This window comes from Lactococcus protaetiae (assembly GCF_006965445.1).
In the GTDB taxonomy this organism is placed as follows: Bacteria; Bacillota; Bacilli; order Lactobacillales; family Streptococcaceae; genus Lactococcus; species Lactococcus protaetiae.
The window spans coordinates 749,730-807,400 of the sequence record NZ_CP041356.1; the positions used below are offsets into that span (position 1 = coordinate 749,730).

The following is a 57,671-nucleotide window of genomic DNA, read 5'->3' on the forward strand; positions in this document are numbered from 1 at the left end:
ATCATTTTTGTTGTTCCTCTTCTCATTGAATTGATACTTTTCACAACAGGTCTCACTTTTATACTATCAACTCTATTTGTTTATTTCCGTGACCTTGGTCCAATCTGGGAAGTGGTAATGCAAGCAGGATTTTACGGTACGCCGATTATCTATCCGATTACACAGATTTCTACCAATCACCTTTTTATTGCAAAGCTTCTCATGCTCAATCCAATGGCACAAATCATACAAGATTTGCGTTATATTTTGACTTTTAGTAATAATACAAATCCTACACTTTGGCAACTTTGGGATAAACCATGGGTGATTATTATCCCATATCTATTACCAATTCTTATTTTCATTTTGGGATATTGGGTGTTCACAAGTCATGCACATAAATTTGCAGAAATTATCTAAAAAGGAGTTGAAAAATGTCTGAAATTGCAGTAAAAATTGATCATGTCAGCAAATCTTTTCGTCTCCCAACCGAAAGTTCAGCAAGTCTTCGCACAACATTGATTAATAGACTTAGAGGCATCAAAGGGTATCGTGAACAACACGTTTTGAAAGATATCAACTTTGAAGTAGAAAAAGGAGATTTTTTTGGAATTGTTGGACGAAATGGTTCGGGTAAATCAACACTTCTAAAAATTATTTCTCAAATTTATACTCCTGAAAAAGGAAAAGTTACAGTTAATGGAAAATTAGTTAGTTTTATTGAACTAGGTGTTGGTTTTAATCCAGAACTCACAGGGCGCGAGAATGTTTACCTCAATGGAGCTATGCTTGGATTTGCTACAGAAGAGATTGATGCTATATATGACGAAATTGTCGAATTTGCAGAGCTTAGCGAGTTTATGAATCAAAAATTAAAAAATTATTCCAGCGGAATGCAAGTTCGCTTGGCATTTTCTGTTGCTATAAAGGCAAAAGGAGATATTCTTGTTCTTGATGAAGTTTTAGCCGTTGGGGATGAGGCTTTCCAGCGTAAGTGTAATGAGTTTTTTGTTGATACCAAGAAAGATAAATCAAAAACAGTTATTCTTGTAACACATGATATGAGCGCCGTTCAGCGTTATTGTAATAAAGCAGTATATATTTCAGAAGGCTACGCCGCAGAAGATACTGACGTCCAACATGTAACTAATCTTTATTCAGCTGATAATCTGAAAGTCACGCAACATCTTGAACGAGATGCCTCAGCAGATCGTGTTTGGCTGACTACAGATTCTAGCAAAATATTGACGAAGGAAACGGATAACCTTTCCTTTACTATTCACTTTGAAGCTAATACTGCTGAAACGAAAGCTGAAAAAAAATTGTATTTATCTTATTTTCTTTATGATGCTACTCGAGGAGGAGCGGCGTATGAATCGCCAGCACAGGAAGTTAATATTGGAGATAGATTGAAAGCGGAAATTCCGATGACAAATTTCCACAATACAGAGTTTCAGCTCGGCGCAACACTGCGTAAAGACCCGTCAGATTGGGAAAATGATAATCCTCTGTCACAAACAGAAGTTATTACAGTGACACAGCCAGGAGATGATATTCGCTTTATTTATCGTAATCCAGAAGACAAGGAAGCTGCAAGCCTGCTCAAAACACTTTAAAAAATATGCTAAAAGAAAGGAGAAGATAATGCCAACAAATTTTGAACGTGCCAAATATATCTTGACTCAAAATCCAAAGCTACTTGCAAAAATTCCCCAAAAATTCTTGCAGAAAGTTCGCCAATATTTTCATCCTTTCGCTGATCTTCAGTTAAAAATTAATAGAAATAAGCGCGCAAAAACGCGTGAAATGAATAATTATAAAAACCCAAAACGAGTTCTCGTTTACGTAATATATGAAAATCAGTCAAATTTACAAACTTATAAATTAACATTTCTATCTGCATTATCAGATTTGTCAGACAAGACTCTAATTATTGTGAATGGTGACTTACCTGATGGTGACATAGAAAAGCTGTCTAGATATGGAAAAGTTGAGAAGCGTGAAAATTCGGGCTATGATACGGCTGCTTTTAGGTACGGAATTTTGCAACTTGCATCTGAATTGACAAGTTTTGATGAGTTACTTTTAGTTAATGATACAAATGTAGGGCCAATGACTGATTTATCAGTAGTTTTTCAAAAAATGTCAGCAAAACGATTAGATTTTTGGGGAATTTCATATGGAGAAAAGCAAGTAGATTTTACAGGTTTTAATCCTTATGGTACAATTCCTGAGCATCTACAGTCATATTTTCTTGTGATTGAAAAGAATATGTTTCAATCTCCCGAATTTATTCAATATTGGCAGGAACTTTCTGATACTGACTCAAGAAATAAAGCGATTGGAAGACATGAAACAGTTTTTACAAAGTATTTTTCAGACTTAGGCTTTTTACACGGTGCAGTTTCTGGTAATAATGCAGATTCTGCAATGTATATCCATCCATTGACGATGTTGAAAGATTTTGATGTCCCTTTGGTAAAATATACAGCATTTTCCAATGATACTGATGATAAATTTGCATGGCAAGGCTTAGAGAGACAGACAGAAGTACCTGAATTGGTGGATTATATCAAAACAGAAACTAATTTTCCGAATGAGATACTGTCCGAGGTTTTAGAAACGATTAAACATACTCCCCACTCTGAGCATATCCTCATAATTGATGGGGTTGAGAATCAGATACCACAGTGCACAAGATATAGAGTGACAAATAAGGCTGAACAGCTTCGGAGTCTAGGATATACTGTTTGGACAGTGAATGCTAGTGAATTTCAAATGGGATATGCGGAATATGCTAGTCAAATTATTATTTATCGTACCCCATACAGTGAACAATTCAGAAAGTTAATTGATTTAGCTCATAAGTATCATAAATTTGTTTTTTATGATATTGATGATCTCGTCTACGATACTTGTTATACAAATCAATTGGATTATATACGTACCTTAAGTGTAGACGAGAAGAGAAAATATGATTTAGGCGTAAAAAACTATGGTAAACTAATGAAATTATGTGATGCGTTCATTACTTCAACAACAGAGTTGAAAAGAGAACTATTAAAATTAGGAAAACCAGTATATCTCAATCGAAATCTTGCGAGTGAGGAATTGATTTCTATAAGTGAAACAGCGCATACAGAGATTCAGAAAGATACAGCAAAAGTAAAAATTGGATATTTTTCTGGTTCCATCACGCACAATGAAAATTTCAAGTTAGTTCTGTCTGCTATTGTAAGAATTTTGAAAGATTTTCCGCAGGTAGAGTTGCATCTTGTAGGGCATCTATCAATTCCCGATGAATTGCAGGATTATAAAAATCAATTGGTTATACATGAATACGTAGATTGGTTAAAATTGCCAGAATTAGTAGCAGAGGTGGATGTCAATATAGCGCCACTTGTTGATACGATTTTTAATCGAGCTAAATCTGAAATTAAATGGATGGAAGCAGCGTTGGTAGGAGTACCGACAATAGCAAGTAATATTGGTGCTTTTACTGAAAGTATAGACAATGGGGAAACGGGTATTCTTGCTGAGGATGTTGAGTGGCAAGAGAAGTTAAGACAACTTATTATCCAAAAAGACTTACGTCAAAAAATTGCCGAATCAACTTATCGAAAGGTGCTAACTGATTTTCGAGTTAAAGGACACCAGGATGAATTTACGGAGAAACTTCATGAATTTTCTTAAAAATGCAGGAAAAGAATTGTTAAAGAATCGCTGGTGGATGTTAGCTTTCTTTTTGATTTTGATACTATCACAATTTGCTATACAGTATCGTCCTTTGATTATCCCAAAAAAGTATTTATTTATTGTGATTGTAGCCATGCTACTGCTCTTTTCTTTGACGAGACTTCGAGAGATTAAAAAGCTACCTCTTAATACATTTCTAATAATTATGATTTTGGGCACTGTAAATACTTTGGTATTACCAGTGCGACAAGAATTGGACGAAAATACTCACTTTTTCTATGCTGTACAAATCGCTGATGGGCAGTTTTTTAAAAGAGATTTTAACCAAATGAAATTTCTTCAAATGTCCCCAATTTTTTGGAAATAACACAGCTTCCTAGTAAACCAGAATATGGAAGTAAGACCAATACGAATCTTTATTCTCGAGAATTTTTGAGTCTTAAGAACCAGAAAAATGACTATTCACAAGCAGGTCCAATTACAGGAATTGCTAATCCAGTTTATTATCCTTCGGCTTTAGGAATTGCCTTAGGACGTTTTATTAGTCCATATCTTTTTGTAAGTTACTATTTGGGCCGAATATTTAACTTGTTAATGTATGCGTTGTTGGCATTTTTTGCAGTCAAAAAAAGCAAAAGATACCAACTTCCTCTTTTTGTTGTCGCATTTTTACCATATACCTTGTGGATTACAGCAGGATATAATTATGATGCGCTTTACTATGGTGTAATCTTGCTTTTTCTATCTCAGCTGACCAATCTTTTTACAGAAGAAAAAGGCATTAGCTTAAAACAAATGGTGCGAATATCATTGACTGGATTGCTACTTGTTTTTTGTAAAGCTCCAATGGCATTTCTGATAATTCTTCCATTTTTCTTGCCTAAAAAGGTTTTTGCTTCAAATAAAGTGAGACTACAGGCGCTAGGAATGCTCGCTTTTTCTTCAGTTTTGATATTTGCATGGGTTAAACAGGGGATGATACTTGAGAAGTTACGCCTTATCTTTGGGAGAACTCTACCAGATACTGCTGGGGTTGCGGGTGAAAATGTTGGAAGAGTAGATTATTTTCTAGCGCATCCACTATATACGTTAACAACAGGGTTACGAACGGTTTTCGATATTCCGTCCACTATAAAAGATTCTATTGCAAGCCCGCAGCCCTTTTTAAATAAAATCTACTCGTCAGGTGCAGTCGAATTATTTAATATTTTGCTAGTGGCATTACTTTTCGTTTTGGTGAGCTTACAGCTGGACTTTCAAGTTTCTAAACGCATCAAAACTGTAACTGTTGTTCTGTTTGGCGCCATTACAGCTGGGGTTATTTATGCGATTTCGGGAGATTCACGTGTTTTTCATATTGGAGATTTAACAGTGGCAGGAGTACAAGGTCGTTATCATTTTTACATCTTGGCGTTTTTACCAATATTTTTAGAAAAACCAGTCAAAAAAATTTTTGATCGAAAAACGGTGGTTTCTGAAAGAACAAACGACTTTAACATTCAAAAATTTGTTGTTAGTGCAGTTTTAGTGATGACATTTGTTAATACTTGTATTGGATTGTTTGGGTATTTATGATGAAAAATATATTATTTATTTCCCCAACAGGAACGCTTGATAATGGAGCTGAAATTTCGATCTTTAATCTTCAAAAGCTACTGGTAAAACAAGGCTATCATGTGATAAATGTGACGCAAGCTTCTGGAGATATACCATATATGACAGCGTTTGAGTCCGTAGGTATCAAAAACTTTATGTTAAATGCAGTCAAATGGTGGTGGGAAGATGCACCAGGTCCTGTTCAAGGAACTCAGCGTGAACTTTATCATTACTATCGTGAACATATTGCAAGTATTCAACATATAGTAGAAGATGAGAAAATTGATTTAATTATCACTAATTCTGTGAATATGTTTCAAGGAGCGGTGGTTGCTGCGATAGAAGGCATTCCTCATTTTTGGCTTATCCATGAATTTCCTGAGGACGAGTTTTCATACTATGTGGACAAGCTAGATTTTGTAAATGAATTTTCAACAGAAGTCTTTGCAGTGCAAGGTCGCTTACAAGAAAAGTTACAAGAAATTATTCATAATCGCAAAATTCACAGTTTTTATCCGTTTACAAAAATTTCTGATACTCCTTTATCAGTAGGTGAGAAAACGCGCATAGTGTCTGTTGGTCGGCTAACAGAAAGAAAAAATCAATTGGAATTGCTTGAGGCTTATAGTAAATTAAACCGCCCCGAAATTGAGTTGATTTTAATTGGAAACTTTGACAAGGAATACAAGCAAAAAATTGTAAAATTCATTGATGAAAAAGCTTTTAAAAACGTGACTTTGGTTGGTCCACAAGATAATCCGTGGTCATTAATTACTGATAAAGATATTTTTGTCAGTTCGTCAAAAATGGAAACTTTTGGTTTGGTCTATGTTGAGGCATTGTTGCACGGTGTGCCGAGCATTGTGTCAAATAATCCAGGACATCTGTCAGCAAACGAAATTTTTGATTTTGGAAAATTTTATGAAATAGGAAATACTGATCAGTTGGCAAATTTACTTGCTGACAGTCTTAAAAATTTCGATACACAGAAAAAAGAGAGTCTGTCAGTACTGACAGAGCTTCGCAAAGCTTATTCTGTGGGAAAAGCTTATCAAGAAATCATGGATTTTATCGAAAGAGATTTTGACAAAAAATCAAACTCTATTAGGCATTTATCAAAATTACTGATGCTCAATGATTACAATCCAAATAAACTGACAGCTAGAATCAAACGAATCATCAAAACCATACTCATCAAAACGAGGATTTTACGATGAATTTGACAATATGCATGGTTGCTTATAGCAAAAAATTTACAGATACTACCAGTTTTAACCAGCTTAATAATTTTGATAGTTCTGTCAAAAAACAGCTGAATCTCATTATTTTTGACAACGGCATTGAAAATTTTACTGATGAAAAATTACCCGATGATTTTGCGTCAGTAAGTTATCAATTTAACACTGATAAAAATGAGCGTGGTACAAGGATTGCCTATCAGTATGCATTAACAAACATGCATGACTCATGGCTCATGTTGCTTGACGATGACACTTTGCTGACAGAAAATTATGTTAAAGATTTACTGACAGAGATGTCAACGGCTGTTGTTGATGCGTTTTGTCCACAAATTTTTGATGAAAAGATACAAATTTCTCCAACAGACAGTGAAACGATCGAAAATCTATATTTCCCAAAGAAACCAGGAATTTATACAGAAAATATCACAGGAATATCAAGCGGACTTGTGTTGTCCAAAAAGTTTATGACAGAAATTGATGGATTTACCAAAGAATTTCCTCTTGACTATTTAGATCATTGGATTTTTTGGCAATTAAGACAGCATAAAAAAAGGATTAAAATCATTGATGAAAAGATTCAGCATCAGCTTTCGGTTCAGCATTTGACAGGGTTGTCAAAAGAACGCTTTGCCAAGATTTTTACAGCAGAGTATCACTATTATCAGCACTATCAGCCAGAACAACTCTACTCAATCAGGAAAAAATATGGTAAAATGATGGTTAAAGGTTGGTTGAAAGGGAATATTTTCCTTGCGAAAACATTCCTTAAAATATTACTGGGGAAGAAATAAAATGATAAATCCAAAAATATTATTAATTATACCAGCTTATAATGAATCAGAGGGAATCATACAAGTCGTTCAAAAAGTAGAACAATATTGTAAGAATTCAAAATACTCTATTGATTATGTGGTAATTAATGATGGTTCAACAGATAACGAAGAGGAAGTGCTGAAAGAGCACAATATCAATCATGTGGAACTAATTAATAATTTAGGCATAGGTGGGGCCGTTCAAACGGGCTATCTATATGCCAAAGAAAGCGGTTATGATATTGCTGTTCAATTTGATGGAGATGGGCAACACGATATTGAATCACTTCCACATCTCTTAGAGCCTGTGATAAATGATGAAGCGGACTTTACGGTAGGTTCTAGATTTCTGGATGAAAGTAATTCCGAGTTCAAATCTTCAAAATCAAGACAATTTGGTATAAAATTTCTTTCTTCGCTAATTTATATGTCTTCAAAAATTAGAATTAAAGATGTAACAAGCGGGTATCGAGCAGGTAATAAAAAAGTAGTTAATCAATTTGTCAATCGTTATCCCAGACAATATCCAGAACCAGAGAGTTATATGCATTTATTTGCAGGCGATATTAGAGTAAAAGAGGTAGGCGTTCGAATGTTTGAACGTACAACAGGAGCTTCAAGTATAAATATGGTAAAAGGGATAAACTATATGATTAGTGTTTCTCTATCAATCCTAGCAAGTTCACTGTTTGGAAGGAGGGATAAGTAATGCCAATACAACTTCGCATTTTGGCTATTTTGTTTGCCGTATTATTCTTTCTCTATATTACGCGGTTAGTCAGAAAAGATAGAGCAGAAATTCGACATATGCTAAAATGGATAGTTTTAGCATTGGTTATTTTAGTCGGTTCAATATTTCCAGATTTGGGCAGTAGAATTGCTCATGTTTTAGGTATCGCTACTCTAACCTCTTTAGCTCTATTTATATTAGTAGCTCTTTTATTAATTATCTCTCTAAAATATCAAATGTCATTAATTGCAGCAGAAAAACAAATCAAGAACTTGATTCAAGAAGTTTCGTTATTAAAAAAGAAAGAAAGAGAACGTAGCGAAAAAGAATAGGAAGAGTTATGAGAAAAACAATAGCTATTTTTAGTGGTTTTTATCTCCCTTTTTTGGGAGGGATTGAGCGTTATACATATAATATTGTTCAGAAATTTATGGATAAGGGATATAACGTTATCGTTGTGACAACGCAGCATGACTTTAAACTACCTAGTATTGAAGTTTCGGAGCATTTGAAAATTTATAGAATGCCAATTAAAAATTTATGGAGAAAGCGCTATCCATTTTTTTTTAAAAACAAAAAATATCATGAAATGCTGAATGCAATAAAAAAGGAAACAATTGACTATTATATCGTGAATACACGTTTTCAACTTCCGGCATTGTTGGGAGCAAGACTTGCAAAAGAGGCTAATAAAAAAGCATTAGTTATTGAACATGGTACGACATACCTCACTCTGAACAATCCTGTTTTGGACAGAGTTTTACATAAAATAGAACGCATCCTTGTTAATAAAGTAAAAAAGAATACAGATATTTTTTATGGAGTTTCAAACGAAGCAGCTATGTGGCTAGAGACTTTTGGAATAGAAGCCAGAGGAGTTCTTTACAATGCAGTTGAAAAAGAAGATTTCGAAAAATATTCTTACTTGATACCTTCTAAAAAAATAACCATTTCATATTCAGGAAGATTACAGGCAAAATTTAAGGGTGTAGAGATGTTGCTTTCTGCGTTTGTTAAACTATCCAAAGAATATAACAATTTAGAATTAGTAATAGCAGGAGATGGTCCGATCTATCAAGAAATGGTCCGCAAATATACTCAGAAGAACATCAAGTTTTTAGGACATGTTTCTCATGAACAAGTGATGAAGCTAAACAACCAATCTGATATTTTTGTGTTAATGTCAAAAATTGAGGGCTTTTCTACCTCCATGCTTGAAGCAGGGATGATGAAAAATGTCATTATAACGACAAATGTTGGAGGAGCACACGAACTACTTCTAGATGATTCATATGGCTTTGTGATTGAAAATTCCGAAGAGGTATTGATTGAAACAATAAAAAAATTGATTTCTAATCCAGAATCTATGAAAGAAATTCAAGAAAAAGTCGCGGCGAGGGTATTGAAAAGATTCACTTGGGAGCGCACTGTTGAAGAATTTGAGAAAGCTTTCGTTGATTTGGAGAGATAGCAGGAAAAAATTGTGAAAAAGATGACGAACGAAGAAGTTAAAGGGTTACAGCTTGAAATGGTCGAGTATATTGACAAGATATGTGCTAAAGAGTCAATTCAATACTCCCTTGCAGGAGGTACACTGTTAGGGGCTATACGACATAGTGGTTACATTCCTTGGGATGATGATGTAGATTTAATGTTACGCAGAGATGCATATGAAAAATTTATATCAGTTTTAATAAATAATCTTCCAGAAAATTATTCGTTGTTACATTATAAAACTGGAGAGTGCTATTTACCTTGCGCAAAATTATATGATAATCGAACATTCTTTAAAAGTAAACTGGACAATCTGCACAAAGGTACAGGGGTTTTTATTGACATTTTTCCAATAGATAACCTACCTAAGCAAGAGGAAGAGAGAAAAAGATTTAAACATGAAGTGAGAGAAGAAGCTTTTAACTTAGCCTCCTCTAATCCTCATGGTTTAGCATATGCAAGCGCCTCAAACTTTAAATATTTTATGGGGAAATTCATCTTGTGGTTGCCTAAACATTTGAAAAATAAAGGCAAAAGTTCAACAATTGCAAGTGTTTTAGATAAATTAATGCAGAGATATAATGGCAAAGAAGAAACTTATTCAGGATATGTATATTCCGGTTATAAGAATGAATTTTTTGAGAAAGAAATCATGGATGAGTATGAAGATGTTGTTTTTGAAAGACTAACTCTAAAAAAAATAAAAAAACATGATATTTACCTTGAACAACTTTATGGAAATTATATGCAACTTCCTCCAAAAAATAAGCGGGTAAATCATTCATACTATCATTGGTATTGGAAAGAAGGAAAAAAATGAAAATCGCATTATTGACAGCAGGTGGAGTAGGAAGCAGAATGAAACAAGAGGTTCCTAAACAGTTCATTCATGTAAATGATAAGCCAATTATCGTTTATTCGTTAGACGCATTTCAAAAACATCCTGAAATTGATGCTATAGTTGTTGCTTGCCTTGATGGTTGGGAAAATGTACTGATGGCATATGCCCGACAATACAACATCACTAAATTGAAACATATTGTACCAGCAGGTCAGTCAGGGCAAGAATCTATTAGAAATGGATTGTTGGAATTAGAAAAATATTATGATAAGAATGATATTGTTTTAGTCCATGATGGTGTAAGACCTATGCTATCTCAAGATGTCATTTCAGATTGTATAGTTGTAACGGAAAAGTATGGATGTGGAATTGCTTCTATTCCAACAGTTGAAGCAGTGTTGTATAGTGATGATGCCCACGCCTCTAGAGAGTTTTACGATCGTACGAAATTACAGAGAACGCAAACTCCACATGGTTTTGCATTAGGGCAATTGTTGGATATGCATCGTGAAGCGGCAGAAAAAGGAATTACTGACACAGTTGCATCGTGTACTTTGGCTATTGAATTAGGGCGAGAGGTGTATTTTTCAATGGGTTCAGAAAAGAATCTGAAAGTAACAACTATGGATGATTTAGACATATTCAAAGCTTTGCTTTTGGCTGAGGAAATCAAACAATGAGTTTTTATAACAATAAATTTTATCAAAAAGATTTGGAACGAGCTGTTGATAACATTGTAGATGTTCAAAAGCTTTTTGGAAAAAAAATACTAGTTACTGGAGCAACGGGATTGATTGGTTCCGCTTTGGTAGATAGTTTATTAAAAATTAATGAGAGTGAAAATGCAAATATACAAATCTATGCATTAGGTCGCAATAAGGAAAAATTAGAAGAGAGATTTTCTGAAAACATAGAGGATATAAACTTTATTATTCAAGATATAAATGAAATCCTAAAAATAGAAGTAAAAGCAGACATCGTTATTCATGCTGCATCCAATGCAAATCCTCAAACTTATTCAACAGATCCTATAGGAACAATTAAAGGAAATGTTCAAGCTACTTTAAATTTACTGGATTATTGTTCCAAAAATGGTATTGATCAATTTATTTACATTTCATCTGGAGAGGTGTATGGACAATTAACTTCTGCAGATGTACCGTTTACAGAAGAAATGTCAGGATATATTGATTCACTATCTGTCCGATCTTGCTATATCCTATCAAAAAAAATGGCAGAGAATGTTTGTGTTTCTTATAGTTATGAGTATGGTCTTAAGACAAAAATTGTTCGTTTATCTCATGTATTTGGTGCTAACTATACATCAAAAGACAATCGGGTAAGTGCTCTATTTTTTATGGATGCTCTGGCAGGAAAAGATATTGTTTTACGTAGTTTAGGAAACCATCTGAGATCTTACGTGTATGTCACGGATGCCGTATCAGGTATTTTTACAGTGGCTACGTCTGGTGAAAACGCAACTGCTTATAATGTGACACATACAGCGAATGAAATTACTTTAGCAGAGTTTGCTAAAGCTATAGCTAAAGAAGCAGGGATACAAGTCAGATTTGACATAGAAGAAGAAGTGAATTTAGCAAGTGCTACACCAATCTCTTTTGCGGTGTTAAGTGATAAAAAACTTCGAAAGAAAGCCTGGGTTCCTAAGGTCACTATTGAAGAAGGAATTCATACAATTTTTAATATTTTAAGAGAAGAAAGTCAAAAATGAAAACAGCAGTTTTAATGGCAAGCTATAACGGAGAAAAATTTATCACAGAACAGTTAGACTCTATACGAAAGCAAAGCCGAAAGCCTGATTTTGTAATTATTCGAGATGATTGTTCATCTGATAATACAGTAGAGCTGATAGAAAAATATATCTCTCAGTATGAGCTTGATGGTTGGACGATTACTCGCAATAAAACAAATGTTGGTTGGCGCGCTAATTTTAGACAGTTGTTATTGGATAGTATTGCCTTAGACGCTGAAATTATTTTCTTTTCGGACCAAGATGATGTATGGAAAGAAGACAAAAATGCTCAGCAACTTAACGTTATGGAACGACACCCTGACATTGAAGTTTTAAGTGGTGATTTAGAGTTTATAAAGTTAGATGAAAAAGCAACAATACCTAACTTATACGTATTTCCTGATAAGGAAGAAATCCTTTCAAAATACCCTATTCATAAAAATTATCAGGGAGGTTTTAGACAGGGAATGACTTTGGCGATACGTAAAAGTTTGATTATTGATGTTATGCAGTATTGGAAAGAAGAGTATAAACCTACTCATGATATGGTTTTTCAGGGAATTGCAAGTTTGTTAGGAACGGGCTATAATTTAAATGAAGTTGTTGCAACACAAAAACGCCATAGTAGTAATGCTAGTGGAAAACCAATCGTTTCTTTGAATGACTCCAAAGAAGTTCATGTACAAGATTTGTATGAAAAAAGAGTAGGTTACCATGATATTGCTTATCATGTGCTGGAAAAGAGGAATTCTCAGCTTGTTAAAGAGCAGAAAGACTACTTGGACTGGGCAAAACGACGCTATGAAGCAGCAAAAACCAATCACTTTTGGAATGTGTTGAAAATTATTATTTTAGACAGAAAATATTATATACATTATACAGGACAGCTTCGAGACTTGTATTTTGCTTTTAAAAAATCTAATAAGGTCTAGTATGAGGGAGAGTCATCGTGAGAAAACTAACTAATGAGGAAATCTGGCAGTGTGAGTTAGAAATGCTAAAATATATAGACGAAATATGTCAGTCTAATCAAATAGAGTATTCTCTAGCAGGAGGAACATTGTTAGGTGCTATAAGGCATAAAGGTTTTATTCCTTGGGACGACGATGTTGATCTTATTCTTACTCGGCATAACTATGAAAAGCTCATGAAAGTATTGATGGAGGAAAACGAACCTAGATTTAGCTTGTTATACTATAAAAAAGTTCCAACGTTTATCAGTTTTACGAGATTAATTCATGGTAAAACGACATCAGTAAGTAAGCATAATGAGTCAAATATATTAAAAGGGGTTTGGGTTGATATATTTCCTATAGATACATTACCAGATGACAAAGGGGAGAGAAAACTTCAGCAAGATAAAGTCAAAAATATTGGGAAACGATTGAGAGCTTCCATAAAAGGAGGCTTCAAATATGCCAGCTTTCCAACGTTATCGGGATTTTTAGCAAAAATTATTATATTTTTGCCTTGGCATATAAGATACTATGGTAAGAGCAGAGAGCTTTGTGAAAAAATTGATTATGTTATGCAAGAGTATAATGACCAAGATGCTAAAGAAAAAGGGTTTATTGATAGTATATATTTTGAAAAAGAGCACTTTCCTAAAGAAATTTTTGAAAAGTACGAGGATGTAGAATTTGAAAATCTTGTAGTGCGTAAAATTTCTAATCATGATATTTATTTAAAACAACTCTATGGAGAATATATGAAATTACCAGAAGAAAAGGATCGGGTAAGTCACGAAATTTATGAATGGTATTGGAAATAGTGTACGTATATGACTGATTATTTTGAAAAAGCCAAATGAAAAAGGATGTTTCTTAAAAATATGAAAACTTTAAAGAATTATTTTTTAAATTCATCATATCAACTGTTAGTAATAATTATTCCCGTTATTACAATTCCATACATTTCTCGAGTATTGGGTAAAACTGGTATTGGTATTAATACTTTTACTTATACTGTAGTACAATACTTTATATTAATTGGTAGTCTAGGGATAGCACTTTATGGGAATAGAGAAATAGCGTATCATCAAAAAGATAAAAGTACAAGAAGCCAGGTTTTTTGGGAAATAGTATTTTTGCGTTTTTGCTCCATGGGATTAGCTATACTAGCTTTTATTATTTTTTTGTTTTTTGTTGGTGGAGATATCAAAATCTATCTTTTGCAAAGTATTGCATTGTTGGCTGCTGTGTTTGACATTTCTTGGTACTTTATGGGAATGGAAAACTTTCAAAGGACAGTCATACGTAATTTTTTAGTGCAGATGATATCGTTGTTTTCGATTTTTACATTTGTTCATACAAGTGAGGATTTATGGATTTACATTTTAATTGTTACGGGTTCAACATTTCTTGGTAATATTTCTTTGTGGTTATATCTTCCTAGTGAGGTTTTTAGACCCCGTCTATCTTATTTTAAAAATATAAATAACCACTTTATGGCAACGCTTGCACTTTTTTTTCCACAGATTGCAGTATCAATTTATCTACTTTTGAATAAATTGATGTTAGGTATACTAGATTCAACCAATGCGGCGGGTTTTTTTGCTCAATCGGACTCAATTATTCGTATCTCTTTTACGATTGTTACATCACTCAGTACGGTCATGATGCCGAAAATTTCTGCTTTGTTTATCGAAAATGATATTAAAGGAATTCATAAGCAACTCAAACTTTCTATAACGATAATGCTTGGTTTGGCATTTCCACTTGCCTTTGGTATTTTGGCTGTTTCTCAAAAATTTGCTCCATGGTTTTTTGGTAGTCAATTTGCGGAAGTAGGAATTTTGATGGCTTTGGAATCACCAATTATCATATTTTTATCAATGGGAAGTTTATTTGGAACTCAATATTTAATACCAACTAAACGAACAAAAATATTAAGTTTTTCATATATTTATGGGGCTATTATTAATCTTGTAGCAAATTTTATTGCGATTCCTTTATATGGGGCAAAAGGAGCGATTACAGTGGCTGTGCTAACTGAAGGAATTGTTACTATTTATCAAATGTATCATGTTAGAAAAGAATTTGACTATAGAAATATGTTTCAAGGAACTTGGAAATATTTGGTTTCTGCAATGATAATGTGTGTAATAGTTTATGGAATAATCCAGTCAGTTAGGCTTAATATTATTACTCTAACTGGTATTGTGGTGGTAGGAATTCTAATCTATTCATTTGGAAATATTATTTTAAAATCAAGACTCTACGAAGAGGTCAAGGCATTTCGAAAAAAATAACAACTGAGATACCGGGGGCAATGGTTAATTTCGAAAATGTTGTGTATTATCAATAGAGTGCAAAGCATAGCTTGGCACTCTATACGATGTAATCGCCGAAAGAGCGTAAAGAAAATACTCAGAAAATCAAAAGTAAATAAGATGAAATTTGATAATCTAAAGATATATCTTTCTCAGTAAGGCAGAAAAATATCTATACGAATAGTTAAAAAAGTATAAAAGGCTCTCATATAAGGAGTGTTTGATTAGCTAAAATGGATTAGAAAAATCTTTTGAGATGATAGTTATTGATTTTCTATTACTCTAAAAATAGAAGTTGTTTGACTATAAAAGTATAGATTAACTGAATAGAGTAGTAAAAGTATAAAATAAAAGTAAAGAAGAAAAAGAGAAACATGAGAAAAAAGCAAAGAACATTAAAGTTAGTAATTTTAAGTGTTGTATTACTTATTCTGTTGGGTATAAAAGAAAATAAATTTAAAGCAGAATCACTTTCTCGTGTTTCAATCCAACTCAAAGCTACTAACAATGGTGTGCCTCTTAATAATGCGGTTTATAGTGCGTATAATCTAGATAATGCTTACCAAAGGATTATTAATGGAGATATAACAGAAGAAGATACGGCTACTGCTAATTGGAAGAGTTTGCAACGTCAAATACAACCTGATGATTCTAAAGTAAATCCGCAAGTGATAAAATTTGCGGATGGTTTGTCAATTGGAGCAGGAATTAAAAATAGCACAGCAAATGCTCAAGCTGTGATGGCCGATATTCTTCGTGAAGGTGGACTGCCCGTTTTGGAAAATCTCAATGGAGGTGCAGATAATAACCTCTTTCATCAAGGTGAAAGAGGGAGAATGAGTAACTATTTCACTGATAAATCAGGTGAGGCAGTAGCGACAGTTCCAATGGGATTGACGGCGATTATATCTGGGAATGGCAATTTCCAAAAACTTGTTACAATCTCTCAAGATAATCAAGTGGTAAAGGTAGACTCAGCGAATATTGATGATCGATTGTCATTATCACTGGAGACGAATAACAGAGTTGAAAAGACAAACTTTGGAAGATATGTGGCGGAGTCTGGTCCGAATATTCCGCTGGTCTATGATTTGAAGATTTCCAAAAATTTTAATATTTTTGGGAGTATCATAAATTTAAATTCTACAGTGAATCTTGTTATTATGTCAGTAACGGCTCCTTCAGATGTTGAAGGAATTGAAATTACTTCTATGGATACTAATGGTGATATTGCTGGAGGTATCATGCAGCAAATAAAAATCCCGCATTTAACACATGATATTACACTTAAAATAAAAGCTTATATTATGGCTACTTCTACAAAAGATATTCCAAGCAAAGGCTCTGGTTTATCCGTTAGCGGTATAGATACACTCGGTAATAATGTGGTTGCCCAATCTCCTACTTTATTGCTTACTGGGGCTAATTTTGTGATGATAAATTCTGAAACCAATGAATTAGTAAATGGAGAAAAATATATTTTAGGAAAAAAACAGGGAGCAGGTTATCAGATATATTCAGAGCAAAAAGGCTGGCTTGAGGTGAAACAAGTGGATGCTGTGACCATATCTCACGGAACACCACTTCAAGGGGGAATCAGTACTTTATAGGAGACGAAGCAACCATTCCAATTCCAATGACGACTACTCGTTTTAATTTTAATGCGACAAACAATAATGAGATTAATCAGTCTTTGATTCAGATTGTAGGGCTTTTACCTGGAGATAATTATTTCCTTTATCCTGTAAAAACTCAGGAAGAAAGTGGTGATAATCCAAATATGACAGATTTTTCTGTTTTTGCTAAATTAAGTGTAGGTCCCAATGGAGCAGTTATTATAAATAATTCTTTGGGAAAAGTGAGGACTCAAGATTTTTCATTTAACTCAACTATTCCAGATTTTCAATCAGGAATAAATGAATACAACGTTTTACCGGTAGATGGAAGTCAGGTAACACAAATAAATGTTAAAAAACAAATCATACTTCCCATTACCCTGGTTGTTTTCGTTATGGTTGTGATTGCTGTGGTGCTGATTCGGTTTGTGTAGGAGAGGTTATGAAAAGATCAAAAAGAACTGAAAATATTATTGACAAAAATATTCATAAAATATATCTTATACTTGCCTTATTGATAGGGATGACTCTTTCTATTGCTATGCCTCTTTTTAATGAGCCTGATGGTCAATACCACTATACAGCAGCGACTAATATAGCTGGTCTGTCTAATGATTTGTCGGCATATGGAGAAATTGAAATTACAAGTGGAATTGATCAGCAAATCCCTCACTATCAAAATGGAAACTTTTTTAAAACTTATTTTAAAAACAAGATAAAACGAATGCCAATGAAAGAACTCCCACGCTTGAATTATATACCAAGTAAGAGTGGGTTTAACTACTGGTCACATATTACACCTGCTATTGGAGTGTGGATAGGTCATCTGATTTATCCATCAATGGGAGTGATGGTTGTTGTTGGACGTCTTTTCAGCACTTTTATCAGTGTTTTATCCATGTTTTTTATTATCAGATGGGTCAAAGCTGGAAAACTTTTATTTTTTGCAGTATCTCTTAGCCCTGTCATTGCAAATAGTTTTTCGAGCTTATCTTATGATGCTACTACTTTTGTAATAACTGCATTTTCTATTGCACTAGCTATCAATATTACCTTTAAACAAAAAGTAGAGATAAAAGATTTTATATTGTTCACATTATCAGCTGTAATGTTATGGTTTGGCGCAAAAACAAATATGAAAATATTGATTATACTTGTGCCTTTTATCATGGTCGTAACTTATATCTCTAACATGAGAAGGAAAGAAGGTAGGGAATTAAGTGATGATTTTCAAGAAAATAATAGAAAAAAAAGCTTGAAGGTTATAGGTGTTGCGGTAACTATTGCTTGTTTTATAATAGGATTAGTCGGACTAGCTATTTTCAAGCCTACTCTACTATTTTCGCTTTATAGGATTTTGATTAGTCATCTGATAAATGTAACACCAGGATTGACGGGTAACAGTATTTTTCAGAGTATACTTGCTTCTCCATATCCGCAAATTAATTATACTCCGCTTTGGCTATCTGCCGTGTGGTGCGTACTCATAGTGTTAATAATTTTGACTGAAAAAAAGTATGTGTGGGCACCTATTATATCTTGGTTTGCTTTATTTCTATTTTTGCTGGGGTTTGGTGCTGTGTACTACTCGTTTGTCACTTTTGTAGGTCAAACGGCAATTGTTACCCAGAATAGAGCAGTTGGTGCAGTTGTTGGAGTTCAGGGACGTTACTTTACTCCAACTCTTATTCTATTTTCGCTTTTCATTGGGAATTCGAAATTCAAACTTAAATTAATTCCATATCAATTAGTAGTCAATTTTGCTATTGTGACCATTATTGTATCCAATGCTTTGTTGTTGTTTGGAACTTTATTTGGTATTTATTATTTATCATAATGAAAAAACCAAATATACTTTTTGTTTTTAATAAAATTTATGTAATCTAGTATGTTATTATATTATGAAAGTAGATAAAAAACTCATGAATTTTAGTTCATGAGTTTTTTTATTCTGAAATTAAGGTGCGGGATTAGCTTTAGGAACAATCTTTATCTCCAAAGCCTCCATCCGAAGTCCCTTACCTACTGTTCCGGCGGTTGCCCCATTAGATACCCACGCTTGCCAACCGATACTTTGAACATGAGCACGGTAATAAATATTGAAATAGTTTGAGAGTCCACCTGTAAGTTTTAACTCTATGGCTTCATCTCTCAGGCTTTGTCCTGTCGTTCCAGAAATACTATTGTTAGATACCCATGCTTGCCAACCGACATTTTGAGATTGACTACGATAGGTTATTCCACCTGTTAGTCCTGAAGCAATATTTTGAAGTTCTACCTTCAAGGCTTCCATCCTAAGTGACTTCCCTGTTGTTCCTGATAAAGCGCCATTTACGACTGGAGCTTGCCAGCCAATATTTTGAACATGAGCGCTATAGCTTACTGTTGGAAGAGTCAAATAAGGGAAAGTGACAGAACCGTTAGACGGTGCGGCGCTTCCTTTGGCAACGAGTTGGACTTGCACCGCTTCTATGCGGTAAGCCATTCCAGAAGTTCCTGCAGTCTGCCCGTTTTTTGTCCACCCTAGCCAGCCAATATTTTGGACATAGGTGCGATAATAAACATCATATTGATTGGCGATAGCTCCAGTTAAATTAATTTGAATTGCTTCCATGCGCAGAGATTTTCCGACAGTTCCTGCAATTGCACCATCGCTAACATAATTTTGCCAACCAATATTTTCGACATAACCACGGTAGCTGAGGCCACCTGTCAGTCCACTCGGGAGATTTAGAAGAGAGGCTTTGAGCGCTTCAACCCTGAGAGAAAGCCCTGTTGTTCCATTGGTTTGACCATTGTAAGTGGGAGAGGTCCAACCATATGTTTGTACTTGAGTTTGATAAGAAATACTTGGGGAAACGCTAGGAGTCGGAGAACTTGGCGTAAAAGTATTGCTGTAATCAATAGAAGTATCAAGGCTATTATTTTTTAGATTGGTTGTACCTTGAAAGCGCATTTGGCTGGTGTATTGCCATGCGCCGAATTTGGAGTTGTTGGTTTTGGCGGTTGCCCAGCCGGAGTTGTTTGTGGGGGTATCATAAAGGTATTGGGCTATCCACATGTTTTTCGCACCGCCTAGTGTGTTGTAGTTCATTTGGACGGTTGCGGTATCTGTGCCTACCCAAGATAGTGAGGAATAAAATTTGGTATTGGCATAGCCTAATGATTTTAGTTCATTTGCGAATTGAGCTGCGGCCGTGGCCCAGTCCATATTGTTTGGGTTGGGGCCGATGATTGTCCCGCTACTGTTTTTATAGGGTTGTTCACAATCCATGACCATTACTGTGTTGGCAGGAAGTCCAAGATTTTTGGCAGTGGTTGCAAAATATTGAGCTTCTTTTATAGCTTGGCTATTTCCTGCACTTTGAGAATTTGCGCCAGTCAAGGTCGCGTAGTGATAGACAGCAACATTTAGACCAGCAGCTTTTGCCCACTGTATATGATCTTTTGCGTAAGGGTTGGTGTAAGTTGTTCCTTCGGTTAACTTAATTACTACAGTTTTCACTCCTGAGGCTTTGAGGCTATTAAAATCTGCTTGGGTTAACCAACTTTGATAACTTGAAATATCTACAACGTCAGGCGAAGGTATCCCAGTGGTTGAGGGTGTAAGGTTAACAGGCGTTTGTACCATAGCTGGAGTAGCTGCAGTGAATGAACGGAGTAAAGGGGATTCTGGTGTGGAAGTGGCTGAGGAGGTAGGTTCAGTCCCACCTGCTGCATAGGTTCCCATTGCAGTATCCGCTTTTGTATATGAGACTACATTAATTATTCCGAGGAGCAAAAGAGCTGTGACGAAGGTTTTAATTTTTATTTTGCATTTCATGGTTATATTGTAACACAAAATAATAAGAGACAAAAATTAGATAAAAGCTGATTGGAATGTCTTTACTTAATGGGATATCATTGTAGTTTTTATATTTCTTAAGAAATGTTGTTTTGTCAGTGCTTACACGTATTTAATAGGTTGAAAAGCTTATGAAATCGTGGTAGAATGGTAAAAATAAAAAATTGGCGCCTGCCATAGAAATAATATTGGAGGAATATTTTCGATGTCAAACTGGGAAACTAAGTTTTTGAAAAAAGGATTTACTTTTGATGATGTGTTGCTGATTCCGGCGGAATCTCACGTCTTGCCTAATGAGGTGAGTATGAAAACGAAATTAGCGAAGAATTTGACGTTGAATATTCCGATTATCTCTGCTGCAATGGATACTGTGACAGATAGTAAAATGGCGATTGCGATGGCGCGTCAAGGCGGTTTGGGTGTTGTTCATAAAAATATGTCAATTGAACAACAAGCTGAGGAAATCCACAAAGTGAAACGTTCTGAATCTGGCGTTATTACTGATCCATTTTTCTTAACTCCTAATCATAAAATTGAAGAAGCTGAAAATTTGATGGCGACTTATCGTATTTCTGGTGTACCGATTGTGGATACGCTTGAAAACCGAAAATTGGTAGGGATTATTACCAATCGTGATTTGCGTTTCATTACGGATTATAATCAACAGATTAAAAATATGATGACCTCTGAAAACTTGGTTACAGCACCTGTTGGAACAACTTTGGATGATGCTTCACGTATTTTACAAGAAAACAAAATTGAAAAATTACCTTTGGTTGATGAAGAGGGTAAATTGGCTGGTTTGATTACAATCAAAGATATTGAGCGTGTGATTGAGTTTCCTAATGCGGCAAAAGATGAACAGGGGCGTTTACTGGTTGCTGGAGCTGTAGGAGTGTCATCAGATACTTTTGAACGTGCGGAAGCTTTGTTTGCTGCTGGCGCAGATGCTATTGTTATTGATACGGCACATGGACACTCAGCTGGCGTTTTGCGCAAGATTCGCGAGATTCGTGATCATTTCCCTGAACGGACATTGATTGCTGGAAATATCGCAACAGGTGAGGGGGCACGAGCTTTGTTTGAAGCTGGTGTGGATGTCGTAAAAGTTGGGATTGGTCCTGGCTCTATCTGTACGACACGTGTGGTTGCTGGTGTGGGTGTGCCTCAGATTACAGCAATCTATGATGCAGCGAATGTCGCGCGTGAGTTTGGTAAGACGATAATCGCTGATGGTGGAATTAAATATTCAGGTGACATTGTGAAAGCTTTGGCTGCTGGTGGAGATGCTGTCATGCTTGGCTCAATGCTTGCTGGTACGGATGAATCTCCTGGTGAGTTCGAGATTTTCCAAGGACGTAAATTTAAGACTTACCGTGGGATGGGTTCTCTTGCAGCGATGAAACAAGGATCGAAAGACCGTTATTTCCAAGGCGCTGTTAATGAAGCGAATAAACTTGTCCCAGAAGGAATTGAGGGTCGTGTAGCTTATAAGGGAACTGCGACGGATATTGTTTTCCAAATGCTTGGCGGTTTGAAAGCTGGTATGGGTTATACTGGAGCAGCTGATATTATTGCTTTGCACGAGTCAGCTCAATTTATCGAAATGTCAGGTGCAGGTTTGAAGGAATCTCATCCTCATGATGTGCAGATTACGAAAGAAGCACCAAATTATTCTGTTCAATAATAATGAAAAATTCCTGTCAGTACTGACAGGTTTTTTTTGTTTACTGACAGAAAGTTATCAGTAGTTTTTGGCAAAAAATTGTCTAAAAATGCCTATAAATTGTGGTATAATTAGGCTTATGATTGAAAATGAAAATATGATGGAAGAACTGCACTGTATTGGTTGTGGGGCTGTAATCCAAACTGAAGATAAAGATGGGCTGGGCTATTTGCCTGCGTCTGCGTTGAAGAAGAAGTTGGAAAATGAGGATGAGTTGTATTGTCAGCGTTGTTTCCGCTTGCGTCATTATAATGAAATTGCTCCGACGAGCTTGACTGATGAGGATTTTTTGGCGCTTTTGCGTGAGATTGGTCAGCATGATGCATTGATTGTCAATGTGGTGGATATTTTTGATTTTAATGGTTCGCTGATTCCTAGTTTACATCGGCTGACGGGAAATAATGATGTGCTGATGGTGGCAAATAAGCGTGATGTTTTGCCAAAGTCTTTGAAAGTTGTTAAGTTGACGGCTTGGCTAAGAGAGCAGGCGGCAAATTATGGCTTGAAACCGAAGGATATTTTGGTGACTTCTGCTAAAAATAAGGACGATGTAGAGCAGCTGATGGAGGCGATTGAGCATTATCGTCGTGGACGTGATGTCTATGTGGTCGGGGTGACGAATGTTGGTAAATCAACGTTGATTAATGCGATTATCAAGAATGCTTCGGGCGCTGATGATGAGATCATTACGACGAGTCGTTTTCCTGGGACAACTTTGGATAAGATTGAGATTCCGTTGGATAGAGATACGGCTTTGATTGATACGCCGGGGATTATTCATCGTGGGCAAATGGCGCATTATTTGGCGCCTGAGGATTTGAAATATGTGTCGCCAAGAAAGGAAATCAAGCCAAAAACCTATCAGCTCAATCCAGAGCAGACTTTATTTTTCGGTGGTTTGGGACGCTTTGACTTTATTTCTGGTGAACGTCAGGGATGACGGCTTATTTCGATAATGAGCTGAATATTCATCGGACGAAACTTGAGGGTGCGACAGAATTTTATGAGAAACACAAGGGCGAGCTGCTTGCTCCTGCGCTCGTCAATGCAAAATTGCTGCGCAAAGAATTTTCGGTCAAGGAGAAATCTGACATTGTCTTTAACGGCTTAGGCTGGGTGCGCGTGCCTGAGCGTGCAGTGGTCGCAGCCTGGGTACCTGAGGGTGTGGATATTGTGATGCGTAAAGCGCTGATTTAGGCTGTCAGTACTGACAGAAATGATGGAGGTGCAGATGAAAATTGCGCTCATTCAAGCCAGCACGCAAATCGCGCGCAATCATTTGCTTTTTGAAGAAACGAAGCGAGCGACAGAGCATTTGGGCGCTGAGGTGTTCAACTTTGGTGTAGTCGAAAATGAAGAAAATTTTTCTTATATCCAGATTTCGCTTTGTGTTGGGCTTTTGTTGAACTCTGGTGCGATTGATTATGTGGTTACAGGTTGTAGTTCGGGCAATGGCATGGCGATTGCAGCCAATGCTTTGCCGAATGTGATTTGTGGTTATTTGCCGACACCGTCTGATGCATTTTTGTTTGGACGAATTAATCAAGGAAATTGTGCTTCGCTATCATTAGGGCTGAATTTTGGTTGGGGAGGTGAAATAAATTTGAGATTTACACTTGAAAAATTGTTTGAAGCACCCATGAATACAGGCTACCCCGTAGAATCTGCTGAACGGAAAAAACGAGATGCTGCTCGCTTCAAGGCAATTAAAAAGTTGGCACAAACTGATATGCTGTCAGTACTGACAGGATTGGAAGAAGAACTTGTCAGTCCAATTTTCAGGAAACGAGAGTTGATAGACTTTATCTTGGAAAATGCGACGAATAGTGAACTGACAGCGTTTTTGAGAGCAAAGATAAAATGAAAAAATCACTAGAAGAAAAGCTCAAAAACAAAAATTTGAATTTTACTGAATCGGAGCTGGACTGGCTACTTGCGCATATTGGTGATGAAAATCCTGAAATCCGTGACGGTTTAGTATTTGTCAGCTTTGCGCGCAGTATTTCAGAGGAAGCGTTGAGTCTTACTCAATTTCAAAAATTGGCACAATACTCAATGTCGCAAGATTTGATTTTTTATCAGATGAGCGAGGGCTTGCCAGCAGTACTGACACGGACGTTTGCGGCTTTGTTGAACAGTTATTTGATTGAGGCAGACGGTGCAAAAGCCGGGAAATATGAATATGCGTTGACAACTGAGCAACGCCAATATTTCTTTGAGCGTGCGGTTGATTATCTTGAAAATGAGCAAGTTTTTACAGGATACTCGCAAGTGTATGGCTGGATTCATGGCTTTGCACACGGTGCGGATTTTTTGGCAAATGCGTTGACACATCCTGAGTTCACTGAGCAAAAGGCTTTAGAGGCACTTGATATGCTGGCAGCCATTTTTCACAGATTGCCTGAGTCCTTTGTTTGTGGGGAAGAGCGGAGCTTGGGAGAAGTTGTCGTGGTAGCTTTGTTGAGTGGAAAATTGTCGCAAATACAAGTGGCAGATTGGCTGGCGCAAGTGAAATTTTCATTAGCGGAATTAATTGACTACGCACGGCTGGCAAATTTTGAAGTGTTTTTAGCTTATATTTATTTTCACATTTTTGAAAAACTTGACTTAGAAGCTCCTTTGAAAAATGAATTATTGAAAGTTTTGAGGCAGATATGATGACGATGTTTGCACTTTTATCCATTTTCGGCAGTGGTGCTTTTCTGATTTTGTTGATGCTTCTGCATTTTTTGAAGCCAGAGACTTCTCCGTCGTGGCGCTTGATTAGCGAGTACGCGATTGGCAGATACGGCTTACTCATGCGACTTGCTTTTTGGGGTTTGGCGTTGGCTGTGCTTAGCTTTGTCGTGGCGAGAGTGGAATCTGGCGCTGGACAGTTTAGTCTTATCGCCCTTAGTGCTATTGGACTTGTGCTGATTGGAGCAGGATATTTTGTGTCAAATCCTATAACTGTGGCGGACGATGATAAAACGCTTACGGGAAAAATTCACGACTTCTGCGGTGGGATTGTCATTGTCGGCTTTCCGCTCACAATCTGCTTTGTCAAAGGGAATATTTTACCACTGACAGTGCTGGTCTGGCTGGGCTTTCTGTATTTTATTGGCAGTGTGATTTTCTATCTGTCAAAAACAAAAACTTTTGGTCCAAAAGCTAAAGTTGGACTTTCCAACCGACTGATGATGTTGACTTATGCACTCTGGCTGATTGTCCATGCTGCGCTTTTGCTTTGAACAGCGTGGACCAAGGTTGTCAGTGCTGACAGCGTTTTTGAAAGGAAAACAATGATTACAATTTTACTTTACACAATAGGCGATGAAGTGACACGCGAGCAAATTATGTCTGTTTTTCCACGCCACAAGGCTTGGGTGGACCAGTTTGTTGATGAGCAAAAAATTATGGGCATTGGTACTTTTGAGGACCCTTTGAAAGACGGTGCTATGGGGCTGTTTCCCAACATGGAGCTGGCTGAGGAGTTTGTCTGCAGAGACCCATTTGTCAAAGAAGGTATCGTCACAAAAGTCGAGTTGAAAGAATGGGCGGGACAGTTTTTTACATCAATCGTGCGCTGATGAACTGTTGTCAGAGCGAAATGAAAGCTGTCAGTACTGACAAAAATTGTCAGGATAGGAAAGAAATAAAATGAGTAAGGATATTGCGCTGACAAGCGGAAGTGACTATTTTCGTTATCGTGCCTGTGGCATTATTATTGAAAATGATGCAGTACTGATGGTAAGCAATGATCGCGATGATTACTTTTACAGTATCGGTGGGGCTGTAAAAATTGGTGAAACTGCTGAAGAGGCTTGTGTCAGAGAAGTTTTAGAAGAAACGGGTGTACATTTTGAAATTGACAGATTGGTGTTCATTCACGAAAATTTCTTTACACTTTCTGCGACTGATCAACGAACGGAGAAAAATGCGCACGAACTTGCTTTTTATTTTCTGATGAAACCACAAGAGCATGGAGATTTTAAACCCGATGTAACGAATGATGGACTTTCAGAACATCTCACATGGATTCCTATCAGCACTTACAGTGGGCACAAAGCCTATCCTTTATTTTTTTCTGATGAATTACCAAAGCTGCGACTCGACTTGCGACTTCAGTCGCTTAGCGATAGTGGACAAGCGAAGCTGTCAGTACTGACAGAAGTGAAAAGGATTGTGACTCGCGAGTAAAAGTGTTCAAATTTATCACGATGTATTTGAACAGCTATAAATAATGAAAGAACAAATTAGAATTTGATAGAAAACGAAGAAAAACAAGAACGCGTCTTACTGGCAGGAGTTGAGCTGCAAAGCAATACGGACAGCTTTGAAAGCTCGATGGCAGAGCTGTCAGAGCTGACAAAAACTGCAGGTGGCTTGGTCATTGACCAATTTACACAGAAACGTGAACGACCTGACGGGCGTACGATGATTGGCTCCGGTAAGCTGGAACAAATGCGCTGGGCGATTGAGGTTGGCGAGATTGATACGGTAATTTTCAATGAACGACTGACACCACGACAAAATGTCAATCTGGAAGCTGCGCTTGGCGTCAAGGTGATTGACCGAATGCAGCTGATTTTGGACATTTTTGCTCTGCGCGCGCGCAGTCATGAGGGCATGCTTCAAGTTGAGCAGGCGCAGTTGAGCTATTTACTCCCAAGACTTGTGGGACAAGGCATTATGCTGTCGCGTCAAGGAGGCGGAATTGGTTCAAAAGGACCAGGTGAATCCAAGCTGGAGATGGACCGTCGGCACATTCGCACGCGCATTGAGGATATTGACAAACAACTCAAAAAAGTCGAACAAACACGAGAAAATATTCGCAAAAAGCGCAATCAGAGCGGCATTTTCAGAATTGGCTTGATTGGCTACACCAATGCAGGAAAATCAAGTATCATGAATGCTCTAGTCGGAGCGCAAAAAACGCAATATGAACAAGATGAACTCTTTGCTACGCTTGATGCCACGACGAAAATGGTCAAACTTCACGAAGATTTCACCGTCAGCCTGACCGATACCGTTGGATTTATTCAAAATCTGCCGACAGAGCTGATTAAAGCGTTCAAATCAACATTGGAGGAAAGTGCCAACGTTGATCTTCTTATCCACGTGATTGATGCGAGCAATCCCCATCATGAAATTCATGAGCAGACGGTCTTGAAAATCATGCAAGAATTGAAGTTGACAGGAATTCCCGTACTTAATGTTTATAACAAAATGGATATTGCTTCCAATGATTTTTTACCGACATTAACACCGAGTATTCAGCTTTCTATCAAGTCTGCTGCTGGCCGTCAATGGCTGAAAACGGCGATTTTAGAAAAACTGCACGAGCTTTTCCATCATTTTGAGCTAAATTTACCCTATGCCAAAGCCTATCAACTCCCCGAACTACGCAAGCTTGCACTAGTACAAGAAATTGAGGAAGCTGAGACAGGTTACCTTGTCAAAGGTTTGATTTCGCCCGATTTGCTTTGGAAATTGGAGCAATATTAAGTATTAATTAAATTAGAAAAGAAAGAAAAAATGGAATTAAACGGAAAACAGAAACGCTATCTCCGCAGTCTTGCGGTTAATATTCGCCCGTTGTGCAAATCGGAAAGAGTGGTTTGAGCAATGAAATTTTGACGAGCATTCGCACGGCTTGCGATGCACGTGAATTGATTAAGGTCAATATTTTGCAGAACTCAGATGAAGTAGCAACAGACGTGGCAGAAGTCATCGAAGAAATGGGCTTGGATGTTGTACAAATTATCGGGCGAAATCTTGTCGTTTTCAAGGTCTCAGATCGTAAAGAAAACCGCAAAATTTCAACAGATGTCAAAAATTTGGTAAAATAAGGCAGAGAAATGCTTGAGATTACAGGTGTGACTAATGCAGAAAAAGCGGAATATTTGAAGTTGGATAATCTTATTAGTCAGTCAGAGCTAGAACTCAAAATCATTGAAAGACGGGTTCAGCTTATCAAATGGGATAAAGTTCCAGTAGGTGTTTTACGGTGGAATTTATTTTGGGATGAGATTCCATTTTTGAACTTAATTTTCTTGAAACCAGCTTTTCGTGGACAAGGTTTTGGACATGAAGCTTTGGATTTTTGGGAGATGGAGATGAGGCGTTTAGGTGTTAAACAAGTCATGACCTCTACTCAAAGTGATGAGATGGCACAACATTTTTATCGAAAATCGGGTTATCTTGATAAAGGTGTTTTAACTTTTGATGGTACAACGATTGAACAAGCTTCAGAGCTTTTCTTTATAAAAAATTTGTAGTAACTTCATTTTAGGTTATGAAGGAAATTGTTTCGTTTTGACTTGAAAATATTTTGTAATCAGTATAGGTTCAGTTTCACTATTAAATGTGTCAGTTATACTATGGTGGGCGAGTATAATATCAATAAACTAGGAAAAAATATGGCAATAGAACTTTTAACGCCTTTTACAAAGGTAAAATTAAAAACTGAAGAAGGTGAGAAACGGCGAGCAATCGGGCTTTTTTGGGGTAATTTTAATCCTGTACATATTGCGCATATGACGATTGCTGATCAAGTGCGTCAGCAACTTCATCTTGAAAAAGTGGTGTTCTTGCCTGAGCATAATACTGACGGTCACGTTGCTAGTATGCTCACTGCTGCGATTGATGGAAGAGAGGGACTTGAGGTAGATGCTTGCCGTTTGCGTGCTAAAAACGGAGACGATATTTATCGTACGGTGCTTGATTTGCGCGAAGAAAATCCTGAATGTGATTTCTATTTCATTGTCGGCGGTGATATGATTTCTGGTTTAGCTGCATGGCCACACATTGATGAATTGATTGAAATGGTGCAATTTGTTGGGGTTAGACGTCCGAGATACCGAGCGGGAACTTCCTATCCTATTTTGTGGGTGGATGTGCCTGCGATGGATGTTTCTGGAAATTTAATTCGTGAGCAACTTCACCGTGGGATTATTCCTCATTTTTTGTTGGCACCAAAAGTGTTGAATTATATTTTGAAAGAGGGCTTGTATGTTTGAGTTTTATGAGGAAGTAGGGCTTTCAAGACCTGCACTCTTGGAACGGATTTCTGCAAATGTGAAAGCATCACGTTTTAAGCATATTTTAGGTGTGGAGAAAGCAGCGATAAAATTAGCAGAGAAATATGGTGTAAATCCTCATAAAGCAAGTCTAGCAGCTCTTTTGCATGATTATTGTAAAGAAGAAACTGATACAACTTTTCTTTCTTTGATTGATAAATATCATCTTGATGAAGACCTTAAAAACTGGGATAATAATATCTGGCATGGTAAAGTTGGTATTTGGAAAATGCGTGAAGATTTTGGTTTGCAGGATGACGAAATTTTGCGAGCAATTGAAATTCACACGGTGGGGAGTCAAGAAATGTCTGAGCTTGCCAAAGTGCTTTATGTGGCGGATTATATTGAAGAGGGACGTGATTTTCCTGGTGTTGTCGAAGCGAGGTGTGTGGCTTGGGACGACTTGAACAAAGCTGTAGCGTTTGAGACAATGCGATTAGTTAACTATCTGGCAGAGCGTAGATTTACGATTTATCCAGAGACTTTTGAGGCTTATAATGCTTTTATTGGCCATCTAAGATAAAGTCAAGACTTATTCAGTGTCCAAGAAGCCTAGGCGCTAAAAGCGCCAACGCCCCCTATGGCAGTCGGACGAAATTCAAAGATTGCGATTCCGACTAGGTGCTTTGCCTTTTGCTCTTGCTGCTTTAGCAGCTAAGCAAACGGACAGCGGAGCAACGAAGTTGCGTAGACCGGCGTGCGAAGCACGTAGCATCGACAGCGTAGCCCGAAGAGGCGGAAATAGCACGGCACTTGCTTTGATGAAAAATAAGGCTGTCAGTTCAATGCGATTAACAAGAGCATTGAATCGGTGGATAAAGGACTTGTCGGCGCTGCTTTCGAGTCTGTCAGTAGACTGACGAAAAATTTGGAGGTCATAAAATGATTCGGAAAGCTGAAATGAAGGATGTAGTGGATATTACACGGCTGTCAGCAGTTCTTGGTTATCCTGTCAGTGAATCAGTGATTGAGCAAAATCTTGCACGGCTCTTGCTGGATGACACGCATGAGTTTTGGGTTTATGACTTGGAGGATACTGTTGTCGGTTTCATTGAGGCGGAAACTTATGAAGCGGTTTACTCTGCGGATATTATGTTAAATGTCTTGGGATTGGTTGTGGATACTGCTTATCAAGGAAAAGCTATCGGTGGTCAGTTGCTGACAGAGTTGGAACTACGTGCGAAAGCGCGTGGAATTTCTGTTATTCGCTTAAATTCTGGCGAGCAACGGCACGAAGCACATCGCTTTTATGAAAAGCACGGTTATCGCTCAAATCATTCACAAAAACGCTTTTTGAAGTTTTTGTAATTCTGTCAGTTCAATACGATTACTGTGAGCATTGAATCAGCGAATAGAGGACTCGAAAGCAGCACTGAGAAGTCTGTCAGTATACTGACAGGGTGAAACTATGAGCTATCAGTAGATATTTACTGTGTCAATGAACGGGTTTGTTTATCTAGCAAGTTTTATGTTAAAATAAGTGGTCTAGGTTTTGAAAAGTAGAGATGAGCTCCGCTTTTCAAAGCCTATACAAGTTCGTCCCAAATTACTGATAATGAGGGTGAGTTGTGGTTATATTGTTTTACAATCTATTTTTTAAAGTAAAATAATATTAGAAATAGAAAATAAGAGAGAAATTAAATTTGGATTCAAAAAAATTACTTGAAGTTGTAGTGAAAGCTGCGGATGATAAAAAGGCGTTGGATATTGTGGCACTGGATGTTGCAGAAGTGTCGGGAATCGCAGATTATTTTGTGATTATGGAAGCGATGAATGCTCGTCAATTGGATGCGATTGCTGATAATATCGCAGAACAAGCAGAACTTGCTGGTGTACAAGCAGCAGGACATATCGAGGGGGATGCGCGCACAGGTTGGGTATTGATTGACCTTGGAGATATTGTAGTTAGCGTTTTTGGACATGATGAACGTGGTCATTTTAATCTTGAAAAACTTTGGTCTGATGCGCCTTTGGTGGATGTATCCACTTATATTTCAGAATAATTGAAAAAGTCTTACTGACAGCCTTGTCATACTAGTTCATCTCTAAATCTGCGTAGCAGATTTGGTAGTTGAACTGCAAATATACTGCCTTTTGCTCTTGCTGCTTTAGCAGCTAAGCAAACGGACAGCGGAGCAACGAAGTTGCGTAGACCGTTCGCAGAACGGCGTGCAAAGCACGTAGCACCGTAGCGAGGCGAGCATCAACAACATAGCGCAGCGAAGTAATTTCTAAAAAAATTTTTTAGAATTGAAGTGATTACTTCATTGATGGGGATTCTTTCTCCCCATCAATGTTAGGGCACAACCTCACATCAAAGATATGAGGTCACCCTGTCCCTGAAGTCTAAGAGCTAAGACCCTAGGGCAGTAGAACGAAAGCAGAGCATAGTGCTGCTAAGTTAAACAGTATTAGTAATATTTCTTGTATTTGTCAGTACTGACAGAAAGAATGGTGAGACAAAAATGAGTTTTTATGAAGATTTTTCTAAAGTCTATGACCAAGTGATGGACCAAGAGCTGTATGACCAGTGGTTAGCTTTTACATTGCGCCATCTTCCAAAACATACACAATCCATTTTTGAATTAGCTTGTGGTTCAGGAGCATTATCCGTCCGTTTGGCAAAGCAAGGCTATACTGTCACTGGTCTTGACATTTCAAAAGAAATGCTGACTCTTGCGAGTAATAAAGCGCATGATGCAGGTGTAAAAATTAGTTTTACGGCGGGAGATATGCGAGAACTTTCAAGTTCAGAAAAATTTGATGCGGTGACTTGCTATTCAGATTCGCTCTGCTATTTGGCAGATTTAGATGAGGTACAACAGACTTTTGACGGGGTTTATGACCTTCTTTGTGACGGCGGGACGTTCATCTTTGATGTGCATTCAACTTATCAAGTGGATGAAGTTTTTAAGGGCTACTCTTATCATGAAAATGCGGAAGATTTTGCATTTCTTTGGGACTCTTTTGAAGGAGAGAGACCACATTCGATTGTGCATGAACTTAGTTTTTTCATTCAGGATAAAGCTGGGAAGTTTATCAGGCGTGATGAGGTGCATGAAGAACGAACATATCCCATAGAAGATTATTTATCACGCCTTGCTACAGCTGGATTTTCTGAAGCAATGGTCTGTGCAGATTTTGAAGATAAGGCACCAGCAGAGGATAGTAGCCGCTGGTTTTTTGTGTGTAAAAAATGACTAAAATAACAGGCATTATTGCAGAGTTTAATCCTTTCCATAATGGGCATCAATATCTGCTAGAACAAGCTTCTGGGATAAAAATCGTTGCTATGTCTGGAAATTGGGTTCAGCGTGGAGAACCTGCGATTTTTGATAAATGGACACGTGCAGAAATGGCACTGCGCTGCGGTGCAGATTTGGTGGTAGAGTTGCCTACAACGGTATCTGTTCAAGCCGCCGATTTTTTTGCTGCAGGGAGTGTCAAAATTTTGGCAAATTTAGGGATTGACACGCTTTTATTTGGTAGCGAATCAGACACGGATTATAACCTAATTTCCAAAATTTATGCTGAAAAATCAGTAGAAATGCAAAAATTTTTGGCAAATTTGCCTCAGCAACTCTCTTATCCAGAAAAAACGCAGATGATGTGGGAAAAATTTTCTAATGTAAAGTTTGATGGCAATACACCTAATCATGTTTTAGCGCTTGCTTATGCTAAAGCCTGTGCTAGGCGTCAGATTGTACTTCAGCCAGTTCGTCGTTTAGGAGAATTTCATTCGCTTTCGCTCTCAGCACCTTTTGTAAGTGCGACAGCTATCAGAAAGGGCTTACTGACAGGGTTTTCAGTAAACAATGGATTTCCATCAGCACTGACAGGCTTGTATGAGCATCCTAAAACAAGTTGGTCAGCCTATTTTCCGCTTTTGAAATATAAAATTATTTCATCAGTACTGACAGAGATTCATCAGATGAATCAGGAGTTAGAAATCCGAATCAAGTTAGCTGCAAGAGAAGCTCAAAGCTTTGAGGAATTAGTCGAACTTACCTCTACAAAACGTTATACAAAAGCTAGAGTTAGACGTTTACTCACCTATATTTTACTAAATATTTCGAGAGATTTTGCTGAACCTGAACGTATCCATGTCTTGGGCTTTACAAAGCAAGGTCAGAAAATATTGGCGCAAGCAAAAGACAAAGTGCTGACAAAGATTGGTCAGCGACCGTGGGATACTGTCACACAAAAGTCGGATGAAATTTACCGCTTAGGAAATTCAGAACTTCAAGAGCAAAATTATGGACGTAAACCTATAATCCTTCCCTGAAAACTTCAGAGCAAACGCTTTGAAGTTTTTATCATAAATGTCGCAAACGTTTGCATAATGATTGCTATTTTTTCAAAAATAGTATATTTTGGAATTAATAAAAAATCAATAATCAAGCTAAGGAAGAGTGATGAAAAATAAAAAGTGGATTATTTCATTAATCATTTGTTGCTTACTGGGTTCTCTTGTTTACTCTGAACCTGTTTTTTCACAGATGAATACCGCACCCCGAAAAGCTGTGCAAATCAAACCATCCACACGAAAAGTTGGAAAAGGTGGCCAAACAGGAGGTTTGCTTCAAACCTTGTTGCCCCATGCGCTTCCTTCTAATCAGCTACAATCCACGACAACTCAAGATTCTTTAGGGTCTTCTGGAACGACAGATAATCTCCCCGAAACAACAACATCCAGTTCAAGCCCTATCGTGAGCAGTAGCAGTTTGCCAGTCTCATATAATCTGTTAAACGAAAATTTAAAAGCCCTTCAAAAGCAACTCCCGTCTTGAATCAGGGTATTCAAAATATTTGTTGGAGTTTTACAGGGACAGACACTATTGCCACAAGTAGCCTTTCGCAACTAGGAACAACGCCTAGCTTATCACCTGTTTATTATGATTATCTATCTGCTGATGCCTTTACAGATACAATAAATCCTTTAGCTATCATGCTCAACAATGGACTAAGACAGCTATCAACAGACGGTAATACATTGGACTATGTCCCGATGATGAGTGTACAAGGTTATGATCCAGTAACTGCGGCAAGTTTACCGCAACCTCAGCCAGTAGCTACTGCGAAAGATCAAAAGATGAGTCAGATTGCATTTAATCAATTGACTAAAGCAAATGTCCATGTCAGCGACAGCTATAAACTTAATGGGTTTGCTCCTAATCAATTGCCAGCAAGTTCTAGTGCAATAATGAATCGAGTCAATCAAATTAAGCAACTTGTTTATCAATATGGCGCAGTACAGTTTGGACTTGAAGCTGAAATTTCGCTTGATAGTCCTTATTATGATTCACAAAACAATGCTTCTTATGTGCCTTATTCAGCGGCTACAGCAGGAAGTGAGTTGGTTACAACTTATGATAATCAAGAATACTTGAATCAAGACCATGAACTACAGATTGTTGGCTATGATGACAATTACTCTGCTAATAATTTTACTCAAAGTCCAGGAATGAATGGTGCTTTTGTAGTGAAAAACACTTGGGGAACTAGTTTTGGGATTGGAGGATATTTTTATCTCTCTTATGCCGATATCTATGTTGCAGGTTCTGAAATTTATGCGGACGAAGTCGCGACAACACAATCTGGAGAAAAAACATACAGTGCAACCAACATTTCGCCTGAAGCATCGGGTTATTATTACCAACTCTCAGAAAGTTCAAAAATTGTTAACACTATTTTTGCAAATACTTATACGAGTCAAACTGTGGGTACCAATCAAGTAGAACAATTGAACTCTATCTCGGCTTATATGGACCAAGCTGGCGTGAGTGTAGAACTACTCTATAAAACAGGCGCGGCTAATTCTGGTACTTATACACAATTAGGAACTTATACCTTTACAGATGCGGGTTATCAGACAATTCCGCTAAGCAATGCCATTTCACTTCCAAATAATACTACATATACGGTTGCGATACAGATTCTTAGCTTACCTTCATCTTGCACCACGCTTAATGTGCCAGTACAGTGTAAAAGTGATGGTTCAACGGGTTTATATCCTGTCATGACAACAGGAAATTCGTGGTCTAAATATAGCGGAAGCTGGACGAACTTGAGTAGTACAGAGCGTGCAAATTTGTATTTGGGAGCGAATACGGATGTTGAGCCATTACAATCACCCTCAGTTTCTTATGAAACCCAAGTACAAACATATGGCTGGGTCTCTCCCACTTACAATGGTCAAACCAATGGAACAACTGGGCTTGCGCTTAGGGCTGAAGCGCTGAAAGCCTCTCTTCTTAATCTTCCCTCCAACCTCTCAGGTAATATTCAATATCAAGCCTATGTTCAAGGAATGGGCTGGCAAAGCACCACGGCCACAAATGGTGCAATCGCTGGAACCGTCGGACAAGCCAAGCGCATGGAAGCATTTAGAATGCAACTCACTGGATCTATCGCTAGTCAATACGACGTTTATTACCGTGCCTACGTCCAAAATATCGGCTGGCTCGGTTGGGCCAAGAATTGGCAGACTGCAGGGACTTCTGGAATGTCCTATCGGATAGAGGCAGTACAGATCCAACTTGTTGCTAAAGGAAGTGCTGCACCCTCTAATGACTCAGTTGCTTTTTCATATTTGACTACTCCAACCGTAAACTATAGCGCTCATGTTCAAAATATTGGCTGGCAAGCCCCAGTCGTAAATGGCGCTTTATCAGGAACAACAGGGAAGTCACTTAGGATGGAAGCCTTGAAGGTAGAACTTCAAAATATTGCTTCAGGAGTAACAGGTGGAATAACCTATCGTAGTCAATCTCAAAAAATTGGTTGGCAAGCATGGGTATCTGACAATAGTATTTCTGGAACAACAGGACAGGGCCTGAGAGATGAAGCCATAGAGTTAAAACTTACAGGTGGACTCTCAAACTATTTCAATGTTTATTACCGTGCTCATGTTCAAAGTATCGGTTGGCAAGCGTGGGTATCTAATGGGGCAACCGCTGGAACAGTAGGTAAAGGACTTCGGATGGAGGCTTTGGAGATAAAGATTGTTCCTAAAGCTAATCCCGCACCTTAATTGTTGAGTACCATTGATACGTAGAGGGTGTTGGAGAGCTATACAATAATATTGCTTTTATGATATAATATTAAAGAAAAAATCAAGACAAGCAGTAGGGCTTGCCATTAATTATGAAGTCAAGACTTATTCAGTGGGAGTTTTAACTCCCACTGAATTTAGTCGGACGAAATTCAAGGCTTAGTGCTGCTTTATCTCAGACCTAAGAGGTCGGAGTATTAGCACGCACTTGTTTTGATAAAAAATTCTAAGGAGAAAATTCCAATGGGACGTAAATGGGCAAATATTGTTGCGAAGAAAACTGCTAAAGATGGTGCTACATCTAAAGTTTATGCAAAATTTGGTGTTGAAATTTATGCTGCTGCAAAACAAGGAGAGCCAGACCCAGAGTCAAACTCAGCTTTGAAATTCGTTATTGAACGAGCAAAACAGGCGCAGGTTCCAAAACACGTCATTGATAAAGCGATTGATAAAGCAAAAGGTGGGGCGATGAAACTTTCGTGCAAGGACGCTATGAAGGATTTGGTCCAAACGGCTCAATGGTTATCGCTGAAACGTTAACTTCAAATGTTAATCGTACAATTGCTAATGTTCGTACAACTTTCCATAAAAATGGTGGGAACATTGGTGCTGCAGGTTCTGTCAGCTATATGTTTGATAATACTGGAGTGATTGTATTTGCGGGAAATGATGCAGATAGCATTTTTGAAATTTTGCTTGATGCTGAGGTAGATGTGCGAGATGTGACTGAAGAAGAAGGAACAATCGTGGTTTATACTGAACCAACGGATCTCCACAAAGGGATTGAAGCCCTAAAAGCAGCTGGTATCACTGAATTCTCAACAACAGAACTTGAATTGATTGCTCAGTCAGAAGTTGAACTTTCACCAGAAGACCTTGAAATTTTTGCGGGTCTTGTTGATGCCCTTGAAGATGATGATGATGTTCAGCGCGTCTATCATAATGTCGCTAATATGGATTGAATTAAGAAAAGTGAATTTCAAAGACGAAATTTGCTTTTTTGTTACAAAACATTGACAAACGATTTTAAAAGGGATATAATAAGTCTCGTATAAGACTTGACAAAGATTGGAAGAGGTTGTATTATGAGCACAGCACAGCAACACTATATTGTTCAGCTCTTTACGGTAAAAAAAATGTAATCTTTAGAAAGAACACGCTCTGTTTGAGTCGTGTTCTTTTTTAATAATAAAGGAGAATTTTATGATTTTACATTATCAAACACACCCAGTAAAATCTGGGAAAAGTTGGCTTTATGCTACTAGTGTTCTACTTATCTTGGGAGGCGGTATAGCACTCGCAAATCCGTCTGTCGCATATGCTGCAACAAATACAAATGCTTTTGTGCGAAAAGAAGCGCCGAAAAAAGTAGAAAATGATGCAGTCGCTCATCAAAGAGTTGCGACTTTCTCAACTGCTGTAAATAGTGTAGGTGATAATATAGCTACTGGATCGATTACAGGAACGCTTGAATATGGTGATTGGTCAGGTAGTGATTTAACAACGGATTTAGAAAATGGAGATGCTTATCTTTCTATCAATGATGAGTCGGGGAATGAGCTCCAAGATATAGAACTGATGGGAACTGTAAGCGGAACCACTTTTAGTGGGACTTACTCAGAAAGTGCAACTAGTGCTTCGGACTATAACTATGGAATAGTAACTGGGAAGCAGTCAGCGGATGGATTTTGGACGTTTAACTTTATACAAAGTTTTGCTGTGAAGGCTGTGGCGACAGGTTCGATAACTGAAAGTTTATCTGACCCGTCTTATACTTTTAATGGGCAAGTTTCTGATGGAAAAAATTTTGATTCGGTGTGGTTTATTGATGCTGATGGATATGGTGTTAACTTGGACGGTGCGGTTTCTGGTGACACCTTTACGGGAACATATGAATGGAATACATATGACGAGAATACTGGAAGTAATGTGAATTATATTGGCACTGTCACAGGAACGTTGAGCAATGGAACTTGGACATTTAATTTTGGACAAAAGAAATCAATGTTGCCTGCGACATTCTCAGGAGTAATCTCTGGTAGTACATCAACAGGTTGGACTGTGGATTATTCAAATAATGATAATAGTTTTACGGACGGTACAAGTTTTAGCTCGGCTGATGTCTATAATGAATTTGGAAATGATGGAGATTACTGGTTAAATGGGACTACGACGGGAACCACTTTTTCTGGAATGTACAGCACTTATGATAGCGACGGTAATGGAATTGTTGCTGGAGATGTTACAGGGACACTCTCAAGTGGCAAATGGGCATTTAAGTTTACAAAAACAAGTTATAGTGCGACAGGTCTAATCACAGGAACACTCAGTAACCCATATTTCTGGGATGGAAATGGCAATGCAACATCAAGTACAGCAGCTTCGGAAATGGAATTTGTAGATAGTTCTGGAGATACTATTGACCTCGAGGGTAGTACGGTTAATAATAAATTTACAGGAACATACACTAACGAATCAACGGGTGTTACAAATAATGTGACTGGTACTTACTCAAGTGGCAAATGGACCTTTAATTTTGGAAATTACACAGCACCAACTATTCTCTACAATGCCCAAGTTCAAAAGATTGGTTGGCAAAAGTCTCAAAATGACCAGACGCAGTGGTTTAAAGATGGCCAAGAAGCAGGAACTAATGGTAAGTCTTTACGTATGGAAACGCTCAAAATCGCACTCAAACTGCCTAAAGGGTTGACTGGGGGTGTCGAGTATGATATTCATGTCCAAAAGATTGGTTGGCAAAATGCTGCGAGCCCAACTAAAGCCACGAAGACACCTCAAAGCATCGTTCCAGAAACGCAATGGTTCACTAATGGTGCTGCTGCTGGTACGGTAGGTAAAGGGCTGCGTATGGAAGCTTTCACGGTCAAACTCACGGGACAAATTGCGAAATACTATGATGTTGTCTATGATAGCCATGTGCAAAATATTGGATGGCAGTACTCTAACCATGCTTTGACATGGAAGTCCAGCTCTCCAGAGACAGTTGCTCCGCAAGCGGATTGGTTTAAAAATGGTCAAGAAGTTGGTACTAATGGCAAATCTTTACGTATGGAAGCGTTAGAAATCAAGCTTGTGCCAAAGAGTGCAACAGCACAAAGTCAAGTCGCTGCACTTGAAGCAGCAGCTCAATAATCATTGAATAAAGCTTTGTCAGTGTACTGACAAAGCTTTATTTTGCTGACAGAACGGTCAGTAATTGATATAATGAAAAGAGAGCTTATGAGTTTTATTTATGCTATTGTCAGTACTGATGGAGCTGGGATTTAAGGAAATAGCGAAATTTGAAAGGAAAATTATGAAGAAAACAGACTGGTCACAACCCCTGCGTAGCAGACTGCCACAAGAGTACTTCCCTAAGATGATTCAGTTCATTAATGAGGTTTATTCAAATGGTAAGATTTATCCAGAAGAATCTCAGATTTTTAGAGCAATTGAGCTGACGGAGCTGCATGATACAAAGGTGATTATTGTTGGGCAAGACCCTTATCCACAACCTGGCAAAGCACAAGGACTTGCTTTTTCCTATCCTGCAACTTTTAAGGTGAATCGTCCAGATTCCATTGTTAATATTCAGAAAGAACTTGCTGATGAAGGTTTTGTCAAAACTGACAGCGACCTGACTGCTTGGGCAGAGCAAGGTGTGCTTTTGTTAAATGCAGTGTTAACAGTGCCAGCGTTTTCTTCAAATGCTCATGCAGGGAAAATCTGGGAACCATTGACAGATGAGCTGATAAAAATTGCGTCAGACGATGACAGACCAAAAGTGTTTATTCTTTGGGGGGCTTTGCGCGTAAAAAAGCACAATTGATTGATGCGGATAAACATTTGATTTTAGAAGCACCGCACCCCTCTCCTTTGTCAGCTAGTCGTGGCTTTTTCGGTTCAAAACCGTTTAGTAAAGCTAATGAATTTTTGATACAAACAGGTCAGGCACCTATTGATTGGAGCAAATAGAACTTATAAACGAGCGTAAAGCAATTTTTTGAAGCATTGGCAAGTTATACTAGATTCACTTCAAATTGCGCAATTGTCTAGTTAGATAAAACGGATGGCATAGTGAGTGATAATTGTTTGAATAATGGCGTTCGAAGTATATATTATGTGTTGTTTCAGTGCCATGAAGTTGCACGGCGATGGCAATATGTTGTTGTTTTTTTACAAGGAATTGGTGATAGAATATGGAAATTTTGTACCTCAATACTGCAGATACACATAAGATTAGAATGACTTGCTTTGCACCAGATACAAAACCAAAAGGGGTGATTCAGTTTGTGCATGGTTTTGGGGAAGGTTTAGAGCATTTTGCGGATTTGGCAAAGTTTCTAATGACAAAAGGCTATGCTTTTGTGGTACATGACCAACGTGGTTTTGGGAAAGAAGCATATCGCAGAGGAGTTCATGGTTCCTATGAAAATTTTTTGAATGATATTGAAATTGTGCGCGAGTGGATTGGTCAGAAATTTCCGCAAGTTCCTGTCGTGCTCTTTGGTTTTTCAATGGGTGGAAATATCTCAAGCAATTATATTTTAAAACGTGGGAGTAAGTGTTACCAAGCATTGGTTTTAGAAAGCCCTTGGCTCAGTCTTGATAGAAATCCCCAAAAAGCTACGATTGCTTTAGCAAAATTTTTGGGAAATTTAAGTAAAAACTTACGGATTAAATCAGGTTTAAATGTTCAGGCGATTATGAGAGATAAAGCTCGTTTGAGTGAAGTTTTGACTGATGGCATTTATCACGATACAATCTCCATGAGACTTTTTAGTGAAGTTCGTGAGCATGGTGAGTATGCTTTAGCAAATGCGAATAAAATAAAAATTCCGACCTTGCTCTTAGGCGCAGAGCAGGATAAAATTGTTAGCATCAGAGCAATTCGGACATTTGCAGAACGTGCAGATAAGAATATTAAGTATCATGAGATAGCAGGGGGTTACCATTGTCTACATTATGACTTGGGCTATGATCAAACACAACATCTACTGGTTGGATTTTTAGATGGGATACTTAAAAATTAAATGATAATACTGCCGATTAGCTAAGTTATGAACCTTAAAGTATTTGACAAACTCTCCTCTTTTTGATAGAATGGAGGTGTCGTGTGAAAGACCACGAAATCTAGCGCTGGAAATGGGGTGAAATTAAATGTCAAAAACTGTTGTACGTAAAAACGAATCGCTTGACGACGCACTCCGCCGCTTCAAACGTTCTGTAACAAAAGCTGGAACTCTTCAAGAACTCCGCAAACGTGAACACTACGAAAAACCTTCTGTAAAACGCAAACGCAAATCAGAAGCAGCTCGTAAACGTAAAAAATACTAATCTTGGTAAATAAAAGTTGCTGACAATATCTGTCAGTAATTTTTTTGTTTCTGTCAGTAGATTTTACCAGTATCTTGCTATAATAGGGCTATAGAATGGAAGAGGTCATGTCTAAGATTAAACATATATTTTCTGATTTAGATGGTACATTGTTGGATGATAGTGGAAAAATTTCTTTGCGGACTCAAGCTGTTGTGAAAAGTTGTGGTATTCCGTTTACACTAGTTTCCGCACGTACGCCACAAGCGATGATGGCTTTGATTGAAGAGTTGAGTTTATATACACCACAAATTGCTTTTAATGGCGGTTTGATTTTTAATCGTGAGCAGATTTTGGCGCAATATCCATTAGATTTTCCCACCGCTAAACAGTTGATTCAAAAGTTCAAAATACAATTTCCTGAAATTAATCTTAGCATTTACACTTTGGAGAACTGGTATATTGAGCGCAGTGATAAAGATATTGAGCAGGAAATGCAGTATACACCGCAAAAACCAGTATTGACAGATTTTGAGGTATTACTAGCAGAACCTCTTAAAATTTTTAAAATTCTTCTGATTATTCCTGACACCCGACGTTTGGTGGAGGTTCAAAAAAATCTGAAGTATTTGGAAAAGCAAAATGTTATTGTCCAAAAAACATGGGAATCTTATCTTGAGATTACCTCAATTTCTGCTCAAAAATCTTATGCCATCAAGAAAATTGCAGATGATAAACACTTGAAAAATAGTGAATTAGCGGCTTTTGGGGATAATTATAATGACTTAGCAATGCTAAAAGAGGTGGGTTTGCCTATCGTTATGGGAAATGCGCCAGAAGAAATTAAGAAAATTGGAAAATTTGTCACAAAAAGCAATGAGGAAGATGGAGTTGCAGTTGGTATTGAGCATTATATTCTCTGACAAATATTCTGTCAGTTTGTCACGATTGAATAATGAGTGTCAAATCAGCAGATAAAAGAATGATCAGTCTGACCATTCTGTCAGTTTGTCACGATTGAATAATGAGTGACAAATCAGCAGATAAAAGAATGATCAGGCTGACCATTCTGTCAGTTTGTCACGATTGAATAATGAGTGACAAATCGGCGGATAAAAGAATGGTCAGGCTGACCATTCTGTCAGTTTGTCACGATTGAATAATGAGTGACAAATCAGCAGATAAAAGAATGGTCAGGCTGACCATTCTGTCAGTATACTGACAAAAATAAAATTAAAACGTTACCATAAAATTTTCAAAAACAAAATCAAAAATTTTGTGATATAATTAGCTTATTAAAAATAATCAAAAGAATCGAGTTCGACATTCGCCGAAGGTGTAAGCCCAATAGTATTTTATGACTTCTGGGCGGTCGTACTCACATCTTGAAGGAGAGTTTTCCAAAATGGCAAAATTGACTGTTAAAGACGTTGAACTTAAAGGTAAAAAAGTTCTTGTACGTGTGGACTTCAATGTTCCACTTAAAGATGGCGTAATTACTAATGATAACCGCATCACAGCAGCACTTCCAACAATCAAATATATTCTTGAAAATGGTGGACGTGCCATTCTCTTCTCTCACCTCGGACGTGTCAAAGAAGAAGCCGATAAAGCTGGTAAATCCCTTGCTCCAGTAGCAAAAGCTCTTTCTGAAAAATTGGGACAAGAAGTGGTATTCCCAGGTGTAACGCGTGGTGCTGAACTTGAAGCAGCAATCGCTGAGCTTAAAGACGGTGAAATCTTGCTCGTTGAAAACACTCGTTTTGAAGATGTTGACGGTAAAAAAGAATCTAAAAATGACCCTGAGCTTGGTAAATACTGGGCTTCACTAGGTGACGGTATCTTCGTCAATGACGCATTTGGTACAGCTCACCGTGCGCACGCTTCAAACGTTGGTATCTCAGCAAATGTTGACAAAGCTGTTGCAGGATTCCTTCTTGAAAACGAAATTGCCTATATCCAAGAAGCTGTTGAAAATCCAGTTCGTCCATTCGTAGCTATCCTTGGTGGCTCAAAGGTTTCTGATAAGATTGGTGTTATCGAAAACTTGCTTGGTAAAGCTGACAAAGTCATCATCGGTGGTGGTATGGCTTATACATTCTTCAAAGCACAAGGGATTGAGATTGGTAATTCCCTTGTTGAAGAAGACAAGCTTGACCTTGCAAAAGAATTGCTTGAAAAAGCGCAAGGTAAATTGATTTTGCCAGTTGACTCAAAAGAAGCTGATGCATTTGCAGGTTACACAGTTGTTAAAGATACAGAAGGCGAAGCTGTTGATGCAGGATTCCTTGGACTTGACGCTGGACCTAAATCAGTAGCAAAATTTGCCAAAGAACTTGAAGGTGCTAAAACAGTTGTTTGGAATGGTCCTATGGGTGTCTTTGAAAATCCTGACTTCCAAGCAGGTACAATCGGTGTAATGGATGCTATCATCGCTCAACCAGGTGTAAAATCAATCATCGGTGGTGGAGACTCAGCTGCAGCTGCTATCAACCTTGGCCGTGCAGATAAATTCTCATGGATTTCAACAGGTGGTGGTGCTTCTATGGAACTCCTTGAAGGTAAAACACTTCCAGGACTTGCAGCATTGACTGATAAATAAAATTTTGGACTCTGTCAGTACTGACAGAGTTTTTTTATTTGGTTATGCTTGTTGTATATATAAGTTAGAACCTGTTTTTGAGTGGAAGGCACATTTTGTAGTTGAGCCTGCTTGCTTAGAACGCGGGAAAAGAAGCCCACAGCGCTCCGCGGTTCGTTGGCTTATATTGCTTTGTCACAAGGACTCAAGCCATTTTTCATCATTTCTTGCAAATCGAGTTCACATCTTGATATAATGAAATCATGGAAAAAATTACAGTAACAAAGCAAGCAGCGAAGAAGTTACAAGCAGGTTATCCATTGCTTGTAAAAGAAGATTTGACGCTTGATACAGAAGAAGATAGTTTTGTGCAATTTTTTGATGGGCAACAACATTTTCTTGGAACAGGATATTTATCAAAGCAAAATAAGGGTGTAGGTTGGCTTTTAACCACTGATAATATCAAGATTGATCATCATTTTTATGTAGAAAAATTTGTAGTAGCACGTAGTTTAAGAGCAACATTTTTTCAAGACGAGTTGACGAATGCCTTTCGTTTGTTCAATGGTGAAGGCGATGGCATTGGTGGTGTGACTATTGATTTTTATGCAGGTTATGCTGTTTTTTCTTGGTACAATGCTTTCATTTTTGGTCAAAAAAAAGAAATTTTATCTGCTTTTAAAGTTGTTTTCCCTGAAATAATAGGAATTTATGAAAAAATAAGATTTGTCAGCACTGACAAAAATTCTGTCAGTAAAGAAAGTAGCTTTGTCAGTGGAAAAGAAGCATCAGAGCCTCTGCTTGTCAAAGAAAATGGGGTAATATATGCGACTTATCTCAACGAAGGGCTGATGACAGGGATTTTCCTGGACCAGAAAGATGTCCGTGCGCGACTTGCAGACGGTCTTGCAGCGGGTAAAACGTTGCTCAATATGTTTAGTTATACGGGGCATTTTCTGTGGCGGCCGCAGTTGGAGGCGCGCTGCAGACGACTTCTGTGGACTTGGCGAAGCGTTCGCTTGAAAAGACACGTGAGCAGTTTTTGGGCAATGGAATTGACCCAGAAACGCAAAAAATCTACGTGATGGACGTGTTTGGCTACTTCAACTATGCAAAGAAAAAACAGCTCTCTTATGATGTCATCGTCCTCGACCCACCTAGCTTTGCCAGAAATGGAAAGAAAACCTTTTCGGTTGCCAAAAACTATGGCGAATTGGTAGCATCATCTGTGGAGATTTTGGTGAAAAATGGGCTACTCATTGCCTCAACCAATGCTGCCAACGTCACAGACAAGAAATTTCGTCAAATCGTAGAGCAGGCGCTAAAAAATAAAGGCGTGAGCTTCACGATTTTTCAAGAAGAAAAACTTCCTGCTGATTTCCATGTTGCAAAGGCCTTTCCAGAGGGAAATTACTTGAAAGTTTTATTTATTAATATAAAAAAATAATCTTTTACAATTTATATCACAAACAAAGAAAACCTGTCAGTATGCTGACAGGTTTTTATTTACTGACAGAATGGTCTTTCTTGAATTTAGGGAATATCTATTTTAATTTCTCCCAAAAAAATGAGTAGCAAACTCATTTTGGCAGGAAGTGAGCTTAATCTCTAAAAAAATTGTCCACAAATAAATATTGTATGTACCAATTTTTATTATAAAACCAACATTGTAACCGCTTTACTATATGTTTTAGATGTGATAAAATGCAAAGATAGTCTTAAAAATAAGACTGAAATAGTCCATCTCTAATTTTTCTATAAAATTAAAGATGAACAAGCATAAGAATAGGAGAAATGAGCAATATCTTGCGTTTGTTATGGATGAAAAATATTATAAACTATTGAAACAACAATTTTCTTCAAAAGAAGCAGTGCTGACAGAAATCATTAATTTGAATGCAATTTGCGAATTACCAAAAGCAACAGAGCATTTTGTCAGTGATTTACACGGCGAATATGATGCTTTCAATCATGTTTTGCGTAATGGTTCAGGAAGCATCAAGGAAAAATTAAGAGAAAGTTTTCCAATGTTCACTTCCAAGCAAATCTCTGCACTTGCGACCCTGATTTATTATCCACAAGAAAAACTTGATTGTGAACAAGCAAAACGTTCTGAAGTTTCCTTTGCAGAATATTGTCAGCAAAATCTTCTCTACTTACTAGAAACGGCGAAATTTGTAGGAAGAAAATATACGCGCTCTAAAGTTCGTAAAGCACTACCAGAAAGATTTCGGTATATTTTAGAAGAGCTTGTGAGTGAAGTTGACTCAACGACAGATAAACAAGAATATTTTGATTCTATTGTGCAAAAACTACAAGATTTAGGTGAGTTGCCCAACTTGATTGTTGCTTTAGCAGACACCATTCGTAGATTAACAGTTGACCATCTTCACGTAGTAGGAGATATCTATGATCGAGGTCCCTACCCTGATAAAATCATTGACAGACTGATGAAAATGCCGTCAGTAGATGTTCAATGGGGAAATCATGATATTGTCTGGATGGCAGCTCTTGCAGGCTCTCCTCTTGCGATGATGAATGTGATTCGGATTTGTGCACGTTATGGCAATCTGGACATTCTTGAAGAGCGCTATGGCATAAATTTGAGAAGTTTACTAGAGTATGCTGATTGTTATTATCAACCAAGTGAGTCCTTTCGCCCACGACTCACAGATGGTGTGCGACTCTCTCATGAAGAAAATGATTTACTCAATAAGCTACAACAAGCCACAGCTATTTTACAATTTAAACTCGAAAGTCAATTGATTGCTCGCAGACCCGACTTCAATCTTGAACATCGTGATGTACTTCATTTCATCAATTTTGAACAAAAAAACATTCAAATAAACGGTCAAAAATATGATTTGATTGATTTTCAAGCCCCAACAATCAATCTAGAAAATCCGTCAGTACTGACAGAAGAAGAAAAATTAATTTTAAATCACTTGTTAAAAAATTTTAAAGCTTCAGACAAGCTCAAACGTCATGTTGATTTTCTTCAAGAAAAAGGTTCAATGTACCTACGTTATAATGGCAACTTACTTATTCATGGCTGCTTGCCTCTCCATGAAAATGGAGATTTTAAATCTTTCCGAGTTGAACAGCAGTCCTACTCAGGACAATCCTTGTTGGATTTCTTTGACAAACACGTGAGAAATTGTCTTGCTCATCCAGAAGAGTCAGAAGACTTATCCACAGACTTGATGTGGTATTTATGGATAGGAGAATGCTCATCTCTTTTTGGAAAAGAAGCAATGACAACCTTTGAACGCTATTATATCGCAGATAAAACAACACACATTGAAAAGAAAAATCCCTACTATCAACTTCGTGAAAATCCAGAGATTATCTCAAGAATCTTAGAAAATTTTGACCTCCATCAAGAAGGGCACCTTATCAATGGTCATACCCCGATTAAAGAAAAAAATGGTGAGAATCCGATTAAAGCAGGAGGAAAACTAATTGTCATTGATGGTGGATTTTCAAAACCCTATCAAAAAGAAACAGGAATTGCTGGCTACACATTGCTTTATAACAGTTATGGTATTCAACTTGTTGCTCATCAACCATTTTCAACAGTAAAGACCGCTGTAGAGCAAGGGAGTGACATCATGAGTGTAAAGCGATTAGTTGAACAAGTTGCCAAACGAAAAAGAGTAAAAGATACTAATATCGGTCAACAACTTTTGAAAAATATTGAAGATTTGGAATATCTATTTGAACACTATGAAAAATATTAAATGAAGTCAAGACTTATTCAGTGGGAGTTTCGTAAAACATTTGTCCATTTTCTCTAGTCGCTATCTTCGCTGCGCTACGCTGTCCGTTTGCTTAACTGCTAAAGCAGCAAGAGCAAAAGGCAAAGCGACTGATAAAAGGGCAACTCGCCACTGAATTTAAGGTACAACCTCACATCTTCGATATGAGGTCACACCTCCGCTTCACTTCGTTATCCATTCGCTCTATCTCCGCTTTGCTGCGCTGTCGATTTCACTAAGCCACTAAAGTGGCAAGTTCAAATCGCAATCGACTAAAGTCGCAAGGCGAAGTGGTCTTTTCCAAGAAGCCTAGGCGCTAAAAGCGCCAACGCCCTATGGCAGTCGGACGAAATTCAAAGATTGCGATTGCGACTAGGTGCTTCAGTACCGTAGCGAGAATGGACAGCGTAGCGAAGCGGAGATAGTGCTGCTTTATCTCCGACCTAAGAGGTCGGATTGCGATTGCGACTAGGCGCTTCAGCGCCTTAGTGAGCATCGACAGCGTAGCCGTAAGGCGGAGATAGCACGCACTTGTTTTGATAAAAAGCAAACAACCAATAATATTGACTAATATTATTCTTTGTGATAGGATTATATAAAAAGATAAGGAGAAATCATGACCCTATTTGAAAGAATAAAACTCCTAGCAGAGCAAAAAAGAATCAGTTTACGTACAGTTGCGATTGAGCTTGGTTTAGGAGAAAACTATCTCTATTCATTAAAAAATAAGAAGCCAAATGCAGATAATCTTGAAAAAATTGCAGATTATTTTAACACAACGACAGATTATCTTTTAGGAAGAGAGTCAATCACTGATGAAGATTTAGAAACAAAAATTGATCACGCAGTTATGTTTGGTGGCAAGCCCCTTGATGATAGTGACAGAAAGATGTTTAAAGAGCTTTTACACACCTATCTTAATAACAAACCTCAGAAATAAGCGGGGAAACGCGATGGAGTATAACGCACTGATTAAAGAGCTAGGCGTAGAAGTCATCCTCTTTTATCCGACCAATCCTGAAAGTCAAACCGATGGGATATATTTTCCAGATGATAATATTATTTTTGTCAATGGGATGTTAGCGGAAATTGAACGTGAAAACATTATCTTACATGAGTTGGGACACTTGATAAGCGGACATTATCGCTATGACTGCCAGCCTGACATGATTCATGTTGGAGAAGAAAATCAGGCTGACCGATATATGGTAAAATCCAGAGCAGAACAATATCTTGAAAGTTTTGACGATCAGCCTGATTATATTGACATTCATGGTTTTCTCACTCTTTTTCATATCAAACCAAGCCTTTACGATATGGCAGACTCAGTTTTTCGACAACTTCTCAATTATTCTAATTAATAAAAAATAACGCTGGTACTTCGATATTACAGCGTTTTTCTATGATTTAAGATAAAAAATATAATTATTTTTATTAAAAAGAATATTTTTCTCTTGACAATGACTATTGAAAAGAGTAATATAAATTCATAAGTTAAAATAATTTAAAAAACAGTAATATTTTACAAATCAGGGATAAAGTCTACCCACTGCCTACTAATTAGAGTAAATAATTGCAAAAAAAAGATTGAAAAGAATAATTTTAACTTATAAAATAGTCAGAGTGACAGTGCGCACGACTCAGACGATGAATACTATAAAAAAAACAAATAGGAGAAATAACAAATGGCAGATACAACAACACCAGTACAAATTGAAGGAAAGCGCGTCGTTTATCTTTATCGTCTTTATTCAGATCGGTTGACAGCAGGCGCTTCTGCATTGGCTTTTCAAACAGAAAATGAACATACTATCTCAGCTGATAGTGACATTACTGCTACGAAAGATGGAAATCTTGTTAAAACAAAACCAGTTTCAGAAGAAATTACAGCGACCTCTCTTCTTGCAACTCACAGTCCTTTGATTCAAAAATTTAAAGATGCAGTCCGCTCAGGAGAAGCCGTTGAAATTTGGGAGATTAATCTTGATGAACCAACAGCAGATGGCGAAAAATATGAGGCGGAGTATTTCCAAGCAATCATGACAGAATTCACGCTCAAGACAAATGCTGAGGATATTGCTGAAGTTGACACAAAATTTGCAGTCAACGGTGCTGGAAAATCAGGAGAAGCAACACTCTCATCTGAAAACCAAGCTATTGTAGACTATGTCTTCCAAGATACTACAGTAACAAATCCAGCTTAATATAAAAAAACTTCCTCTGTATTTAGAACAGGAAAATACAGAGGAAGTTTTTTTATCACTCACAAATATGATAAGTTTGAAAAAATTTTACGATTATAAAGTACGGATTACTAAAGTGGGAGGAGAGTTTCAAAGCGAGGATAACCCACAAATACAGACGATTAAAGAGCGTTTCAGAGAGTATATAAAAAGAAAAAGACAGAATAAAAAAGATTAGTTCTTTTATCACTTACAAATAACTTTTATATAAAAGTTATCATCAAAAAATTGGAAAATAAAACGAGCGGTAAAGAATTCAATGATGAATGAAATAACGATGACAACGATGAAAATAGTACCGATAAGTAATAGGGGTATATTAATTACTGCTATGTCAGATATTATGGGCATGCTAAAGCTATGGCTCAAACTGTTCAGACTAGTTTGAACAGTTTTAAAGAAAAACGGTGCAATCAAAGAAGCGACAAATGCATTAGAGAGGTTTAATAAACAATCAGGAATAGTAGCGGATTCACAAAAAATATGAATAATGTATTAAAAAAGGAGAAGAACCTTAAAGGAAAAACATACTGTACAGGTGATTATCTACTAAAAAAGCACTTGGAATATACCAAGTGCTTTTGTATTAGTGCGGTGGGAGGGACTTGAACCCTCACGACCTAAAGCGGTCACAGGATCCTTAATCCTGCGCGTCTGCCAATTCCGCCACCACCGCAAGACAGTACCTTAATATAGTACCATTTCCTCGTCTATTGTGCAAGTGCCAGCTGTACGTGGGACTCATACAGCTCATAAGAGGGCAGCTCGTTCACGAAATAGTTCGCGTGAATACAGTTTTTCGCTAATCTATGTTTTCTGCACTATGAAAGCCCGCAACCCAGCCAGTGACGAAGGCACAGGTGATATTATAACCACCAGTATAACCATTGATATCAAGGAGTTCTCCTGTTAGGAATAAGCCTGTTGTGATTTTACTTTCCATCGTTTTCGGATTGATTTCTTTAAGACGAACACCGCCACCAGTGACAAAGGATTTTTCGATAGGAAAAGTCTGAGCAATCTTAATCAATAAATTTTTGAAAAGGTCAACAAGTTTTTCGATTTGCTTTTCTGTCAGTGTTCTGACAGGAAGTTCGGAGGAGATTTTGGCTTTTTGGAGAATGAAAAGCAGCATACGTTCTTGTGTCAATGCTGACAGTGCATTTTTGATAGATTTATCGGATTTTGTAAGTAATGATAGCTCGTGTTTTAGCTGGCTGGCACTTTTATTTGGAAATTGATCCAATTTTACAGTAACAAAAGGTTCGTCTTTAGCTAAAAGTTGATTGATAAAGCTTGAACAACGTAAAGCTGCGGGACCACTTAAACCAAAATGAGTGAAAAGCAAGTCATGTTGATGGCTTACAACAGTCTTGCCTTTGGCATTGAGGACGGAAAGAGAAACATCTCGTAAAGAAATCCCTTGAAGCGTTTTATCTAAAATAAATGTTTCATTAGAAATTAATGCAGATTCTGTGGCATAAAGATGGGAAATGCTATGGCCAGCAGATTTTGCTAAACGATAACCATCTCCAGTTGAACCCGTGGAGGGATAGGCGCGTCCGCCCGTTGACAAGATAACACGAGGTGCAAAAAAATCATCGGAGACAGTAGAAACACCAGTAACAGCAGTATTGTCAAGCAAAAGTTGCGTCACCGCTTGGTTGGGGAAATAACTGATATGCAAACTAAGAATTTTGTTAAACAGGGCATCTACAATGGTTTTTGATTTGTCGGTTATAGGGAACATTCGCCCATGGTCTTCCTCTTTTAATTTTACGCCAGTGTTTTCGAAGAATTCAATGATATTTTGATTAGAAAATTGAGAAAAAGCGGAATAGAGAAAACGCCCATTCCCTGGAACATTGGACAATATTTCTTCAACCGAGCGTGAGTTAGTGACATTGCAACGTCCACCACCTGTCATCAGCAGTTTTTTTCCGACTTTTTTATTTTTGTCAATGAGCGCAACTTTGCAGCCTTTTTGTGCTGCAGAGATTGCTGCCATCATTCCTGATGGACCAGCGCCAACAACGATTACATCAAATTTTTTCATGTTAAAATTATATCATGAAAACTGATAAATTCGCTTAGAGATTAACGACATAAGTTTTTATAATAGATTAATTCTATTTTAACTTAGCACGCACTAAGCATTGAATTTCGTCCGACCGCCATAGGGCGCGTTGGTGCTTTTAGCGCCTAGGCTTCTTGGAAAAGACCACTTCGCCTTGCGACTTTAGTCGATTGCGATTTGAACTTGCCACTTTAGTGGCTTAGTGAAATCGACAGCGCAGCAAAGCGGAGATAGAGCGAATGGATAACGAAGTGAAGCGGAGGTGTGACCTCATATCGAAGATGTGAGGTTGTACCTTAGATTCAGTGGCGAGTTGCCCTTTTATCAGTCGCTTTGCCTTTTGCTCTTGCTGCTTTAGCAGCTAAGCAAACGGACAGCGTAGCGCAGCGAAGATAGCGACTAGAGAAAATGGACAAATGTTTTACGAAACTCCCACTGAATAAGTCTTGACTTCATAGTAAATGATATGGTTTTTGTTGAAAATATTTTTTGTCAGTGATGTCAAACTTTTGTTTGGATTTCATGATATAATGAAGATATGATTGAACTGACAGAAAGAAACTTGAGCAATGTGATTGTCAAAAGACCACGAAATTCGCATAAAGGCAGTTTTGGGCGCGTGGTGATTGTCGGTGGAAATGCTGAGTATGGTGGTGCTGCGATACTAGCAGCGACGGCAGCTGTCTATGCAGGTAGCGGTTTGGTTACAGTGGCTTGCCATTTGTCCAACCATGCAGCGCTGCACGCACGGCTTCCAGAGGCGATGGTCATTGATTTTGATGATTTATCAGCGCTGACAGAGGTTTTGAGTGTTGCTGATGTGGTTGTCATTGGCTGCGGATTGGGCTTGGAACGTCTGGATTTATTGACAGAAGTTTTGTCAGCACTGACAGGTACTCAAAAGTTAGTCATTGATGGGTCAGCGATTACACTTTTTTCTGAAAATAATCTAAAGCTAAGATTTCCTCAAAATACAATTTTTACGCCGCATGAGATGGAGTTACAACGGCTATCAGGGCTAAAAATTGGCTGTCAGTATGCTGACAGCGTGCAAAAGTTTGTTAATCAGCTTGGGGCAATGGTGGTTGCAAAATCACCAGAAACAAAAGTTTTCTCGCCAAGTCAAGAAACATATTTTCTGACTATTGGCACGCCAGCTCAAGCAACAGGGGAATGGGCGATACTTTAGCAGGAATAATCGGTGGATTTTTGGCGCAATTTCATGGAGAAGTCCATGAAACTGTAGCAGCAGCGACTTATTTGCACAGTTTCATTGCTCATGACTTAGCGACTTCACAATATGTCGTATTACCAAGTCAAATTATTGAGCAATTGCCTAAAATGATGAAACGTTTTGAGTGTTGAGAGACTGTAAAAATTTAACAGAATATGAGCAAACACCTTCATATATTAAAGGAGAAAAATATGAATGCAGTAGAACTGGTACAACAAGCGATGCAGAAAGCAGAAGCGATTCGTCCTAAAGTAGGTGGTTTTCCCTATTTAGCGGAGTGTTTGAGGCAAGCAGGTGTACTAAAAAATATTTGGACTTTGCCTTCAGCACAGAGTAGTTTTTGGACAGTAAAGGGTGCGATTGCGGTAACAGATGTGCCTTTGATTACAGGGGCTTACGAAGTTCCTCCTTTTGATGAAACGGCATTGATTAAAGCTTTGAGAATTGACCAAGCAGGCGAGACAACGCTTGGGGAATTTTTGCGAGCAGCATGGGAAGCAGGAGTGACTTATTACGTTGTTGATTTTACACAACGTACAGTAACCTATCACGGTGCTTTTGGTGAGAGCTATACTGAGGCTTATCCAGAAGTAAATATTGAGTAATATAGAAAAGTTGTTGATGGAGTTTTATCAGCAACTTTTTTAGCACTATTTTACTCGAAAAATGCTATAATATTTTTTATGAACTAATAATACTAGAAAAAATACTACTAAACGTAGTTTTTGAAAGGAGAATCGGGTTCGTCCTGCTATCATTAGTAGTGTTTGTAGTTTATTTACAATATTTCGCCATATATTTCAGAGATATGAGATTTAACGAAGACTCTGGGACAGTCGCAAGTTTTGCATCAAGACTGTGGAGAAGAGAAGCTTCATTTTTTTCAAGCGTCGCAAAGCACGCACTTTGTGCGCCGTTCTGGGAATGGTTTACGTTCGTTTCATTCACTGCGAGTGGAATGAGTGAAGAAGGTTCTCAAAATATCGCACGAAATACGTGTCTTGCGCTAGTTTTCCGAATTCGTTGATAACTTTTTACAACGATAGGGTAAGGCTGTTGTATGGGGAACAAAAATACTTGGACGAACTCACATCTTAATTATGCTTAATATTGGACGACGGTATTTAAATTTTTGGCCGGTATTTTGGGCGCTTTTTTTGTTGGTTATTCAAGTGGTAACTAACCTCTGGCTCCCAACAATTACAGCGGATATTATTAATTTGGGTATTGCAAAATCAGATATGCACTACATTTGGTCAATGGGGGCGTCATGCTTGTAGTCGCACTCTTGAGCTGGGTAACTGCAGTGGGCAATGTTTATTTTGCCTCTAAAGAATCGCAAGGTGCAGGCAAGAAACTACGTCAAGATTTGTTTAAAAAAGTTCTCTTTATGGACGAGCGAAATTTTCAAGAATTGGGTGATGCCACATTGATTACGAGAACGACAAATGACGTCACTCAGCTACAGAATGTTTTTCAAACCATGCTGCGTATGATGCTGATGGCACCTATGATGCTGATTGGCTCCATTTTTATGGCTTGGAAATTATCACATGATTTGATGCTTGTTTTCTTGATTTCATTGCCAATCTTGACTTTAGCCGTGGTAGTAAATATGGCAATTGCTGTGCCGCGTTTCAGGACAATGCAAAAGAAGATTGATAAAATCAATTTAATTTTCCAACAAGGACTGACTGGAGTACGTGTTATTCGCGCTTTTAATCGAGATGATTATGAAGTTGAAAAATTTGATACAGCCAATCGTGATTTGACCCATACCAGTCGTGTTGTTTTGACGACGATTGCGATGTTATCACCCATTATGACGGTAATTCTGAGTTTCACAAATATTGGAATTGTCTGGTTTGGTGCACACTTACTGAGCCAAAGTAGGATGGAAATGGGTTCCTTAGTTGCATTTTTGACCTATGCGACACAAATTTTGATGAGCTTTATGCAGTTATCTGCGGTCGCTGTCATGGTACCGCGTGCTCAGGTTTCTGCTACGCGTGTTCGGGAAGTTTTGGAGCTTTTTGACCGTATTAATGACCCTGTCAGTACTGACAGAAATGCTAGCAGTGCTGACAGAAGTTTAAAACTGGAGAAAGTCAATTTTAAATTTGATGAAGCAGAACGAAATGCACTGACAGACTTGTCTGTAAATGTGACAGAAGGTCAGACGCTTGCAATCATTGGTGGGACGGGGTCTGGTAAATCAACATTGTTAAATTTGATTGCAAGATTGATTGATGTGACGAAAGGAGCGATTCGTCTTGATGGCATTGACATTCGAAAAATGCCTCAACATGAACTTCATAGCAAAGTCGCAATGACACAACAGAAAGCAGTACTGTTTTCAGGAACCGTGCGCTCAAACCTGTATTTTGGCAAGCCCAATGCAACAGAACCAGAAATGTGGCAAGCTCTTGAAATTGCACAGGCTGCCGATTTTGTGCGCGAACAGGGCGGTCTTGATATGACAGTTGAGCAAAATGGTGCAAACTTTAGTGGAGGTCAACGTCAACGTTTGTCTATCGCTAGAAGTTTAATCAAGGATGCAGAAGTTTATCTATTTGATGATTCTTTTTCAGCGCTGGATTTTGCGACAGATAGCAAGTTACGACAAGCCATTAATCATTCTGAACGACATAAAAATAAAATTAAAATCATTGTTGCACAGCGGATTGCGACGGTAATGAATGCGGAGCAAATTTTAGTTTTGGAAAACGGGCGTGCTGTAGGATTGGGGACACATGAAAGCCTGTCAAAAAATTGTTCACAATATCAGGAAATTATGCGCTCTCAATTATCTGACCAAGACCTCGAAAAAATGGGTATCCAATCGAAAGGCTGGGGGCAACAAGAGACGTCTATTGGAACAGTGAAAGGAGGGAATAGCCTATGATGCGTGGAAATTATATGAATCGTGGCGGAGGTGGAGCAGAGCGGTTCAAAAAAGTAAGACGAGCTGAAAATTTCTGGCCGACAATCGTCCGTTTGTTCAAATATATGCGTCGTGATATGTGGGGCGTGATTTTCTCCATGGTGATTGCTGCCATCTCTGTGATTTTGTCTGTTCAGGCGCCAAAAATTCTTGGGAATGCGACAACTGTTATCTTTAACGGAGTGACAACGAGTTTAAAGCTCAATCCATCCATCCATATTGATATGGCAAAGGTTGAGTCTATCTTGCTTTATGTTGCCGTGATTTATGTGATTAGTTTTATTTCGGGTGTTTTGCAACAGAGCATCATGACACGGATTTCTCAACGGACGGTTTATGCGCTCAGACGTGAGTTTAAGGAAAAGATGAGAAAATTGCCAGTGAGTTATTATGATACGCATAATAATGGTGATATCATGAGTCGGATGATTAATGATATGGACAATATCTCAGGCACTTTAAATCAGACATTGATTCAGCTTGTGACTTCAGTTTTACAATTTATCGGGACGATTTATTTTATGCTGACCATTTCTTGGCAGTTGGCTTTGGTTGCTTTCATTACGGTTCCACTGGCAATGATTACTGTAAGAATTGTCGCCCCAATGTCACAAAAATATTTTGCCCAACAACAAAAAAATCTTGGACTTTTGAACGACCAAATCGAAGAAAATTATGCTGGACATACAGTAGTCAAAACTTTTAATCATGAAGAAGAAACTTTGGCGCGTTTTGCTAAACAAAATGATGATTTTTATCAAACGGCTTGGCGAGCACAATTTGTTTCGACTTTGATTTATCCAA

The 57,671-nt window shown here is 37.8% G+C and carries 47 protein-coding genes, 1 tRNA gene and 8 pseudogenes (2 of these 56 cut by a window edge); 53 read left to right on the forward strand and 3 right to left on the reverse strand.

The features are described from left to right. The 19 genes from FLP15_RS03885 to FLP15_RS03975 form a co-directional block, all read left to right on the forward strand. Nucleotides 1-399: the end of an ABC transporter permease gene (locus FLP15_RS03885; protein WP_142766072.1), read on the forward strand. The gene continues 411 nt to the left of window position 1, outside the view; the window shows 399 of its 810 coding nt (coding positions 412-810); its start codon lies beyond the left edge, outside the window; its stop codon occupies nt 397-399. Between the two features lie 14 nt (nt 400-413). Continuing rightward, nucleotides 414-1,595, forward strand: a complete 1,182-nt coding sequence (locus FLP15_RS03890) for an ABC transporter ATP-binding protein (RefSeq protein ID WP_142766073.1) — start codon at nt 414-416, stop codon at nt 1,593-1,595. A gap of 28 nt (nt 1,596-1,623) precedes the next feature. After that, the gene (locus tag FLP15_RS03895; protein ID WP_223804720.1) at nt 1,624-3,672 is read left to right on the forward strand and encodes a rhamnan synthesis F family protein; all 2,049 of its coding nucleotides are present in this window, start codon (nt 1,624-1,626) and stop codon (nt 3,670-3,672) included. After that, complete coding sequence (locus tag FLP15_RS03900; protein ID WP_142766075.1) at nt 3,659-4,042, forward strand: hypothetical protein; 384 nt, start codon at nt 3,659-3,661, stop codon at nt 4,040-4,042. The genes FLP15_RS03895 and FLP15_RS03900 overlap by 14 nt, the downstream gene beginning before the upstream one ends. Then, nucleotides 4,033-5,250: a DUF2142 domain-containing protein gene (locus tag FLP15_RS03905; RefSeq protein ID WP_223804721.1), complete on the forward strand. Its 1,218-nt coding sequence runs from the start codon at nt 4,033-4,035 to the stop codon at nt 5,248-5,250. The genes FLP15_RS03900 and FLP15_RS03905 overlap by 10 nt, the downstream gene beginning before the upstream one ends. Beyond that, the gene (locus FLP15_RS03910; RefSeq protein WP_223804722.1) at nt 5,247-6,488 is read left to right on the forward strand and encodes a glycosyltransferase family 4 protein; all 1,242 of its coding nucleotides are present in this window, start codon (nt 5,247-5,249) and stop codon (nt 6,486-6,488) included. Before FLP15_RS03905 ends, FLP15_RS03910 begins: the two co-directional genes overlap by 4 nt. Beyond that, on the forward strand, nt 6,485-7,303 hold the full coding sequence (locus FLP15_RS03915; protein ID WP_142766077.1) for a glycosyltransferase: 819 nt from the start codon (nt 6,485-6,487) through the stop codon (nt 7,301-7,303). The genes FLP15_RS03910 and FLP15_RS03915 overlap by 4 nt, the downstream gene beginning before the upstream one ends. A 1-nt stretch (nt 7,304) precedes the next feature. After that, on the forward strand, nt 7,305-8,033 hold the full coding sequence (locus FLP15_RS03920; RefSeq protein ID WP_120772942.1) for a glycosyltransferase family 2 protein: 729 nt from the start codon (nt 7,305-7,307) through the stop codon (nt 8,031-8,033). After that, a complete protein-coding gene (locus tag FLP15_RS03925) occupies nt 8,033-8,386 on the forward strand; it encodes a DUF2304 domain-containing protein (RefSeq protein WP_142766078.1) in 354 nt (117 codons plus the stop codon). The genes FLP15_RS03920 and FLP15_RS03925 overlap by 1 nt, the downstream gene beginning before the upstream one ends. An 8-nt stretch (nt 8,387-8,394) precedes the next feature. Next, entirely contained in the window at nt 8,395-9,525 is a 1,131-nt protein-coding gene (locus tag FLP15_RS03930) for a glycosyltransferase family 4 protein (RefSeq protein ID WP_142766079.1), read from the forward strand. 21 nt (nt 9,526-9,546) lie between these two features. Continuing rightward, nucleotides 9,547-10,368 carry a LicD family protein gene (locus FLP15_RS03935; protein ID WP_342588753.1) on the forward strand — a complete coding sequence of 274 codons (822 nt, stop codon included), beginning with the start codon at nt 9,547-9,549 and terminating at the stop codon, nt 10,366-10,368. Beyond that, entirely contained in the window at nt 10,365-11,069 is a 705-nt protein-coding gene (locus FLP15_RS03940; RefSeq protein WP_142766081.1) for an IspD/TarI family cytidylyltransferase, read from the forward strand. Before FLP15_RS03935 ends, FLP15_RS03940 begins: the two co-directional genes overlap by 4 nt. Beyond that, entirely contained in the window at nt 11,066-12,121 is a 1,056-nt protein-coding gene (locus tag FLP15_RS03945) for an NAD-dependent epimerase/dehydratase family protein (RefSeq protein ID WP_142766082.1), read from the forward strand. Before FLP15_RS03940 ends, FLP15_RS03945 begins: the two co-directional genes overlap by 4 nt. Beyond that, entirely contained in the window at nt 12,118-13,074 is a 957-nt protein-coding gene (locus FLP15_RS03950) for a glycosyltransferase (RefSeq protein WP_142766083.1), read from the forward strand. Before FLP15_RS03945 ends, FLP15_RS03950 begins: the two co-directional genes overlap by 4 nt. A gap of 17 nt (nt 13,075-13,091) precedes the next feature. Continuing rightward, entirely contained in the window at nt 13,092-13,913 is an 822-nt protein-coding gene (locus FLP15_RS03955) for a LicD family protein (RefSeq protein WP_142766084.1), read from the forward strand. A gap of 60 nt (nt 13,914-13,973) precedes the next feature. Beyond that, entirely contained in the window at nt 13,974-15,392 is a 1,419-nt protein-coding gene (locus FLP15_RS03960) for an oligosaccharide flippase family protein (RefSeq protein WP_142766085.1), read from the forward strand. 395 nt (nt 15,393-15,787) lie between these two features. Then, the gene (locus FLP15_RS03965; RefSeq protein WP_142766086.1) at nt 15,788-17,023 is read left to right on the forward strand and encodes a hypothetical protein; all 1,236 of its coding nucleotides are present in this window, start codon (nt 15,788-15,790) and stop codon (nt 17,021-17,023) included. 26 nt (nt 17,024-17,049) lie between these two features. After that, nucleotides 17,050-17,463 carry a hypothetical protein gene (locus FLP15_RS03970; protein WP_142766087.1) on the forward strand — a complete coding sequence of 138 codons (414 nt, stop codon included), beginning with the start codon at nt 17,050-17,052 and terminating at the stop codon, nt 17,461-17,463. A gap of 8 nt (nt 17,464-17,471) precedes the next feature. After that, the gene (locus FLP15_RS03975; RefSeq protein ID WP_142766088.1) at nt 17,472-18,866 is read left to right on the forward strand and encodes a DUF2142 domain-containing protein; all 1,395 of its coding nucleotides are present in this window, start codon (nt 17,472-17,474) and stop codon (nt 18,864-18,866) included. Between the two features lie 120 nt (nt 18,867-18,986). On the opposite strand, the gene FLP15_RS03980 is transcribed toward FLP15_RS03975, so the two are convergent. After that, on the reverse strand, nt 18,987-20,852 hold the full coding sequence (locus tag FLP15_RS03980) for a GH25 family lysozyme (RefSeq protein WP_142766089.1): 1,866 nt from the start codon (nt 20,850-20,852) through the stop codon (nt 18,987-18,989). Between the two features lie 226 nt (nt 20,853-21,078). On the opposite strand from FLP15_RS03980, the gene guaB reads away from it, so the two are divergent. The 30 genes and pseudogenes from guaB (at nt 21,079) to FLP15_RS04130 (ending at nt 50,573) form a co-directional block, all read left to right on the forward strand. After that, nucleotides 21,079-22,560, forward strand: coding sequence for an IMP dehydrogenase (gene guaB, locus FLP15_RS03985; protein ID WP_142766090.1), 1,482 nt, complete (start codon nt 21,079-21,081; stop codon nt 22,558-22,560). Nucleotides 22,561-22,699: 139 nt separating this feature from the next. Then, nucleotides 22,700-23,796 (forward strand): annotated as a pseudogene (gene yqeH, locus FLP15_RS03990) (ribosome biogenesis GTPase YqeH). A gap of 34 nt (nt 23,797-23,830) precedes the next feature. Beyond that, nucleotides 23,831-24,463 (forward strand): RpiB/LacA/LacB family sugar-phosphate isomerase, encoded by a 633-nt coding sequence (locus tag FLP15_RS03995; RefSeq protein ID WP_142766091.1) that lies wholly within the window; start codon nt 23,831-23,833, stop codon nt 24,461-24,463. Then, a complete protein-coding gene (locus tag FLP15_RS04000) occupies nt 24,460-25,257 on the forward strand; it encodes a DUF2785 domain-containing protein (protein WP_142766092.1) in 798 nt (265 codons plus the stop codon). Before FLP15_RS03995 ends, FLP15_RS04000 begins: the two co-directional genes overlap by 4 nt. Beyond that, nucleotides 25,254-25,829 carry a DUF998 domain-containing protein gene (locus FLP15_RS04005; protein WP_142766093.1) on the forward strand — a complete coding sequence of 192 codons (576 nt, stop codon included), beginning with the start codon at nt 25,254-25,256 and terminating at the stop codon, nt 25,827-25,829. Before FLP15_RS04000 ends, FLP15_RS04005 begins: the two co-directional genes overlap by 4 nt. 51 nt (nt 25,830-25,880) lie before the next feature. Next, nucleotides 25,881-26,168 carry a YciI family protein gene (locus FLP15_RS04010; protein WP_142766094.1) on the forward strand — a complete coding sequence of 96 codons (288 nt, stop codon included), beginning with the start codon at nt 25,881-25,883 and terminating at the stop codon, nt 26,166-26,168. A 70-nt stretch (nt 26,169-26,238) separates the two neighbouring features. After that, on the forward strand, nt 26,239-26,778 hold the full coding sequence (locus FLP15_RS04015; protein ID WP_142766095.1) for an NUDIX hydrolase: 540 nt from the start codon (nt 26,239-26,241) through the stop codon (nt 26,776-26,778). Between the two features lie 63 nt (nt 26,779-26,841). After that, nucleotides 26,842-28,086, forward strand: coding sequence for a GTPase HflX (gene hflX, locus FLP15_RS04020; protein WP_142766096.1), 1,245 nt, complete (start codon nt 26,842-26,844; stop codon nt 28,084-28,086). 30 nt (nt 28,087-28,116) lie between these two features. Next, a pseudogene (gene yhbY, locus FLP15_RS04025) lies at nt 28,117-28,430 on the forward strand (ribosome assembly RNA-binding protein YhbY). A gap of 9 nt (nt 28,431-28,439) precedes the next feature. Continuing rightward, nucleotides 28,440-28,859 carry a GNAT family N-acetyltransferase gene (locus FLP15_RS04030; RefSeq protein ID WP_142766097.1) on the forward strand — a complete coding sequence of 140 codons (420 nt, stop codon included), beginning with the start codon at nt 28,440-28,442 and terminating at the stop codon, nt 28,857-28,859. A 141-nt stretch (nt 28,860-29,000) separates the two neighbouring features. Beyond that, nucleotides 29,001-29,600, forward strand: a complete 600-nt coding sequence (locus FLP15_RS04035) for a nicotinate-nicotinamide nucleotide adenylyltransferase (protein ID WP_142766098.1) — start codon at nt 29,001-29,003, stop codon at nt 29,598-29,600. Further along, nucleotides 29,593-30,183 carry a bis(5'-nucleosyl)-tetraphosphatase (symmetrical) YqeK gene (gene yqeK / locus FLP15_RS04040; RefSeq protein WP_142766099.1) on the forward strand — a complete coding sequence of 197 codons (591 nt, stop codon included), beginning with the start codon at nt 29,593-29,595 and terminating at the stop codon, nt 30,181-30,183. The genes FLP15_RS04035 and yqeK overlap by 8 nt, the downstream gene beginning before the upstream one ends. Nucleotides 30,184-30,542: 359 nt before the next feature. Further along, a complete protein-coding gene (locus tag FLP15_RS04045) occupies nt 30,543-30,968 on the forward strand; it encodes a GNAT family N-acetyltransferase (RefSeq protein WP_142766100.1) in 426 nt (141 codons plus the stop codon). A gap of 335 nt (nt 30,969-31,303) precedes the next feature. Beyond that, complete coding sequence (gene rsfS, locus FLP15_RS04050) at nt 31,304-31,663, forward strand: ribosome silencing factor (protein ID WP_142766101.1); 360 nt, start codon at nt 31,304-31,306, stop codon at nt 31,661-31,663. Nucleotides 31,664-32,125: 462 nt separating this feature from the next. Next, entirely contained in the window at nt 32,126-32,860 is a 735-nt protein-coding gene (locus FLP15_RS04055; protein WP_142766102.1) for a class I SAM-dependent DNA methyltransferase, read from the forward strand. Next, complete coding sequence (locus FLP15_RS04060; protein ID WP_142766103.1) at nt 32,857-33,945, forward strand: nucleotidyltransferase; 1,089 nt, start codon at nt 32,857-32,859, stop codon at nt 33,943-33,945. Before FLP15_RS04055 ends, FLP15_RS04060 begins: the two co-directional genes overlap by 4 nt. Before the next feature lie 130 nt (nt 33,946-34,075). Then, complete coding sequence (locus FLP15_RS04065) at nt 34,076-34,450, forward strand: hypothetical protein (protein WP_142766104.1); 375 nt, start codon at nt 34,076-34,078, stop codon at nt 34,448-34,450. Continuing rightward, nucleotides 34,447-36,693 carry a lectin like domain-containing protein gene (locus tag FLP15_RS04070; protein ID WP_142766105.1) on the forward strand — a complete coding sequence of 749 codons (2,247 nt, stop codon included), beginning with the start codon at nt 34,447-34,449 and terminating at the stop codon, nt 36,691-36,693. The genes FLP15_RS04065 and FLP15_RS04070 overlap by 4 nt, the downstream gene beginning before the upstream one ends. A 264-nt stretch (nt 36,694-36,957) precedes the next feature. After that, nucleotides 36,958-37,676, forward strand: a pseudogene (locus tag FLP15_RS04075) (YebC/PmpR family DNA-binding transcriptional regulator). A 241-nt stretch (nt 37,677-37,917) separates the two neighbouring features. Next, the gene (locus FLP15_RS04080) at nt 37,918-39,867 is read left to right on the forward strand and encodes a hypothetical protein (RefSeq protein ID WP_142766106.1); all 1,950 of its coding nucleotides are present in this window, start codon (nt 37,918-37,920) and stop codon (nt 39,865-39,867) included. Between the two features lie 163 nt (nt 39,868-40,030). Then, nucleotides 40,031-40,689, forward strand: a pseudogene (locus FLP15_RS04085) (uracil-DNA glycosylase). 224 nt (nt 40,690-40,913) lie between these two features. Continuing rightward, on the forward strand, nt 40,914-41,747 hold the full coding sequence (locus FLP15_RS04090; protein ID WP_142766107.1) for an alpha/beta hydrolase: 834 nt from the start codon (nt 40,914-40,916) through the stop codon (nt 41,745-41,747). 127 nt (nt 41,748-41,874) lie between these two features. Further along, entirely contained in the window at nt 41,875-42,051 is a 177-nt protein-coding gene (rpsU, locus tag FLP15_RS04095; protein WP_075525234.1) for a 30S ribosomal protein S21, read from the forward strand. 107 nt (nt 42,052-42,158) lie between these two features. Further along, complete coding sequence (locus FLP15_RS04100) at nt 42,159-42,953, forward strand: HAD family hydrolase (RefSeq protein WP_142766108.1); 795 nt, start codon at nt 42,159-42,161, stop codon at nt 42,951-42,953. 482 nt (nt 42,954-43,435) lie between these two features. Further along, entirely contained in the window at nt 43,436-44,632 is a 1,197-nt protein-coding gene (locus tag FLP15_RS04105) for a phosphoglycerate kinase (RefSeq protein ID WP_142766109.1), read from the forward strand. Between the two features lie 242 nt (nt 44,633-44,874). Then, nucleotides 44,875-46,058, forward strand: a pseudogene (locus FLP15_RS04110) (class I SAM-dependent rRNA methyltransferase). Nucleotides 46,059-46,428: 370 nt separating this feature from the next. Beyond that, nucleotides 46,429-48,351, forward strand: a complete 1,923-nt coding sequence (locus FLP15_RS04115; protein ID WP_142767424.1) for a fructose-1,6-bisphosphatase — start codon at nt 46,429-46,431, stop codon at nt 48,349-48,351. A gap of 634 nt (nt 48,352-48,985) precedes the next feature. Further along, complete coding sequence (locus FLP15_RS04120) at nt 48,986-49,309, forward strand: helix-turn-helix domain-containing protein (protein ID WP_142766110.1); 324 nt, start codon at nt 48,986-48,988, stop codon at nt 49,307-49,309. Between the two features lie 13 nt (nt 49,310-49,322). Continuing rightward, entirely contained in the window at nt 49,323-49,730 is a 408-nt protein-coding gene (locus FLP15_RS04125) for an ImmA/IrrE family metallo-endopeptidase (RefSeq protein WP_190288345.1), read from the forward strand. Nucleotides 49,731-50,054: 324 nt separating this feature from the next. Continuing rightward, nucleotides 50,055-50,573, forward strand: a complete 519-nt coding sequence (locus FLP15_RS04130) for a phage major tail protein, TP901-1 family (RefSeq protein ID WP_142766112.1) — start codon at nt 50,055-50,057, stop codon at nt 50,571-50,573. 629 nt (nt 50,574-51,202) lie between these two features. Here FLP15_RS04130 and FLP15_RS04135 read toward each other — a convergent pair. Then, nucleotides 51,203-51,288, reverse strand: a tRNA-Leu gene (locus tag FLP15_RS04135). 126 nt (nt 51,289-51,414) lie between these two features. After that, nucleotides 51,415-52,668, reverse strand: a complete 1,254-nt coding sequence (locus tag FLP15_RS04140; RefSeq protein WP_142766113.1) for a BaiN/RdsA family NAD(P)/FAD-dependent oxidoreductase — start codon at nt 52,666-52,668, stop codon at nt 51,415-51,417. A 559-nt stretch (nt 52,669-53,227) separates the two neighbouring features. On the opposite strand from FLP15_RS04140, the pseudogene FLP15_RS04145 reads away from it, so the two are divergent. The 4 genes and pseudogenes from FLP15_RS04145 to FLP15_RS04160 all read left to right on the forward strand — a co-directional run. Then, nucleotides 53,228-54,054, forward strand: a pseudogene (locus FLP15_RS04145) (NAD(P)H-hydrate dehydratase). Between the two features lie 60 nt (nt 54,055-54,114). After that, nucleotides 54,115-54,528 (forward strand): DUF1398 domain-containing protein, encoded by a 414-nt coding sequence (locus FLP15_RS04150; RefSeq protein ID WP_142766114.1) that lies wholly within the window; start codon nt 54,115-54,117, stop codon nt 54,526-54,528. Nucleotides 54,529-55,023: 495 nt separating this feature from the next. Continuing rightward, nucleotides 55,024-56,828, forward strand: a pseudogene (locus FLP15_RS04155) (ABC transporter ATP-binding protein). Then, nucleotides 56,825-57,671, forward strand: a pseudogene (locus tag FLP15_RS04160) (ABC transporter ATP-binding protein) (it continues 1,000 nt past the right edge of the window). The pseudogenes FLP15_RS04155 and FLP15_RS04160 overlap by 4 nt, the downstream one beginning before the upstream one ends.

Bases quoted from the DNA above. Each gene is read 5' to 3' on its own strand.
- FLP15_RS04120 (WP_142766110.1), top strand. From the start codon at position 48,986: ATGACCCTATTTGAAAGAATAAAACTCCTAGCAGAGCAAAAAAGAATC.
- FLP15_RS03975 (WP_142766088.1), top strand. From the start codon at position 17,472: ATGAAAAGATCAAAAAGAACTGAAAATATTATTGACAAAAATATTCAT.
- FLP15_RS04060 (WP_142766103.1), top strand. From the start codon at position 32,857: ATGACTAAAATAACAGGCATTATTGCAGAGTTTAATCCTTTCCATAAT.
- FLP15_RS03915 (WP_142766077.1), top strand. From the start codon at position 6,485: ATGAATTTGACAATATGCATGGTTGCTTATAGCAAAAAATTTACAGAT.
- guaB (WP_142766090.1), top strand. From the start codon at position 21,079: ATGTCAAACTGGGAAACTAAGTTTTTGAAAAAAGGATTTACTTTTGAT.
- FLP15_RS04035 (WP_142766098.1), top strand. From the start codon at position 29,001: ATGGCAATAGAACTTTTAACGCCTTTTACAAAGGTAAAATTAAAAACT.
- FLP15_RS03995 (WP_142766091.1), top strand. From the start codon at position 23,831: ATGAAAATTGCGCTCATTCAAGCCAGCACGCAAATCGCGCGCAATCAT.
- FLP15_RS04150 (WP_142766114.1), top strand. From the start codon at position 54,115: ATGAATGCAGTAGAACTGGTACAACAAGCGATGCAGAAAGCAGAAGCG.
- FLP15_RS04125 (WP_190288345.1), top strand. From the start codon at position 49,323: ATGGAGTATAACGCACTGATTAAAGAGCTAGGCGTAGAAGTCATCCTC.
- FLP15_RS04080 (WP_142766106.1), top strand. From the start codon at position 37,918: ATGATTTTACATTATCAAACACACCCAGTAAAATCTGGGAAAAGTTGG.
- FLP15_RS04090 (WP_142766107.1), top strand. From the start codon at position 40,914: ATGGAAATTTTGTACCTCAATACTGCAGATACACATAAGATTAGAATG.
- FLP15_RS03950 (WP_142766083.1), top strand. From the start codon at position 12,118: ATGAAAACAGCAGTTTTAATGGCAAGCTATAACGGAGAAAAATTTATC.
- FLP15_RS03965 (WP_142766086.1), top strand. From the start codon at position 15,788: ATGAGAAAAAAGCAAAGAACATTAAAGTTAGTAATTTTAAGTGTTGTA.
- FLP15_RS03945 (WP_142766082.1), top strand. From the start codon at position 11,066: ATGAGTTTTTATAACAATAAATTTTATCAAAAAGATTTGGAACGAGCT.
- FLP15_RS03930 (WP_142766079.1), top strand. From the start codon at position 8,395: ATGAGAAAAACAATAGCTATTTTTAGTGGTTTTTATCTCCCTTTTTTG.
- FLP15_RS04010 (WP_142766094.1), top strand. From the start codon at position 25,881: ATGATTACAATTTTACTTTACACAATAGGCGATGAAGTGACACGCGAG.
- FLP15_RS03970 (WP_142766087.1), top strand. From the start codon at position 17,050: ATGACGACTACTCGTTTTAATTTTAATGCGACAAACAATAATGAGATT.
- FLP15_RS04115 (WP_142767424.1), top strand. From the start codon at position 46,429: ATGGATGAAAAATATTATAAACTATTGAAACAACAATTTTCTTCAAAA.
- FLP15_RS03935 (WP_342588753.1), top strand. From the start codon at position 9,547: ATGACGAACGAAGAAGTTAAAGGGTTACAGCTTGAAATGGTCGAGTAT.
- FLP15_RS04055 (WP_142766102.1), top strand. From the start codon at position 32,126: ATGAGTTTTTATGAAGATTTTTCTAAAGTCTATGACCAAGTGATGGAC.
- FLP15_RS03890 (WP_142766073.1), top strand. From the start codon at position 414: ATGTCTGAAATTGCAGTAAAAATTGATCATGTCAGCAAATCTTTTCGT.
- FLP15_RS03925 (WP_142766078.1), top strand. From the start codon at position 8,033: ATGCCAATACAACTTCGCATTTTGGCTATTTTGTTTGCCGTATTATTC.
- FLP15_RS04130 (WP_142766112.1), top strand. From the start codon at position 50,055: ATGGCAGATACAACAACACCAGTACAAATTGAAGGAAAGCGCGTCGTT.
- FLP15_RS04000 (WP_142766092.1), top strand. From the start codon at position 24,460: ATGAAAAAATCACTAGAAGAAAAGCTCAAAAACAAAAATTTGAATTTT.
- FLP15_RS04100 (WP_142766108.1), top strand. From the start codon at position 42,159: ATGTCTAAGATTAAACATATATTTTCTGATTTAGATGGTACATTGTTG.
- FLP15_RS03895 (WP_223804720.1), top strand. From the start codon at position 1,624: ATGCCAACAAATTTTGAACGTGCCAAATATATCTTGACTCAAAATCCA.
- FLP15_RS03960 (WP_142766085.1), top strand. From the start codon at position 13,974: ATGAAAACTTTAAAGAATTATTTTTTAAATTCATCATATCAACTGTTA.
- FLP15_RS04015 (WP_142766095.1), top strand. From the start codon at position 26,239: ATGAGTAAGGATATTGCGCTGACAAGCGGAAGTGACTATTTTCGTTAT.
- yqeK (WP_142766099.1), top strand. From the start codon at position 29,593: ATGTTTGAGTTTTATGAGGAAGTAGGGCTTTCAAGACCTGCACTCTTG.
- FLP15_RS03940 (WP_142766081.1), top strand. From the start codon at position 10,365: ATGAAAATCGCATTATTGACAGCAGGTGGAGTAGGAAGCAGAATGAAA.
- FLP15_RS03900 (WP_142766075.1), top strand. From the start codon at position 3,659: ATGAATTTTCTTAAAAATGCAGGAAAAGAATTGTTAAAGAATCGCTGG.
- FLP15_RS04140 (WP_142766113.1), bottom strand. From the start codon at position 52,668: ATGAAAAAATTTGATGTAATCGTTGTTGGCGCTGGTCCATCAGGAATG.
- FLP15_RS04105 (WP_142766109.1), top strand. From the start codon at position 43,436: ATGGCAAAATTGACTGTTAAAGACGTTGAACTTAAAGGTAAAAAAGTT.
- FLP15_RS04030 (WP_142766097.1), top strand. From the start codon at position 28,440: ATGCTTGAGATTACAGGTGTGACTAATGCAGAAAAAGCGGAATATTTG.
- FLP15_RS04045 (WP_142766100.1), top strand. From the start codon at position 30,543: ATGATTCGGAAAGCTGAAATGAAGGATGTAGTGGATATTACACGGCTG.
- FLP15_RS03920 (WP_120772942.1), top strand. From the start codon at position 7,305: ATGATAAATCCAAAAATATTATTAATTATACCAGCTTATAATGAATCA.
- FLP15_RS03980 (WP_142766089.1), bottom strand. From the start codon at position 20,852: ATGAAATGCAAAATAAAAATTAAAACCTTCGTCACAGCTCTTTTGCTC.
- FLP15_RS04005 (WP_142766093.1), top strand. From the start codon at position 25,254: ATGATGACGATGTTTGCACTTTTATCCATTTTCGGCAGTGGTGCTTTT.
- FLP15_RS04065 (WP_142766104.1), top strand. From the start codon at position 34,076: ATGAAAAATAAAAAGTGGATTATTTCATTAATCATTTGTTGCTTACTG.
- FLP15_RS03910 (WP_223804722.1), top strand. From the start codon at position 5,247: ATGATGAAAAATATATTATTTATTTCCCCAACAGGAACGCTTGATAAT.
- rpsU (WP_075525234.1), top strand. From the start codon at position 41,875: ATGTCAAAAACTGTTGTACGTAAAAACGAATCGCTTGACGACGCACTC.